45 protein-coding genes and 2 pseudogenes (1 of these 47 cut by a window edge) are annotated in these 57346 nt (G+C 70.8%); 23 read left to right on the plus strand and 24 right to left on the minus strand.

Annotated elements, in window-relative coordinates:
• The 7 genes and pseudogenes from ACYVAQ_RS08150 to ACYVAQ_RS08180 form a co-directional block, all read left to right on the plus strand.
• Positions 1 to 216: pseudogene (locus tag ACYVAQ_RS08150) on the plus strand (IS630 family transposase); the annotation flags it as partial.
• 265 nt (positions 217 to 481) lie between these two features.
• A complete protein-coding gene (locus ACYVAQ_RS08155; protein WP_460788109.1) occupies positions 482 to 2107 on the plus strand; it encodes a TIGR02677 family protein in 1626 nt (541 codons plus the stop codon).
• Positions 2104 to 3354: a TIGR02678 family protein gene (locus tag ACYVAQ_RS08160; RefSeq protein WP_460788111.1), complete on the plus strand. Its 1251-nt coding sequence runs from the start codon at positions 2104 to 2106 to the stop codon at positions 3352 to 3354. The genes ACYVAQ_RS08155 and ACYVAQ_RS08160 overlap by 4 nt, the downstream gene beginning before the upstream one ends.
• Positions 3351 to 7477 (plus strand): annotated as a pseudogene (locus ACYVAQ_RS08165) (TIGR02680 family protein). The gene ACYVAQ_RS08160 and the pseudogene ACYVAQ_RS08165 overlap by 4 nt, the downstream one beginning before the upstream one ends.
• Positions 7477 to 8820 carry a TIGR02679 family protein gene (locus tag ACYVAQ_RS08170; RefSeq protein WP_460788113.1) on the plus strand — a complete coding sequence of 448 codons (1344 nt, stop codon included), beginning with the start codon at positions 7477 to 7479 and terminating at the stop codon, positions 8818 to 8820. The pseudogene ACYVAQ_RS08165 and the gene ACYVAQ_RS08170 overlap by 1 nt, the downstream one beginning before the upstream one ends.
• Positions 8821 to 8883: 63 nt before the next feature.
• Positions 8884 to 9213 carry a DUF433 domain-containing protein gene (locus ACYVAQ_RS08175; protein ID WP_460788116.1) on the plus strand — a complete coding sequence of 110 codons (330 nt, stop codon included), beginning with the start codon at positions 8884 to 8886 and terminating at the stop codon, positions 9211 to 9213.
• On the plus strand, positions 9210 to 9566 hold the full coding sequence (locus ACYVAQ_RS08180; protein WP_460788118.1) for a DUF5615 family PIN-like protein: 357 nt from the start codon (positions 9210 to 9212) through the stop codon (positions 9564 to 9566). Before ACYVAQ_RS08175 ends, ACYVAQ_RS08180 begins: the two co-directional genes overlap by 4 nt.
• A 510-nt stretch (positions 9567 to 10076) precedes the next feature.
• On the opposite strand, the gene ACYVAQ_RS08185 is transcribed toward ACYVAQ_RS08180, so the two are convergent.
• The 11 genes from ACYVAQ_RS08185 to ACYVAQ_RS08235 form a co-directional block, all read right to left on the minus strand.
• A complete protein-coding gene (locus ACYVAQ_RS08185; RefSeq protein WP_460788120.1) occupies positions 10077 to 11114 on the minus strand; it encodes an ABC transporter permease in 1038 nt (345 codons plus the stop codon).
• Positions 11111 to 12646, minus strand: a complete 1536-nt coding sequence (locus ACYVAQ_RS08190; protein ID WP_460788122.1) for a sugar ABC transporter ATP-binding protein — start codon at positions 12644 to 12646, stop codon at positions 11111 to 11113. The genes ACYVAQ_RS08185 and ACYVAQ_RS08190 overlap by 4 nt, the downstream gene beginning before the upstream one ends.
• A 189-nt stretch (positions 12647 to 12835) precedes the next feature.
• Positions 12836 to 13987 (minus strand): sugar ABC transporter substrate-binding protein, encoded by a 1152-nt coding sequence (locus tag ACYVAQ_RS08195; protein WP_460788126.1) that lies wholly within the window; start codon positions 13985 to 13987, stop codon positions 12836 to 12838.
• Positions 13988 to 14129: 142 nt separating this feature from the next.
• A complete protein-coding gene (locus ACYVAQ_RS08200) occupies positions 14130 to 16436 on the minus strand; it encodes an ATP-binding protein (protein ID WP_460788129.1) in 2307 nt (768 codons plus the stop codon).
• Positions 16437 to 16515: 79 nt separating this feature from the next.
• Positions 16516 to 17154: a LuxR C-terminal-related transcriptional regulator gene (locus ACYVAQ_RS08205; protein WP_460788132.1), complete on the minus strand. Its 639-nt coding sequence runs from the start codon at positions 17152 to 17154 to the stop codon at positions 16516 to 16518.
• A 196-nt stretch (positions 17155 to 17350) separates the two neighbouring features.
• Positions 17351 to 18463, minus strand: coding sequence for an NDMA-dependent alcohol dehydrogenase (locus ACYVAQ_RS08210; RefSeq protein WP_460788135.1), 1113 nt, complete (start codon positions 18461 to 18463; stop codon positions 17351 to 17353).
• 121 nt (positions 18464 to 18584) lie between these two features.
• Positions 18585 to 18986 (minus strand): cupin domain-containing protein, encoded by a 402-nt coding sequence (locus ACYVAQ_RS08215; RefSeq protein WP_460788137.1) that lies wholly within the window; start codon positions 18984 to 18986, stop codon positions 18585 to 18587.
• The gene (locus ACYVAQ_RS08220; RefSeq protein WP_460788139.1) at positions 18983 to 19882 is read right to left on the minus strand and encodes an NmrA family NAD(P)-binding protein; all 900 of its coding nucleotides are present in this window, start codon (positions 19880 to 19882) and stop codon (positions 18983 to 18985) included. Before ACYVAQ_RS08220 ends, ACYVAQ_RS08215 begins: the two co-directional genes overlap by 4 nt.
• Positions 19883 to 20071: 189 nt before the next feature.
• Complete coding sequence (locus tag ACYVAQ_RS08225) at positions 20072 to 20962, minus strand: NAD(P)-binding domain-containing protein (protein ID WP_460788141.1); 891 nt, start codon at positions 20960 to 20962, stop codon at positions 20072 to 20074.
• 27 nt (positions 20963 to 20989) lie between these two features.
• Positions 20990 to 22240: a cytochrome P450 gene (locus ACYVAQ_RS08230; RefSeq protein ID WP_460788143.1), complete on the minus strand. Its 1251-nt coding sequence runs from the start codon at positions 22238 to 22240 to the stop codon at positions 20990 to 20992.
• Between the two features lie 146 nt (positions 22241 to 22386).
• Positions 22387 to 23601: a saccharopine dehydrogenase family protein gene (locus tag ACYVAQ_RS08235; protein ID WP_460788145.1), complete on the minus strand. Its 1215-nt coding sequence runs from the start codon at positions 23599 to 23601 to the stop codon at positions 22387 to 22389.
• Positions 23602 to 23790: 189 nt separating this feature from the next.
• On the opposite strand from ACYVAQ_RS08235, the gene ACYVAQ_RS08240 reads away from it, so the two are divergent.
• Both ACYVAQ_RS08240 and ACYVAQ_RS08245 read left to right on the plus strand, forming a co-directional pair.
• Entirely contained in the window at positions 23791 to 25104 is a 1314-nt protein-coding gene (locus tag ACYVAQ_RS08240) for an NAD(P)/FAD-dependent oxidoreductase (RefSeq protein ID WP_460788147.1), read from the plus strand.
• Positions 25105 to 25202: 98 nt separating this feature from the next.
• Entirely contained in the window at positions 25203 to 26558 is a 1356-nt protein-coding gene (locus tag ACYVAQ_RS08245) for a flavin monoamine oxidase family protein (RefSeq protein ID WP_460788150.1), read from the plus strand.
• Between the two features lie 72 nt (positions 26559 to 26630).
• Here ACYVAQ_RS08245 and ACYVAQ_RS08250 read toward each other — a convergent pair whose 3' ends face one another.
• Positions 26631 to 27788 (minus strand): acyl-CoA dehydrogenase family protein, encoded by a 1158-nt coding sequence (locus ACYVAQ_RS08250; protein WP_460788152.1) that lies wholly within the window; start codon positions 27786 to 27788, stop codon positions 26631 to 26633.
• A 141-nt stretch (positions 27789 to 27929) separates the two neighbouring features.
• Complete coding sequence (locus ACYVAQ_RS08255) at positions 27930 to 29951, minus strand: PHA/PHB synthase family protein (protein ID WP_460788153.1); 2022 nt, start codon at positions 29949 to 29951, stop codon at positions 27930 to 27932.
• 183 nt (positions 29952 to 30134) lie between these two features.
• Here ACYVAQ_RS08255 and ACYVAQ_RS08260 point away from each other — a divergent pair, with 183 nt between their 5' ends.
• The 7 genes from ACYVAQ_RS08260 (at position 30135) to ACYVAQ_RS08290 (ending at position 36212) form a co-directional block, all read left to right on the plus strand.
• Positions 30135 to 30905 carry an esterase/lipase family protein gene (locus tag ACYVAQ_RS08260; protein WP_460788155.1) on the plus strand — a complete coding sequence of 257 codons (771 nt, stop codon included), beginning with the start codon at positions 30135 to 30137 and terminating at the stop codon, positions 30903 to 30905.
• Between the two features lie 113 nt (positions 30906 to 31018).
• Positions 31019 to 31414, plus strand: coding sequence for a hypothetical protein (locus ACYVAQ_RS08265; protein ID WP_460788157.1), 396 nt, complete (start codon positions 31019 to 31021; stop codon positions 31412 to 31414).
• Positions 31415 to 31575: 161 nt separating this feature from the next.
• Positions 31576 to 31779 (plus strand): ferredoxin, encoded by a 204-nt coding sequence (locus tag ACYVAQ_RS08270; RefSeq protein ID WP_460788160.1) that lies wholly within the window; start codon positions 31576 to 31578, stop codon positions 31777 to 31779.
• 3 nt (positions 31780 to 31782) lie between these two features.
• Positions 31783 to 32973: an NAD(P)/FAD-dependent oxidoreductase gene (locus tag ACYVAQ_RS08275; RefSeq protein WP_460788161.1), complete on the plus strand. Its 1191-nt coding sequence runs from the start codon at positions 31783 to 31785 to the stop codon at positions 32971 to 32973.
• 281 nt (positions 32974 to 33254) lie between these two features.
• Entirely contained in the window at positions 33255 to 34055 is an 801-nt protein-coding gene (locus ACYVAQ_RS08280) for an SDR family NAD(P)-dependent oxidoreductase (protein ID WP_460788163.1), read from the plus strand.
• 2 nt (positions 34056 to 34057) lie between these two features.
• A complete protein-coding gene (locus ACYVAQ_RS08285; RefSeq protein WP_460788165.1) occupies positions 34058 to 34801 on the plus strand; it encodes an SDR family NAD(P)-dependent oxidoreductase in 744 nt (247 codons plus the stop codon).
• Between the two features lie 175 nt (positions 34802 to 34976).
• The gene (locus ACYVAQ_RS08290) at positions 34977 to 36212 is read left to right on the plus strand and encodes a cytochrome P450 (RefSeq protein ID WP_460788167.1); all 1236 of its coding nucleotides are present in this window, start codon (positions 34977 to 34979) and stop codon (positions 36210 to 36212) included.
• An 18-nt stretch (positions 36213 to 36230) separates the two neighbouring features.
• Here the strand turns inward: ACYVAQ_RS08290 and ACYVAQ_RS08295 are convergent, their stop codons facing one another.
• From ACYVAQ_RS08295 to ACYVAQ_RS08305, 3 genes are all read right to left on the minus strand, one after another.
• Positions 36231 to 37808 carry a flavin-containing monooxygenase gene (locus ACYVAQ_RS08295; protein WP_460788169.1) on the minus strand — a complete coding sequence of 526 codons (1578 nt, stop codon included), beginning with the start codon at positions 37806 to 37808 and terminating at the stop codon, positions 36231 to 36233.
• Complete coding sequence (locus ACYVAQ_RS08300; RefSeq protein WP_460788171.1) at positions 37801 to 38754, minus strand: alpha/beta hydrolase; 954 nt, start codon at positions 38752 to 38754, stop codon at positions 37801 to 37803. Before ACYVAQ_RS08300 ends, ACYVAQ_RS08295 begins: the two co-directional genes overlap by 8 nt.
• A gap of 196 nt (positions 38755 to 38950) precedes the next feature.
• A complete protein-coding gene (locus ACYVAQ_RS08305) occupies positions 38951 to 39712 on the minus strand; it encodes an SDR family NAD(P)-dependent oxidoreductase (protein ID WP_460788173.1) in 762 nt (253 codons plus the stop codon).
• A 155-nt stretch (positions 39713 to 39867) separates the two neighbouring features.
• On the opposite strand from ACYVAQ_RS08305, the gene ACYVAQ_RS08310 reads away from it, so the two are divergent.
• Complete coding sequence (locus ACYVAQ_RS08310; protein ID WP_460788175.1) at positions 39868 to 41241, plus strand: NAD-dependent succinate-semialdehyde dehydrogenase; 1374 nt, start codon at positions 39868 to 39870, stop codon at positions 41239 to 41241.
• A gap of 26 nt (positions 41242 to 41267) precedes the next feature.
• Here the strand turns inward: ACYVAQ_RS08310 and ACYVAQ_RS08315 are convergent, their stop codons facing one another.
• Positions 41268 to 42491, minus strand: coding sequence for a cytochrome P450 (locus ACYVAQ_RS08315; protein ID WP_460788176.1), 1224 nt, complete (start codon positions 42489 to 42491; stop codon positions 41268 to 41270).
• A 251-nt stretch (positions 42492 to 42742) separates the two neighbouring features.
• On the opposite strand from ACYVAQ_RS08315, the gene ACYVAQ_RS08320 reads away from it, so the two are divergent.
• The 3 genes from ACYVAQ_RS08320 (at position 42743) to ACYVAQ_RS08330 (ending at position 45023) form a co-directional block, all read left to right on the plus strand.
• Positions 42743 to 43189, plus strand: coding sequence for an acyl-CoA thioesterase (locus tag ACYVAQ_RS08320; RefSeq protein ID WP_460788177.1), 447 nt, complete (start codon positions 42743 to 42745; stop codon positions 43187 to 43189).
• A gap of 135 nt (positions 43190 to 43324) precedes the next feature.
• On the plus strand, positions 43325 to 44029 hold the full coding sequence (locus tag ACYVAQ_RS08325) for a LuxR C-terminal-related transcriptional regulator (protein ID WP_460788180.1): 705 nt from the start codon (positions 43325 to 43327) through the stop codon (positions 44027 to 44029).
• A complete protein-coding gene (locus ACYVAQ_RS08330) occupies positions 43998 to 45023 on the plus strand; it encodes a DMT family transporter (RefSeq protein WP_460788182.1) in 1026 nt (341 codons plus the stop codon). Before ACYVAQ_RS08325 ends, ACYVAQ_RS08330 begins: the two co-directional genes overlap by 32 nt.
• Positions 45024 to 45029: 6 nt before the next feature.
• Here the strand turns inward: ACYVAQ_RS08330 and ACYVAQ_RS08335 are convergent, their stop codons facing one another.
• Both ACYVAQ_RS08335 and ACYVAQ_RS08340 read right to left on the minus strand, forming a co-directional pair.
• Positions 45030 to 45806, minus strand: a complete 777-nt coding sequence (locus ACYVAQ_RS08335; RefSeq protein ID WP_460788185.1) for an SDR family NAD(P)-dependent oxidoreductase — start codon at positions 45804 to 45806, stop codon at positions 45030 to 45032.
• A 19-nt stretch (positions 45807 to 45825) separates the two neighbouring features.
• Positions 45826 to 46617 (minus strand): enoyl-CoA hydratase/isomerase family protein, encoded by a 792-nt coding sequence (locus tag ACYVAQ_RS08340; protein ID WP_460788187.1) that lies wholly within the window; start codon positions 46615 to 46617, stop codon positions 45826 to 45828.
• Positions 46618 to 46737: 120 nt separating this feature from the next.
• On the opposite strand from ACYVAQ_RS08340, the gene ACYVAQ_RS08345 reads away from it, so the two are divergent.
• Both ACYVAQ_RS08345 and ACYVAQ_RS08350 read left to right on the plus strand, forming a co-directional pair.
• Positions 46738 to 47151, plus strand: a complete 414-nt coding sequence (locus tag ACYVAQ_RS08345; protein ID WP_460788189.1) for an acyl-CoA thioesterase — start codon at positions 46738 to 46740, stop codon at positions 47149 to 47151.
• A gap of 38 nt (positions 47152 to 47189) precedes the next feature.
• Entirely contained in the window at positions 47190 to 48770 is a 1581-nt protein-coding gene (locus tag ACYVAQ_RS08350) for an AMP-binding protein (protein ID WP_460788192.1), read from the plus strand.
• Positions 48771 to 48808: 38 nt separating this feature from the next.
• On the opposite strand, the gene ACYVAQ_RS08355 is transcribed toward ACYVAQ_RS08350, so the two are convergent.
• The 5 genes from ACYVAQ_RS08355 to ACYVAQ_RS08375 all read right to left on the minus strand — a co-directional run bounded on the left by ACYVAQ_RS08355 (position 48809) and on the right by ACYVAQ_RS08375 (position 55529).
• On the minus strand, positions 48809 to 51118 hold the full coding sequence (locus ACYVAQ_RS08355) for a LuxR C-terminal-related transcriptional regulator (RefSeq protein WP_460788194.1): 2310 nt from the start codon (positions 51116 to 51118) through the stop codon (positions 48809 to 48811).
• Positions 51119 to 51157: 39 nt separating this feature from the next.
• Positions 51158 to 52435 carry a flavin monoamine oxidase family protein gene (locus ACYVAQ_RS08360; protein ID WP_460788196.1) on the minus strand — a complete coding sequence of 426 codons (1278 nt, stop codon included), beginning with the start codon at positions 52433 to 52435 and terminating at the stop codon, positions 51158 to 51160.
• Positions 52432 to 53766, minus strand: a complete 1335-nt coding sequence (locus ACYVAQ_RS08365; protein ID WP_460788198.1) for a flavin monoamine oxidase family protein — start codon at positions 53764 to 53766, stop codon at positions 52432 to 52434. Before ACYVAQ_RS08365 ends, ACYVAQ_RS08360 begins: the two co-directional genes overlap by 4 nt.
• Before the next feature lie 99 nt (positions 53767 to 53865).
• Entirely contained in the window at positions 53866 to 55047 is a 1182-nt protein-coding gene (locus ACYVAQ_RS08370; RefSeq protein ID WP_460788200.1) for a saccharopine dehydrogenase family protein, read from the minus strand.
• Positions 55048 to 55121: 74 nt separating this feature from the next.
• The gene (locus tag ACYVAQ_RS08375) at positions 55122 to 55529 is read right to left on the minus strand and encodes a RidA family protein (RefSeq protein WP_460788202.1); all 408 of its coding nucleotides are present in this window, start codon (positions 55527 to 55529) and stop codon (positions 55122 to 55124) included.
• Between the two features lie 243 nt (positions 55530 to 55772).
• Between ACYVAQ_RS08375 and ACYVAQ_RS08380 the strand changes: the two genes are divergently transcribed.
• Positions 55773 to 57346 carry the 5' portion of an MFS transporter gene (locus tag ACYVAQ_RS08380; protein ID WP_460788204.1) on the plus strand. 70 nt of this gene lie beyond the right edge of the window, so the window shows 1574 of its 1644 coding nt (coding positions 1–1574); its start codon is at positions 55773 to 55775; its stop codon lies beyond the right edge, outside the window.

Raw genomic sequence — 57346 nt, forward strand, 5'->3', positions numbered from 1 at the left:
GCCTCCTGGATGAACCTCGTCGAGGTCTGGTTCGGCATCGTGGAGCGTCAGGCCATCCGGCGCGGTGTGTTCAAGTCCGTCAAGGACCTCAACGCCAAGATCCGTGCCTTCATCGACGGCTGGCACGACCGTGCTCATCCGTTCGTTTGGACGAAGACCGCCGACCAGATCCTCGCAAAGGCCAACCGTCCAACTACTTCAAATCCGCGGCACTAGGTGCGCGGAGTACCCCCGCTACAATGTGAACCGGCCCTGACCAGCGGAAACGCTGGTCAGGGCCGGTTGCATTTGCCGCGAAGATTTGAACCCAGCGGCCAGAAACTGGCCAGAAACCGGGCCGAACGCCCCATCACACTCCGTGATTCTCCGCGTGGATCAGAATCCGGGCAGTCGAATCTGAGGCGAGTTGATTAGGGTTCAAATCCTTAAGGCCGTCATCCGCCCCCCCAGCGCCGAGAATCAACATCTGTGTCGGGTGTCGATGGACTCTGATGCCGTGACCGACTTGCCAGCCGCTTCTAGTGCCCACTCCGACGGCGTCGGGGCCGCGTACGGGCCCTTCGCATACCTCAGCGCACCGAACGCGCCGATCTACCGACGCGTCATGCGCGCGCTCATGGCAGAGAAGGAGAGGTTCACGGTCCACGTCCGTCCGGAACAGGTGTCTGAGGCGCTGCGTTTCGACGGCGGAGAACCGGTCGAGGCGCAGGTCGTCGCGGACGCGCTGGAGCGCCTGGCTGATTCCAGTTGGGGAAACGTCCTCGCGTTCCCCGACTCGAGTCGGGTGACCGCGCTGGAAGACTTCTACCGCCGCAGGATGCTCTACCAGATGTCGCGTCCGGGCGAGGCCGCCGAGCGGGCGTTGGCGCAGTACGACGCGGCGCTGGGCACCCGTGGCTCGTTGCAATCCGTCGCGCTCGAGGACATCGTCGTCCTGCTCACGCATCTCAGGGACACGGTGGCCGAGCACCGTGCGGGCGTGCCGGCCGACCCGGCCCGGACCCACCAAGCCCTGCGCAGTCTGCGGGAGCGCTTCGCCGAGTTGGCCGAGAACGCTGTGGCGTTCATGGGCTCGATCCAGCGCACGATCGATCTCCACGACGCCGACGTGGAGGCGTTCCTGGCCTACAAGGAGCAGTTGATCGAGTACCTCGAGCGGTTTATCCACGACCTGCTTACGCGTGGCGCCGCGATCGCGGAGCTGTTGGGATCGATCCCTCTCGAGGGAGTGGAATTCCTGGCCACGACCGCCGCCGAGCGCGAGGCTACAGACGCTGCGCCGGGTGAGGCGGAGTCGGCCGTGGCCGCGGGCCGCGATGTCTGGCTGCGGCAGTGGTCGGGGCTGACGGACTGGTTCGTGAGCTCTCCGGGCCGCGACAGCGAGGCCAAGCTGCTGCGCGCCCGCGCGCGGGCGGCGATCCCGTCGTTGCTTGCGGTGGTCCGTTCCTTGCATGACAGGGCGGGCGGGCGCACTGACCGCACGCACGACTACCTCACCCTGGCCCGCTGGTTCGCTGACCTTGAGAATGACGGTGACCGGCACCGGCTGTGGCGCACCGCCTTCGGGCTCGCGCCGGTCCGGCACCTGAGCGTGACGGCCGAGACCGAGGACGCGTGGGCGGCGGCTGACCTTGGCAACGCTACGCCATGGGCGGAGGCGCCGGCGGTTCGGATCAGCCCGCAGCTGCGGCGCACGGGCTCCTACGAGCGGCGCGGCAAGGCGGTCCGGGTCGCCGACCGCAGCGACGCGAAGGCCCTCCTCGTCGCCCGGGCTCGCGAAGAGGCCGAGCAGACAGCCGCGGCACGTCGCCGGATCCTCACCCACGGGCCACGGCCGCTGTCCGCGTTCGGCGAGCTCGACCCGGACGCATTCCGGCTCTTCATCGGCTTGCTCGGCGATGCGCTGGCAGCGATGGGCCCGCGCGGCGAGACGGCCCAGGTGCACACCTCCGACGGGGAGCTGACCGTCACTTTGCGGCGCGTGCCCGGTGCCGGCCTCGCGGTGGTCCGCACTCCCGAGGGTGAACTGTCCGGTCCCGACCACCTCGTCGACATCGCCTCGGCCTTCGACGAGTCGGCCGATGAGTTCGAGGAGGCGTACGGGTGAGCCGCATAGAGCTCGCGCCCCGGATCTCCGGCGCGCTGGAGGACCGTGACGCCGAGGGCCGGACGAAGGCGCTGCGAGCGCTGCTCGTGCAGCCGGTGCTCCGCGCGCAGACCGAGCCGGAGCTGTTCCGACTGGCACGGCGCCATGCCGACGTGCTGCGGGAGTGGTTCGAGAGGGAGACCGGCTGGCGGCTGGTCGTGGAGTCGCAGACGGTCCGGCTGCTCGGCACCTATGTGCCGCACGGGCCGACGGCGATCGCGATCGCACGACGACACCCCGCCCGCGCCCGCAAGGGCGACCCCGGCTTCACCCGGCGTCGATACGTGCTGCTGTGCCTCTGCCTCGCCGTGCTGGAGCGCTCGGACCCGCAGGTCTCGTTGGGACGGCTGGCCGACGAGATCGTGCTCGCCGCGCGCCAGCCCGGCCTGGAGAGCGTGGAATTCACCCTTGGCAACCGGGAGGAACGCTCCGACCTGGTGGCCGCGATCCGGCTGCTGCTGGGCTATGGCGTGCTCGTCCGCGTAGCGGGCGACGAGGACTCCTACGTGTCGTCTGGCGGTGACGCCCTCTACGACGTCGACCGCCGGGTGCTGGCCACGATGCTCTCTACCGAGCTCGGGCCGGGGTTGGCCGCGGCGGCATTGGGTCCGGCGCCGGCCATCCAGGACATCGAGGCCGCCCTGCACGAACCGCCGCCGGCGTACACCGAGGACGAGGCGCACCGGAGGATGCGCCACTCTGTGACACGGCGGCTCCTGTGCGACCCGGTCGTCTACTACGACGAGTTGCCCGAGACCGAGCGGTCCTACCTGCTCAGCGGACAGCGGGTCGGCGTCACGCGGCGGATCGCCGAGGCCACCGGCCTGGTGCCCGAGCTGCGGGCCGAAGGGATCGCGATGGTCGACCCCGACGACCAGCTCACCGACGTGCGCATGCCCGAGCAGGGCACTGACGGCCACGCGACGCTACTGCTCGCCGAGCACCTCGCCGCCACCGGCGCGACGGAGGTGAGCACTCTCCGCCGCAAGGTGAGGGCGCTGGCGAAGGAGAACGCCTCCTACTGGCGAAAGACCACCCGCGAGCCGGGCGCAGAGAACGCCATTGTCGCCGAGGCGCTCGACCGACTGGCCGGCCTCGGCCTCGTCCGGGTCGAGGGCATCGGACCTGAAGCCGTCGTACGTCCGTTGCCGGCGCTGCGTCGCTTCGCCCTGGCAGCGCCGACGATCGCTGAGAGGAACGCACGATGACCAGCCCGAACGGCACACCGGCATGGATCCTTCCCCGGGAGGCCGGCCCGGATGCGCTGCCTCACCCCTCCACCGAGCGGTGGCAGCCGCTCCGGCTCGGGCTGGTCGATCTGTTCTACTACGACGACGAGCAGTTCTGGTTCCACGACGGCCGGCTTCTGCTGCGCGGCAACAACGGCACCGGCAAGTCGAAGGTGCTCGCGCTGACGCTGCCGTTCCTGCTCGACGGCTCGATCGCGCCGCGGCGTGTCGAGCCTGATGCCGACCCGAACAAGCGGATGGAGTGGAACCTCCTCCTCGGCGGTACTCACGCCTCCTCCGAGCGCACGGGGTACACCTGGATCGAGTTCGGTCGTGTCGACGCCGACGGCATCGAGCACTTCCTGACGCTCGGCATCGGTCTCAAGGCGGCCGCCGGTCGGGGCATCGTCAAGCAATGGTGGTTCACCACGTCGCGACGGATCGGCGACCTGCGGCTGATGGATGAGAACCGCACCGTGCTGACTGACGCCCGGCTGCGCGATGCGCTGGCAGGCAACGGCCACGTCCACCCCAGCCAACAGGCCTATCGTCGGGCGGTTGACGAGGCGCTGTTCCGCCTCGGCGAGGAGCGGTACGCCGCCCTCATCGACCTGCTCATCCAACTGCGCCAGCCGCAGCTCTCGAAGCGACCCGACGAGCGAGCGCTCTCCGCTGCGCTGACCGAGGCCCTCACGCCCCTCGACCAGGCGGTGGTCGCCGATGTCGCCGAGTCCTTCCGCTCATTGGAGGAGGAGCGCGCGGGGATCGCTGACGCGCGAGACACCCTCAAGGCGGCCGAGGACTTCCTCAAGCTCTATCGCGGCTATGCGCAGGTGGCGGCGCGGCGGCACACCACCGGGGTCCGGCTGGCCAATTCCGCCTTCGAGCACGCGGGCCGCCACCTGCGCACCGCCGAGGATGAGCTGGCCTCGGCCCGGGAGGACGAGGCGAGGCTCAACCGTGCCAAGCAGGACGCGGGGGAGCGACACGGTGCTCTGCTGGGACAGGAGAAGGCGCTCCGGGAGAGCCCGGAGATGAAGGACGCCGCCCGACTGGAGCAAGCGGAGAAGGCCGCGACCGACCAGGAGTCGGCCGCTGACAAGGCAGCGCTCGAGGTGGTGCAGGCCAGCGCCCGGGCCGAGCGGGACGCTGCGGCTGCAGCGGAGGCCTCTCGCCGTCACGAGGTTGCTCTCGCGGCCGCGGCACGCCATGACCAGGCCGCGGCCCGGCTCGCCGTCGACGCGGGCCTGGCAGCAGACCACCCGTCGATCTCTCAAGACGAGCGGGCGGCCCGGCGGGCCTTGGGCCGCCGCCGGGAGCAGATCGGACAGGTGCGACGCCTCGCCGACCGCGTCCGCGTCGCCGAGGAGGGGGTTGCACGGGCGCGGCGGGCGCTCGACGATGCCGAAGCCGCCGGCGCCCTCCGCGCCGAACAGGTCCAGTCGGCCTCCGCGTCGCTCGAGGAGGCGATCGTCGGCTACTGCGACCAGGTCCGCAGCTACCTGAGCGGGCTCGCGGTAGTGGTTCCGGCAGCGGGAGAGGATGAGCTGACCCAGGTGGCTGCGGACTGGGCGCGCAGTCTGGACGGCGAGTCTCCGGTCCGCGCAGAGGTCGAGTCGGCAGCGTCGGTCACGTTGGACGACCTGGGCCGACGGAAGGTCGCCGCAGAGCTCGAGATCGACCGTATCGACGGGCAGCTCGGTGAGATCCGGGCCACGATCGCGGACTTGGAGGCCGGCCACGACACCGCGCCGCCCGCGGCACCGGGTCGCACACCGACGGCACGCGAGGACGCCTCGGGCGCACCGCTGTGGCGGCTCACCGACTTCTCCGACCGGGTCTCAGCGAGCGACCGGGCGGGAATCGAGGCTGCACTGCAGTCGGCGGGCCTCTTGGACGCCTGGATCTTCCCGGACGGCAGGCTCGCCGTCGACGGCGACGTCGTGCTCGGAGCGGGCGGCCCCGAGGTTGCTGCGGGCGCATCGCTGAGAGCACTCCTCACGCCGGCCGTCGGCCCGGACGACGCTGTGCCCGCGCCGGTCGTGGCCGAGGTGCTTGCACGCGTGGGAGTCGGCGAGGGCTCCGGGGCCGCCCTGTGGATCGATGCGGCCGGACACTGGGGCGCCGGTCCCGCCCGGGGGCCTGGGCCAAGGAGCGGGCCGAGTATGTCGGAGCTGGCGCTCGTGAGGTGACCCGGCGCGAGGCTCTCGATCGGCTTCGTGCCGAAGAGCGTGAGCTCGCCGCGGCACTGGGGCGCTCACGTGCCCTGCTCGCTGAGCTGGAGCAGGCTGCCAAGGAGGTCGTGGCTGAACGCGCCGGATACCCCGCTGCGACCGAGCGCGACCTCGCCGCGGCCCATGAGCGGGTGGCTGCCGCTGGCCGCGAGCTGGAGGTCGCCCAGGCTGCTGTGGCGCAGACAGCGGAGGCGTGGGGAATGGCGACGACAGCGGCCGAGGAGGCAGCCGTCGACCTGCGCGAGGCTGCCGCCGATCTCGGCACCGGCACGACGCTGGAGTCTCTGGAGACCGCGTTGGTGGCGGTCGGAACTTACTCGGAGGCACTGGTCGAATGCCGCACCGCGGCACAGCGTGTCGTGGACGCACAAGCCGCGTGGGAGGCCGCCGTCGCGCGGGCCGCTGAGTCGAGCACCATGCTGACGGAGCGCGACGAGACGGCACGCATGACCAGCGCCGATGCTGTGCGGCTGCGCGCCCAGGCAGACGCTCTCCGCGCCACCGTCGGTGCGTCGGTCGCGGAGTTGGAGCGGCGGCTCGGCGAGACCACCGCCGCGCTCACGGAGGTGGGAGCGGAGCTGGCACGGATCGGCGGAGCGCAGGTGGACACCGCAGGTCGTCGCGGCAGCCTGGAGGAGAAGGTCCGCGAACTCGGCACCCGCCGTGAGGAGGCGGCCACCGAGCGTGAGCGGGTGATCGGTGACTTGCGCACCTTCGCTGCCACCGGACTTCTGCGCGTCGCGCTGCCCGGTCTCCAGGTCCCCGACCCGGACGCGCACGACGGTTGGAGCGTCACCCCCGCGCTGGCCTTCTCCCGGGGCGCCGAACAGGAGCTCGACGGTGTCGAGGAGAGTGACGACGCCTGGCGCCGGGCGCAGCAGCGGATGTCGACGGCAGCGCAGGAGCTCTCTACCCAGATGAGCCGCCACGGCCACACCTCCTTTCTCGACCAGCGGGGGGAGGTGGTGGTGGCCCGTGTGCGCTACCTGAGCGAGGAGGTCGACATCGACCGGCTCGCCGTACGACTGAGTGACGACGTGGAGCAACGTGAGCGGCTGCTCAGCGCCAAGGAACGCGAGATCCTGGAGAACCACTTGGTCAACGAGATCGCCGGAGAGCTCCACGAGTTGCTGCTGTCGGCCGAGGCACAGATCGACCGGATGAACGCGGAGCTCGCCGCCCGCAAGACGTCCACCGGCATGCAGTTGCGCGTCCGATGGCGGGAGCGGAGCGACGGACCGGCCGGACTCGCTGCTGCGCGTGGCCTGATGGTCCGTTCCGACGCGACCTGGACGGCTGCTGACCGTTCCGCGATCGGAGGGTTCCTCCAGGCGCGGATTGCGGAGGTTCGCGAGGCCGACCCGACCGGCGGTTGGGCCGAACACCTTGAGCAGGCGCTCGACTACCGGCAGTGGCACTCCTTCGTCATCGAGCGCTGGCAGAACGGCCAGTGGCGTCCGGCGACGGGCCCGGCTTCGGGTGGTGAGCGCGTCCTGGCGATGTCAGTGCCGCTCTTCGCGGCCGCCTCGTCGCACTACAACTCCGCCAGTCCGCACGCGCCACGCCTCATCCTGCTGGATGAGGCCTTCGCCGGTGTGGATGATGACTCGCGGGCGAAGGCGCTGGGACTCCTTGCCACCTTCGACCTCGACGTTGTGATGACGAGCGAGCGGGAGTGGGGCTGCTACCCGCAGGTGCCCGGGCTCGCCATCGCCCAGCTCTCCCGGGTCGAAGGAGTCGATGCCGTCGGTGTCACCCGCTGGCAGTGGAACGGCACCCGCCGCACCAGACTCGCCGAGGTCCTAGGGGCTGCGCGGGCCGGCGATGCACACGATTCGCCAGCGGTGGACGACGCACTGTTCGGATGATGATGGATCCGAAGATCGCGGGCGACCGGGCTGCGCTGGAGCGGCTCCTCGGCGTTCCGGAGATGGCCTGGCTGCTGACCCGGGTGCGCTCCCGGATCACCGCATGCCGCGGATCGACACTGTCCGGTGTCGTCCGGCTCGACGAGCCGACCGACGCGCAGCGGGCCGCGGCGGTGCGGCTGGTCGGGCGGCCACGACGCCCGGGGGCGAGCCTGCGGGTGGAGCTCGCCGACGTCGAGGCGATCCTGCGCCGGGGACCGTGGCCAGCAGGGCTCGCCGACGCCGTTGAGACGCTGACCGGACCCGTCGTCGATCCAGCCCTCGAGCGGCGGCGCACCGCCACCGCCTGGGCCCACGCTGCGGGCGGCCTTCGCGACGCTGTTGCCGACCACCCTGGACTCGGGGACTGGTGGGAGGGATTCTGCGCCACGGGTGGGCTCAAGCGAGCAGCGCGGGCGGAGGCTGCGCGGACCGGGGTTGCCCACGAGCCCGACGTCGGTGCTCGTCTCGTGGAGATGGTCGCAGCGGTCGTGGCGGATCTGCCGTCGGCAGGGGAGCCGTTGTCTGTGTTCGCGCGACGGCTCACTGGCGACGCGCATGCTCTCGACGTATCGCGTCCACTCGGCCGCTTGGCTGCTGCTGCCATCGAGGCTGCGTTCGCGCCGGGCGCCCACTCAAGCCGCGATGCTTGGGCAGCGGCTGGCGTCGTACTGTCCAACGTCGCGTCGACGGTGCTGTGCCTGGGGGTTCCGGGTGCGTCTGTTCCGGCTGGGGCGTCGGCAGCGGCGAGCGCGGCGGCGCTGGAAGCCATGCGCACCGCCCGGATGCCTCTGGTTCTGACGCTCGACCAGGTCCGCTCCGGCGGTGTCGAGGCGCTGCCCACCGACCAGATCGTCCACGTCTGCGAGAACCCGACGATCGTCGAGGTTGCCGCCTCGGCCTGGGGGCGCTCAGATGCGGTCGCGTCTGCACCGGTACTGATCTGCACGTGGGGCCAGCCCAGCACCGCGGTGGTGGAACTCCTTGCCATCCTGACCGGACGCGGAGCCGGGTGTCGCTACCACGGTGACTTCGACTGGCCCGGCCTGCAGATAGCGCACGCCCTCCGCCGGCGGATTCACTGGACCCCTTGGAGATTCACCTCCGCGGACTACCTGACCGTTGTCGAGGGCGACGTGCCTTCACTGGCCCTCGAGGGACGCCCGGTCCCCACGCCATGGGACCCGAAGCTTGCCGAGGTGATGGCCGAGCACGGACTTGCGATCGAGGAGGAGGCGATGGCGGAGACGCTCGCGAATGATCTGATCGCCGGCGCCCAGCCGGCAGGTTCGCCGCCACACTGAGCGACGGATCCCTGCCGCTGGCGCAGGAAATCGCCGGTACGCTTGAAACGGAGGTGCATCGAGATGACCGCAGCAGCGATCGAGCCAGAGCCGGTTCCGCTGACCAGGGACGCCGCTGGTCGGCTTATGGTCATCGGCACTCGAATTCCACTCGACACTCTCGTTGCAGCCTTTGAACGCGGCGACTCGCCCGAAGCGACCCACGAGTCATATCCGACTATCTCGCTCGGCGATATCTACGCCATCTTCACCTACTGCGTGCGCCACCGGGATGACGTCAACGCCTACTTGGTGGAACGCGGGGAGCAACGCGTCGCTCAGCGGGCCGCGATCGAGACGAGGTTCCCGCCCGAGGGCCTCCGCGCAAAGCTCCTCGCCCGGCCGGACGCATGACGATCAAGTTCCTGGCTGACGAGAACTTCGATCACAAGACACTGGCGGGGCTGAAGCGACGCGAGCCCGATCTCGACATCGTGCCCGTGCAGGAGGTTGGTCTACGCGAGGTCGATGACCCGCAGGTGCTGGAGTGGGCTGCCCGCGAGGAGCGCCTCGTGGTGACCCACGACGTCTCGACCTTCGCCGACTTCGCCTACGAGCGCGTTGCGGCCGGACTGCCCATGCCGGGGGTCATCGAGATCCCGGAGTCCGTCCCTCGGTCTGTGATCATCGACGAACTCATCCTGATCGCTGGTGCGAGCGAGCCGGACGACTGGGAGAACCGGGTCGTCTATCTCCCGCTCCGCTGACAGCGCCGGTTGGTGCGAGATGAGGATTGGATCACTGCCAGAAACCGGCCACTTACAGGTCCGGCCGCACCCGCGCTCACCCGATACACTCCGAAGTGGACTGTGAGGTCTTCCCGCGTAAACCCGAGGAGATCCACGATCTTCCAAGCCCTTCCGTAGTGGCTGAAGCAAGCCAGAGGTCGCAGGTTCAAATCCTGCCCCCGCTACGAAGAAGTCCAGGTCAGCCAGTGGCTGACCTGGACTTTCGCTTTGGAGGGCACAATGCGATCGCGTCGTGTACCCACCAGATTCGCGGGGAGTGTGCTCGAACAGCGGGGACTTGGGCGACGTCCATACCCCGCGATGCGGTGACGCCAGTCTGCGTGCCGCGCCTCGTAGAATCCGGCACCGGAAGCGTCGCCGGAGCCCGACTCGAGTAGGTGGCGATGTTCAGCCTGCGCAGCGAGCCCTTCCACCGAGGTCGTGAGCGATGCGAGCTTGCTGGTCCGAGTGGCGGGTCGCGTCAAGGCGTCACGGCTCTCGCCGGTCGCCCAGCCGCGCTGCCAGCCCGACCCCGATGATGAGGGCTCCACCGTTGACGAAGTTCGAGACATAGGGCTGGACGCCTGCGAGGTTCAGGCCGCTGTTGAGGACCGCGAGGAAGTAGACGGCGACCAGGACGCCCCACACGTTGTACTTGCCCGGGCGGATCGCGGCTGCGCTGAGGAACGCGGCGGCGAGCGCCGGCAGGAGAAGGGCGTCGGCGAGATGCGGGTTCGCGCCGCCCGAGCGGGTGACCTGCAGGACCCCCGCGCCGCCGCACAGCCCGCCGGCGATGACGAAGGTCGAACCGACCACGAGCTTGAGCCGGATGCCGGCGAGGCGTGCGGCGGAACGGTTGCTGCCGAGGGCGTACAGGTAGCGGCCGAACGGGGTGTGGTCGACGAGGTAGTAGACGACCAGGGCCACCACGGCCAGCGCGTAGACCGTCCGCGGAATCCCGAGCCAGTTCTCCGTGCCGAAGTTCGTCACGCTCTGCGGCAGGTCGCCTCCGACCGTCACGCCGCCGGTCTTCAGGCTGATCAGGCCGGTGATGATGATGGAGACGCCCAGGGTCGTGATGACCGCGTTGACACCCATGCGCGTCACGAGCAGGGCGTTCACCACGCCCACGCCGACGCCGATGGCGATGCCGATGGCGAGCGCGAGGAGGGGATTCATGCCGTTGGTCATGAACTCCGCGCAGAACACCGAGCTCAGCGCCGCGGACCCCCCGATCGAGAGGTCCCACTCGTTGCAGACCAGGGGGATCAGGGCCGCCAACGCCGTGATCGCGACGACCGTGTTCGACCCCAGGAGGACCTGCAGGTTTGCGCTCGTCGGGAACGTCGCCGACGTCCTCGGCCAGAGGCTGAAGAACACGAACGCCCCGACCAGCAGCACCACGAAGGCGTAGGCCTCGAGGAGCGAACGGATGCTCCGACGCGTGCGTCGAGCAGGGACGGCCTGCGCCGGATCGGGCCGGACGGGCTCGTCCATCGTCAGGTGGTTTCCGGACACGGAACTCATACCGCTACTTCCTTCTCTTGACCATGGGCGAGGCGCTCGACCCGGTTGCTGGTGAGCTCCTCACGAGGCAGCTCCCCGACGATGCGTCCGTGCCTCAGGACGATCACGCGGTCGCAGATCGCAGCGAGCTCCTCGCTGTCGGAGGAGGCGACCAGGGCCACCGCCCCCGCCTCCACGGCTGCTCGGATGAGCAGGTAGATCTCGTGCCGGGCGCCGACGTCGACACCCTGGGTGGGCTCGTCGAGCAGCACGACCTGCGGGGTGCGGCGCAGCCAGCGGGCCACGATCACCTTCTGCTGGTTGCCTCCGGACAGCGCGGAGAGCGAGTCGTCGACCGACTGTGCCTTGATGAGGAACCGGTCGAGCAGGCTTCGGGCGTCGCGGCGCTGGCGTCCGGCGCGCAGCCTGCCCGTACGCCAGTAGTCGCGCAGCACCGCGACGGACATGTTGTCGTTGACGCTCAGCTCGGCGAAGGCGGCGTCCTCCGCGCGGTTCTCCGGGACGAACGCGATGCCGGCCCGCATCGCGTCGCGCGGATTCTGCAGCTGGAGGGTCCGGCCGTTGAGGTGGATCCTGCCGGCGCTGGCCGGGAGGACGCCGAACAGGGACTTGAGCAGGCTCGAGCGTCCCGAGCCGACGAGGCCGGCGATCCCGACCACCTCGCCAGCGTGCAGCGTCAGGTCGAGCGGGCCGACCGGACCCGCGCACAGGCCCTCGGCCTCGAGGACGATCGGCCCACGCTCGGCGGAGGTGTCCGGAGCGATCTCGTCGACGGCGCGACCCACGATCAGCTCGACGAGGTCCGCGCGAGTGATGGAGCGCGGGGCTACCTCGGCGACGAGCTGCCCGTTGCGCAGCAGGATCGCGTTGTCGGCGACCGCGAAGACCTCTTCGAGACGGTGCGTGACCAGGATGACGGTCTGTCCCTGGTCGGCGTGCCGGCGTACGGCTTCGAGCAGAAGGCGCACCTCGGTGTCGGGCAGCGAGACGGTGGGCTCGTCGAGAACGAGGATCCCGTTGTCGGCCTGGCCGGTCTGCAGGGCACGCGCGATGGCGACCATGGCCTGCCGGGCCGGTCCCAGCTCGCCGAGGAGCTGGTCGGGGTGCGCGTCGATGTCGTACTTGGCGAGCACCCGAGCAGCCTCGCGCCGAGCTGTCCGCCACTGCACCCGGCCACCGACACCGAGCGGGAAGCCGTTGCCACCGATCGCCAGGTTCTCCGCGATGGTGAGCTCGGGGAAGGTGGAACGCTGCTGGTGGACGAACCGCAGTCCGGCCGCCGCGGCCCGGGCCGGGGTCATGTCCGCCAGATCGATGCTCTGGCCGCCGATCACGACGGTGCCGGCGTCACCGCGCTCGACGCCGGCCAGCATCTTGATGAGGGTCGACTTGCCCGAGCCGTTGCCACCGAGGAGCGCATGCACCTGGCCGGCTGCCAGGGAGAACGAGACGTCGTCGACGGCCAGGTTGGCGCCGAAGGACTTGGTGGCGCCACTGAGCACCAGTGCGGGCTCACATGGGTCAGGGCTCACGGCGGTCCCCTTTCGCGAAGACGAGGGTCGTTGGTGGTCACCAGGATGTGGCCGTGCGTCGCGTGCGCCAGGTGATCTGCGCGACAACACCCCCCGGATGGGCTACCGGGCGGATCGGAGAGGAAAGGGAAGTGGCCCGCGCGGATCCGCGCGGGCCACCGCCTCCGTCCTCTCCGTCGGTCCGTGGACTCAGCCCACACCCCACAGGGCGAAGAACGCAGAGCGGAAGTCGACCGGCGGCGTGTACGGCTGACCGGCCGGCGGCATGTTGTGGTCCTTGTCGCACACCTGGATGCCGTTGCCGGTGTCGACGGCGTTCGGGTCCTGCTTGAGGAAGAGGCGGACCAAGGCGTCGACCGCGCTGTACACCTCCCACTCGACCGACTGGCCGGCACACGCCTGCGCGCCGGTGCCGTTCCTGATCTGGTCGATGGCGGCCGTCGTGCCCTCGCCGCCCATGACCGTCATCGACTTGAGGCGCCCCGCGGTCTGCAGAGCCTGCGCACCGCCGCTCTGGGTCATCACGACGTCGTACGCCGGGATGAAGGCGTTCGCGTCGGGGTGCTGGACGAGCGCCTGCTCGATCTTCTGCTGCAGAGCCGGACCGAGGTCGGTGCCGACGAAGGTCGCGTCACCGGCGATCGAGCAACCCGGGCACTTGGCGATCTCTCGCTTGATGCCCTCCGTCGCGGTGAGCGTCGTCCAGGCGTCGGTCTCGGTGTCGAGCACGACCTTCGCCTGGCCGTTGGTCTTGGCGATCACCCACGCGGCCTGCGCGCTTCCCCAGTCCTTGTCCTGGTCGGGGAAGGACTCCTTCCCGGCGTAGGAGACGATGTGGGACAGGAGCGCCGGCGTGCAGTCCTTGGTCTCGATGCCGACGATCGGAATGCCGGCGGACTTCGCCTGGACGACCGCGTTCTTGACGGTGGGGCAGTCGATCGCCGAGAGGATGATGCCGTCGGCCTTGGCGACCACGGCCTGCTGGACGCCCGTGAGCATCTGGGTCGGGTCGTACTTGGCGTCGAACACGTGCACCGTCCAGCCCAGCTTCTTGGCCGCCTCCTGGGCCGCCGCCACGCCTCGGGTGCCGTAGTCGCTGCCCAGCCCTGACTCGACGAGCCAGATCGACTTGCCGGCGGGGGCCTGGACGGTCGGACCCGTGGGCTTCTTGTACGTCCCCTTGTACCAGGCGTCGAGCGTGGCCTGGTACCGCTGCTGGTCCGCCGAGCTCGTCGTACCGTGAGTCGTGGAGCCGCTGCTTCCGCACGCCGCGAGCCCGAGGCTCAACGCCGCAGCGGAAACCAGGGCGATGCCCCGCCGCCACCTGTCTCGAGTGTTCATGACCTTCTCCTCGTGGTGTGGCCGCGCGACGCCGGGTCCGGACCGTGAGCGGCCGCCCATCGGCCGCTGGGTACGGCCTATCGCCGAACGGCCACCTGTGAGTCAGGTCACGGGTGCCAATAGGCCCAGTCGGGGGAGGTGGTCAGCGCTCCCCGGCGTCCTGCTGGCTCATCCAGGTCGCGATCTGTGCGCGCGAGGTGAATCCCAGCTTCGTCAGGATCCCCTCGACGTGTCCCTCGGCGGTCCGCAGCGAGATGACCAGACGCGCAGCGATGTCCTTGTTGGACATCCCCGCGGCAACCATCTCGGCGACCTCCTGCTGGCGGCGGGTGAGCGAGACCGCGGGCGCTGTCGGTGTCGCCTCCCCGGAGGGCGGCGTCGACTCGCCCAGGGCGAGCGCGATGATGGCGTCGGTGTCCGCCGCCCGCCCGCGGCTGAACGCCAGCTCGAACGCCGGACCGCTCAGCTTCGCACGCGCGACCGCTTCGTGCTCCGCGCGCTGGTCGGCCAGGTGCGGCGAGCCGACGATGCTCTCCCACAGCCGGTCGACCGCACCGAGGAGCGTGGCCGACCGCTCCGCGTCGTGATGGGCCGCGGTCCACGCGAGCAGCTCAAGGGCGAAGGCCACGCCGAGCGTGTCGTGCAGCTGCTGCTTCATCCGCAGCGCCCCACGGAGGTCCGCCTCGGCCGCCTCGGGCTGCCCGCGGAGGACCGCGACGTACCCGCGGCCCCACAGGGCGTAGGAGAGGTTCCACAGGTCGCCGTTGGCGGCGCACTGCGCCAGCAGCTTGTCGATGATGCCCGCGGCGACGTCGATGTCGCCGTGGAACAGGTGGGCGGCCGCCAGCTCGATCAGCAGGCTGTCGGGGTACTGCGCGGGCACGTTGTTGTCGACATAGCCCTGGAGTGCCTCGGTGAGCAACGGGATGGCGCTGCCCGGGTCCGGGCCGAGCATCCGTCCGGCGCCGAGGACGTGCTTGGCATAGGCGATCGCCGACGGGTCGCCGAGCTCCTCGGCGAGGGCGAGGGCCTCCTCGGGCAGCGTGTTCAGCGCCTCCAGGTTGCGTTCGAAGGTGGCGAGGTACGCCGCCGTCGCGAGCGCCCACGCGCGCTCGTGGCTGGGCTCCTCGTCGAGCGCCAAGGTGCGCCGCAGCCACAGGTAGCCCTCGTTGAGGTGCGAAGTCGCGCCCCACAGCCACGGGACGGCCGCGAGCCGGAGACCGGCGCGGGCCTCGCCCGGCTCGGAAACGCAGAACTCGAGCGCCCGTCTGAGGTTGGCGTGCTCGAGCTCCAGCCGGCTCGCCCACTCCTGCTGGTGGGGACTGACCCACTCCTGGCCTGCGCGTTCGACCATCGCCAGGCACCAGTCCCGGTGGCGGCGGGCCAGCACGCGTTGCTGGTCGTCGGCGGCGAGACGGTCCTGTCCGTAGGAGCGCAACGTCTCCAGCATCCGGAAGCGGACCGTGCCCTCGTTCACCTCCCGCTGGAAGATCGACTTGTCCACCAAGCCGGCGACCGTGTTCAGCACGGCTCCCGGCGGGAGGGACTCGTCGGTGCAGACGGCCTCGATCGCGTCGAGGCTGAAGGTCCCCGCGAAGACCGAGGAGCGCGCCCACAGCGTCCGCTCCTCGGCGTTGCAGAGGTCGTGGCTCCAGTCGATGAGTGCCTGGAGCGTCTGGTGGCGCCGGGGCAGGTTGCGGCTGCCCTCGCTGAGCAGCTCGAACCGGTCGTCGAGGCGGCTGACCAGCTGCTCGACGGTGAGGACCTTCAGCCGGACCGCGGCGAGCTCGATGGCCAGCGGGATGCCCTCGAGCCGCTGGCACAACCGGACCACCGCAGCCTCGTTCTCCGGGGTCAGCCCGAAGTCGGGTACGACGGCTGCGGAGCGCTCGACCAGCAGCATCACCGACGGGTACTGCAGGGCGGTGCCCGGCCGGATCGTGGTCTCGGGGTGCGGTGCGGGCAGGGGAGAGAGCGGGTAGACGTACTCGCCGGCGATGCGCAACGCCTGCCGGCTCGTCGCCAGGATCCGGACCTCCGGCGCGGCGCGGAGGACGTGGTCGGCGAGCTCGGCGACAGCGTCGACCAGGTGCTCGCAGTTGTCGAGCAGCAGCATGACGTGCCGTGACCTCAGGTGCTCCGCGATCGTGGTGAGTGGTGGCCGGGTCGGTTGGTCCTGGACGCCGAGCGCGTCGAGCACCGCATGGGGGAGCAGTGCCGCGTCGCTGAGCGCGGCCAGCTCGACGACGTAGAGGCCGTCGGGGAACGCGCGACGCAGCTCGTTCGCGACCCGCAGCGCCAGTCGGGTCTTGCCCACGCCGCCGATGCCGGTCACGGTGACCAACCGGGCAGTTCCGCAGAGCTGACGGACCGCGGCCAGATCCTGGCGGCGACCGACGAAGCTGGTGAGCTCGACCGGCACGCCGGGCAGGGAGGTTCCTGACCGCACGGCCATGTGATCCTTCGTGACGTCAGGGGTACGGGGCGTCGCGATGGTACCGCTGCGCGGGGTCACGAAGCGCGCTTCATCAGGGAAGCAGCCCCAGCTCCTGGGCGCGGCTGGCGGCCTGGGCCCGGTTGCGGACGCCGAGCTTGCGGTACACGGCGCTCGTGTGCTGCTTCACCGTGTGCCGGGAGAGGTTCAGGACGCTCGCCACCTCGGGGTTGCTGAGACCACTCGAGACGTGCTGGAGGATGTCCAGCTCGCGCGGGCTCAGGCGCACGTGCGGGGCCGCCTGCTCCTTGGGGAAGATCCGGGCACCTTCGGCGACCCGCTCCAAGGCTCCGGCGATCACCTGCCGAGGCATCTGCTTGGAGAGCGAGGCGACGGCGCCGTGCTGGAGTGCCATGGCAGCCGAGACCCGGCCCTCGCCGGCCAGCAGGACGACACGGACGTGCGGCATCCGCTCGCGGAAGGCACGGCACAGCTCCAGCGCGGAGCGGCCGCCGAGCGAGGTGCTGATGACCACCAGCTGCGGGTGGTTCCGTTGCGCGATCTGCCAGGCGGTCACGGCGTCGGTGGCCAGGAGACAGGAGGCCACCCACGGCTGGTCGGCCAGGACCGCTCGCAGCCCTGCCTGCAGCAGCTCGTTCTCGTCGACGACCAGGACGCGCTGGAGACGACAGTGGTCCTCGACGACCGGCTCGACGGCGAGTGCGGCGCTCATGCGTCCCACCCCGTCACCGTGCGTGCGCCACCGCGAAATTCACTCATGGTTCCTCCTCCGGACGACTCCAGGTCATGGATCTGGTGTTCCGGAAGAGTGCTTCGGGGAACTACGTGGATCACCCGGGGAACTACCCGGATGACTACCCGTCCACGTGAACCAGGTCACGCGGACGGGTCAGCGATGTTTCTCCGTGTTACTCCCCGAAGCGGATCACGCCGCGGATCAGCTCACCGGCGAGCAGGTCGTCGTAGCCCTGGTTGACCTCGTCGAGCGAGTACTCGCGGGTGATGAGCTCGTCGAGCTTGAGCAGGCCGCTCTGGTACAGCCCGAGCAACTTGGGTACGTCGTACTGCGGGTTGAACTGGCCGAAGATGCAGCCCTTCACGGTCTTCTGGTACATCGCCAGCTGGGCGGCCGGGAGCTGGACGCTCAGGTCCTCCCACGGACCCATGGCGGTGATCGCCACCGTGCCGGCCTTGCCGACGACGTTGAACGCGGACGTCACTACCTCGGCGTTGACGTCGCCGACGATCACCATGGCCTGCTCCGCGCCCTGACCGTGGGTCATCTCCCACACGGCCTCCAGCGCGGCCTCGGCGTCGGCGAACGCGTGCGTGGCGCCCAGCTTGAGAGCCGTCTCGCGCTTGAAGGCGACCGGGTCGACCACGACGACGTTCTTGGCGCCCGCGGCGGCCGCGCCCTGGACCGCGTTGATGCCGACGCCGCCCGAGCCGTAGATCACGGCCGTGTCGCCGACACCGACACCGGCCGCGTTGACGGCGGTGCCCCAGCCGGTCGGGACCCCGCACGAGGCCAGGACGGCCTTGTCGAGGGGGTGGGACTCGTCGACCTTGATCACGGAGTGCTGGGAGAGGGTGCCGTACTCGGAGAAGGAGCCGACCGAGCACATGCCGCCGGCGTCCTCACCGTCGAGCCGGAAGCGGAAGGTGCCGTCGGGCAGCTGGCCGTCGAGCAGGAACTCGCCCAGGTCGCAGAGGTTCTGGTGGCCGGTGCGGCACCAGCGGCACTCGCCGCAGCTGGGGATGAAGCTGACGAGGACGTGGTCGCCGGGCTTGACCTTCGTGACGCCCGCGCCCACCTCCTCGACGACACCGGCGCCCTCGTGCCCGCCGACGATCGGGAGCCGGGACGGGAAGTCGCCCTTCATCAGGTGCAGGTCGGAGTGGCACAGCCCGGCCGCGACGTAGCGGACCAGGACCTCGCCCTCCTTCGGTCCGTCGAGGTCGAGCTCGACGATCTCGAACGGCTTGCCGACCTCGGTCAGCACGGCGGCTTTCGTCTTCATCATGCGTTCCTTGTCTGGATCACGGGTGGTCCAGCGAACCTAGGACGAGGCAGGGCCGGAGCGGGCGGCTCGCGGCGGGGCGCACCCGGGTGGGGGAGCCGCTCCGCCCGGCCGGCCGGGGTCAGTCGATGCCCCACTCCTTGGCGGCGTTGAGCAGCGACGCGGTGTGGAAGACGATGAGCTCGCGGTAGCCGCCGGTCATCTCCCAGGTGCCCGACCAGCCCTTGGGGGCGACGAACCAGTCGCCCGGGCCGTAGGTGTCGACGCGGCCGTCCACGGAGGTCAGCACGGCCTTGCCGTTGAGGATGTGCACGTGCTCGTCGTAGGGCAGGTCGGTGAAGGCGACCGAGCCGTCGTCGGACTCGTAGACGCAGGTGATCAGGTCCTCACCGGCGTACCAGACGGCGTTGCGGTTGGTCGCGATCGGGCGCGGCATCATCTCGGCCGGCCACATCGCCATCGGCGGCAGGTTCTTGCCCTCGATCTGCTCGCGTACGGCGGGAACGGGGTGGATCGTGGTCACGAGAAGAGCTCCTTGTGGGTGGTGATGTAGTCGTGCAGGGTCTCCTGCGGACGGCCGAGGATCTCGGTGATGGTCTCGACGTGCTGGACGCCGGCGTACGAGCCGGTCTCGAAGCTCAGGTAGGTCATCAGCTGGTCGTACGCCGGACCCATCGCGGCACGCAGGGAGCTGTCGTCGTCCTGGTAGCCGACCTGCTCACCGAGGACCTCGGTGAAGATCGCGGCGAGTCCCGCGAAGTCGTGGCGATCGGGCGAGGTGAGGATGTACTCCTTGCCGGCGTGTTCGGAGGGGTCGCCGAGCAGGATCGTCGCGGTCACCTCGGCGACGTCGCCCTCGGAGACCCACATCCGTGGGCAGTCGACGCTGGCCGGCATCGCGATCCGGTGGCGCGGCTTGACGTCGGTGGCGACGAACGAGGCGAGGTTGAACATGATCCAGGCCGGGGCGTTGACGTACGCGACCGGAAGGCCGCTGGTGTCCAGGATCGGCTTGGCGACGACGTGCAGGCCGGCGCCGCACCGTGCGGCGACGTACGCCGGATCGGCGTGCTCGAGGGTGAAGCCGGGCGGCATGCCGAGCAGGCGGACGAGCAGCTCGATGGAGCCGACCTCCTGGGCCGCGCTGACGATGTTGCCGGTCACGACGGTCTCGTCGGTGACCATGTCCGGCGTCACGACGAACACGCGGCTGACACCCTGCAGGGCGGTGACCACGCTGTCCCTGTCGTTCCAGTCGCAGACGACCGTCTCGGCCTCCGGGTAGCGGGCCTCGAGCCGCGCGACGCCCCGCTCGCGGCTGCTCGCCACGCGCAGGTCCTGGGGAGCGGCGCGGTACACCAGGTCGGCGGTCAGCCGGCCCAGATTTCCTGTGGCGCCGAGGATCAGTGTCGTGCCCATGCATGCCTCCGGTCGTGGATCGTCGCTGGGACGAGTAGAACCCGCGTGGCGCGCCTGTGGTCCCGATGAGGTGGGGGCACCCGCCCGAATGGGTGAGGGGCTGCAATTACGTCAGCAAATCAGGAAAACGGGCGCGGGCGCGGCGCCGGCCCGCAGGAGACCGGCGCCGCGCCCGCGGACCGTGCCGGGTCAGGACCCGGAGCGCGCCACCTTGGTGAGGGCGAAGAAGCCGAGACCGCCGAGCCCGGCCTGCTCGGCCTCGTTGAGGTTCTCCACGGCGGCGCCGAGCAGGCGCGCCTTGTAGCCGGCGTCGCGCATCGCGCTCAGAGTGGCGCGGCACCCCTCGGCGTACACGCCCAGGTAGGCGGCGTCGGTCTCGTGCTTGTCGCTGGTGATCGCCTCGACCGCGGACTTGGCCGACTCGCCGATCGTCTGGAAGACCACCTCGGTGATGCCGTTGAGGACCTCCACGTCGACGCCCTCGTCGAGGGCATAGGTCGCCGCCTCGACGTAGGCATTGAGGGCGGCGGAGTAGAAGCCGCCGATGATGGCGGCGTCGATGATGGAGGCAACCTTGACGTTGTCCGACACCAGCATGGAGTAAGGCCCTGGGGTCATCAGCGTCTTCTCGTGGTCGGCCCAGGCGTCCGGCGAACCGGCGTAGAGGACCATGCCCTCCTCCGTGCCGATCTGGTGCGGGAAGCACAGGATCGCGCCGTCGATGTAGCGCCCGCCGCGCTCGGTCGTCCAGGCGGCCATGTCCGTGGACTCGGTCGGGGTGCTGGTGCCGATGTTGGCCAGGGTCTTGCCGCTCCAGTCGGCCACGCCGGAGAGCGCGTCCTTGGTGGTGGCGTACGTCGAGGTGCAGCCGATGACCAGCGAGGTACCGGCCACGGCGTCCGCCGCCGACGCGACCGCGGTGATGTTGGCGCCGGCGATGGCCTCGGCCTTCTCCGGCGACCGGTTCCAGGCCGCGACCCGGAGACCGTTGGCGGCGAAGTTCTTCGCGAGGGCGGCGCCCATCAGGCCGATGCCGATGACGGCGACGTCGTACTGGTTCTGCGTGGAGGTGTCAGACATGGGTTCTCCTTGTGGTGGGGATGGCGGTCAGGACGCGCGCGGGCCGAGGCGGACCGGAAGCGTCTTGCGCTGGTTGACGAAGTAGGACTCGGTGAACGGCGCGTCGCCGGTGATCTCCATCTGGGGGTAGCGCTGCAGGGTCTCGGCGATCATCACGCGCAGCTCGAGGCGGGCCAGGGCGTTGCCGAGGCAGAAGTGCCGGCCACCGGCGCCGAAGGCCTGGTGCTCCGGGTTGCGGGTGACGTCGAAGCGGTGCGGGTCGTCGTACTTGTCCTCGTCGCGGTTGGCCGAGGGGTACCACATGACGACGGAGTCGCCGGCCTTGATCTGCTGGCCACCGAGCTCGGTGTCGACCGTCGCGGTGCGCCGCATGAGGGTGAACGCCGGGAACATGCGCAGCGCCTCCTCGACGACGCTGGGGACCAGCGACATGTCGGCCAGCACCTTGGCGCGCTCGTCGGGGTTCTGCATCAGGGCGATCATGGCGCTGGTGTACGTCGCCATGGTGCTGTCGTTGCCGGCCGCGAACAGCAGCAGCATGCCCGCGATGATCTCCTCGTCGGTGAGCTTGTCGCCCTCGACCTCGGCGTTGATGAGGATGGAGATCAGGTCGTCGCCGGGGTTGGACTTGCGCTGCTCGACGAGCTCGAAGCACTGGCCGATCAGGTCGGGGATGAAGACCTCCAGCCACTCCTCGAGGCCGCCGGGGTTGAAGTGCGGGTCGTCGAGCGCGATGTAGCGGCTGATGTTGTGGATCCAGCGGGCGTCGTCCTCCTCCGGGATGCCCATGAACCCGTGGATGACGCGCGCGACGATCGGCTTGGAGATGTCGTTGACGAGGTCGCAGGTCTCCTTGCCCTCGAGCCGGTCGAGGACGTTGGTGACCGCTTGGTTGACCGCCTCCTCCTCGGCAGCGATGCGCTGCTGGGTGAACCCGGCGAGGAAGAGCTGCTTGAGCCGGTCGTGGCGGGGCGGGTCCAGGTTGATCATGTCCATCTTCTGGAGCTCCTTGAGGTGCTCCGGCATGCCGTCCCAGGTCAGGTCGACCGCTCCGTCGGCGTTCGAGGAGAACGTCTTCCAGTCCAGGCTGACCTTCTTGACGTCGTCGGCCTTGGTGATCGACCAGAAGCCCTTCTCCGAGAAGCCGGGGATGTCCGCCGAGTGGTGGACGGGGCACTTGCCGCGCAGCTGGGCGAAGACCTCGTGCGGAGGGCCGTCGACCCACAGGGCGGGGTCGGCAACCGTCAGGTCGGTCGGCAGGTCCTGGTGCGTCGTCATGGTTCCTCCAGGTGTGGTTCGGATTCGTGGTTCGGTGCGGCGACGCTATGGCGCAGGTCACCCCGCGGGCGGGGCTCGGCCCAGGCTTCCCCCACCTGGGGGAGTGCCGGTCGACTCGTTGATCGCGACCGGCACTCCCTGAGCGGTCAGGCCCGGACCGCGTCCGGCAGGTCGGCCGGCGTGGGGTCGGTGATCTCCTGGATCAGCAGGTAGTCCTCCGGAGCGGTGGCCGGCACGGACAGCTCGGCGTACAGCGCGAAGAAGTCGTTCGGGTCGATCGCTCCCTCGGGGGCGTTCACGCCGGGCTCGGTGATCCTGCCGCGGAGCAGCAACTCCATGCCGACGGCGAGCGCGACGCCGGTGCCGCCGCCCATCTTGCCCTCGGGCATGGCGGTGGGGGAGACCGAGACCGCGGTCCGCTGACCGTCGCGGGTGCCGATCGCCACGGTCCACACCTGGCCGAGCGGGTCGCGCGGGGCCTTGGTGGCCGGCCGCGGCGGGTTCTCCAGCTGGTGGGCGCCCTCGGCCAGCGTGATCGTGCCGGCGTCGTACGCCGCCGCGACGTCGGCCGCGTGCTCGAAGATCCAGCCCGGGCCGGAGGTGATGTTGATGGAGGTGGTCAGGCCCTCGAGGTAGCGGGGGAGCGTGACGGCCTCGGGGTGGCCGACGGTGTAGCCGCGCACCCGACCCAGGCCGGGGTAGTCGAACTCGACGGGCTGCAGCGGCGTGATGTCGCGAGGCTCGCTGCCGCACCAGGCGCGGATGGAGCCGCTGATCTGGATCAGCCAGTGCTCGACCGCCGCGCCGGCGCCGCCGGTCTGCGGGTAGTCCGGCTCGTCGGCCAGCGTGGCGCCCCCCATGGACCAGCCGGTCAGGAGCGTGTCGACCTCGTCGAGCCGGCCGGCCGCGACGAGGGCTGCCATGTTCGAGACGCCCGGGCTGCCGCCGATGCCCTTGACGACGGTCAGGCCGCGCTCTCGCGCGCGCTCGTCGAGCTCGAACGCCTCGACGGTGGACTCCCAGTCGTCGTCGATGTCGAGATAGTGGCAGTCGCTGTCGATCGCGGCCTCGAGGATGGGGCGGGCGAACAGCGAGAACGGGCCCATCGTGTTCAGCACGACGTCGCAGTCGGCGAAGGTGGTCCGCATCGCCTCGGCGTCGGTGGCGTCGAGCCGGATGGCCTCGCACGGGCCTCCGACCTCGGCAGCCACCTTCTCCGCGCGGGCCAGGTCGATGTCGGCGACGAGCAGGCGTTCGACGGAGCCGAGGCGGGCGATCGCGCGGACGGCCCACCGGCCCATCGCGCCGGCGCCGCCGACGATCACCGCGGTACGCGGGCGGGGGGAGGGTGAGGTGGACATGCGGGTCTCCTTCTGGGTTGGCTTTGCTCGCGAGCCTCGCCGCGCACGGCTGCTCATCGGGCGGGCCTGCCGCCAACGACGCCCGGGTGGGGGACCCCGCCCTGCGCGAGCGTCCGTGGTGTCCCCCGAATGGGCCGTCTGCGTCGCGCGTGTGCGGCCGTGCAGCGCCGAACACGTCACGATCCGGCCATGACCTCCTCCACGTCCCCCTCGGTCCCGCTCACCCTGCTGAAGGGAAGCGGATGGGTCGACCCGCCGACGGTGCTGGAGCCTGCGGTCTCCGCCCAGGTCGACTGCGACGTCGTCGTGGTCGGCGGCGGTCTCGGCGGGATGGTCGCCGCACTGCGACTGGCTGAGCACGGCCGCGACGTGGTGCTGCTCGAGGCCGAGGTGTGCGGCTGGGGCGCGAGCGGACGCAACGCCGGCTACATCACCCCGACGCTCGGCAGCGACCCGCGGATCCTCAAGCGCTTCTACAAGGATCGGATGCGCGGTCTCTACGCGATGGCGAACAACGCCGTCGCGTTCACCGAGGCGCTGATCGCCGACAACGCCATCGACTGCGGCTACCGGCAGACCGGCAACGTGGCAGCGGCACCGACCGCGGCGGCGTACCGGAAGATCGCGGCGACCACCAAGAGCGGCCGGCGTGCCAAGGTCGGAGACGCGGCCGAGCTGGGTCTCCCGCCGGCCTTCCACGGCGGCATCCACATCGACGTCGGCGGAATCCTCAACCCGGGCGAGCTCGCCCTCGGCGTACGCGACCTGGTGCGGGCCTCGGCGGTCCGGGTGTTCGAGCAGAGCCCGGTGCGCGCGGTGGAGGACCGGGGCGACGGTGTGAGGGTCCGCCTCGACGGCGGCGAGGTGCGCGCGCGGGAGGCGATCCTCACCACGAACGCGTTCACCAAGGAGCTGTCCATCGCGCCGCGGAACCTCGGTACGCCGGTGTGGGTCACCGCGATCGAGACCGAGCCCGTCACTGCTGAGCAGCTCGACGAGGCCGGCTGGACCAGTCGCACGCCGATCACGACCAACCACTTCGTCATGCAGAGCTTCCGTCCGACGCTGCGCGGCACCATCGTCACCACGACCCGCAGCCTGCAGATGGCCCGGCACGCGAGCCTCGAGCGTCGACCCGACCCCAAGGTGGTCGCAGACCTCGTCCGGGGCCTGCACGAGCGGCTGCCCACCCTGCCCGACCTCGCGCCGAACCGGGCCTGGGGAGGCTGGATCGGGCTGACCCCCTCGAACATGGCGGTGGTGGGTCAGGTCACGCCGCGGGTGCACTACTCGCTGGCCTGCAACGGGCACGGGTTGCCGCAGGCGCCGTACCTGGGCAGCCTGCTGGCCGACCACGTCGTGGGCGAGCCGATGGCCGACGACCTCGCCGCGGTCTGGCGCGCGACCCCGCGCTTCGCCCCGGGCATCGTCAACCCGCTCACGTTGAAGCTGGGCTGGGTGGCCGACCGGATGGGCGATCGTCTCGACCGCTTCCGTCGCTGAGCGGGTCGCCCCGTGTCCTGGGCCTTGACATCCCCCGGGTGGGCCCGCTGCAGACCCGCGGCCGACCCGCACGCCCCGCGACCGGCGAGCATCGCCACATGGAAAATGGAGACCTCCGCGAGGAGACCTGTGACGTCGTCGTGATCGGGGCGGGCGCGGCGGGCCTGGTGGCCGCCACCACCCTGGTGCCCTCCGCCAGCGTGGTCGTTCTCGAGTCGTCCGACCGCCCGGGCGGGCGCGTCGAGTCCGTACGCCGGGGCGAGTACTGGCTCAACATCGGCACCCAGTTCACCGAGGGTGAGGGCACGCTGTTCGAGGTGATGGACCGGCACGGCATCGAGCGCGGATCGCTCGCCGGCCGCAAGGCCGCGCTCTACCTCAAGGGCCGGATGGTCACCACCGACAGCCCGCCCCTCCTCCTGCTGCGATCGCGAATGTCGCTGGCCGCGAAGGTCGAGCTCGCCCGCACCGGGTTGCGGATCAAGTCCGCGTACGGTCGGCTGTTCGGACGGGACGCGACCAAGGCCCGTCGGCTCCGCGACCGGCTGGACGCGCAGACAGGTGCGGAGGCGCTGATGGACGGCGTCACGACGCCCGAGATCCGCGCGCTGTTCGCTGCCTGGTCGGGGCAGTGGATCGGGTGCGAAGCGGATGAGACGGCGGCGACGCAGCTCGTCATCTCGATCGGCACTGCGCTCGAGAAGGCCGCGAAGGTGCCCAACTTCGCGTTGCCGGTCGGCGGCAACCAGACCTTCACCGACGCGCTCGCCGCGGACCTGGGGGACCGGCTGCGCCTCGGCGCCGAGGCGCGCAAGGTCAGCTGGAGCGAGGACGACGTCGTGGTGGAGTACGCCGACGCTAACGGTCCGGTGAGGTTGACCGCGCGGCGCGCCATCGTCGCGACCCCCGCGGACCGCGCGCTGGAGATCCTCACCGACCTGCCGGACGCCCAGCGGACCGCGCTGGCCGACATCAAGTACGGCCGCTACATCCTGGCCGGCATCTTCACCTCCGAGGAGGGGACGCAGCGCTGGGACGACTACTACGGCATCTCCACCCCGGAGCTGTCCTTCCAGATGGTCTTCAACCACGCCGCGCCGCAGCGGGTGCACGGTCCGCGCCGGCCGGGCGGCGCGCTGGTCGTGCTGGCGGGAGGCGCGCGCGCCGATGAGCTGGGGAAGCTGACCGACGACCAGATCGAGGCCGCCTTCGTGAAGGACCTGGTCGCGATGTTCCCCGAGCTCGAGGGCCACGTCGAGGAGGTCGTCGTCAAGCGTCAGCCCCGCGTCGTCTCCTACTGGGAGCCCGGCAAGCGTGCCGCGTCGCAGAAGACCCTGCGCGCGCCCCTGGGCCCGATCCGGTTCGCCGGCGACTACCTGGCCGACCCGTCGCTCGCGGCTGCCGCGGCGGCCGGCCAGCTGGCAGCTGAGAAGACGCTGCAGGGCCTCGCGTAGCCCGGCAAACGACGAAAGGGGCGCGGTCAGCATCGCTGACCGCGCCCCTTTCGTCGTGCCGGGCTGCTCGGTTCAGAGCCCCATGTCGTGGGCGATGATCAGCTTCATCACCTCGGAGGTTCCGCCGTAGAGGCGGTTGACCCGGTTGTCGGCGTACAGGCGGGCGATCGGGTACTCGTTGATGTAGCCGTAGCCGCCGTGCAGCTGCAGGCAGCGGTCGATGACCCGGGCGGCGACCTCGGTGCAGAACAGCTTGGCGGACGCGGCCTCGGCGGCCGTCAGGTCGCCCGCGTCGAGGGCCTCGAGGGCGCGGTCGGTCACGGCCTCCGCCGCGTCGACCTCGGCCTGGCAGGCCGCGAGCTCGAACTTGGTGTTCTGGAAGGACGCCACGGACTGGCCGAACACCTTCCGGTCGGTCACGTAGACCTGCGCGAGCGCGACAGCGGCCTTGGCCTGGGCGTAGGCGCCGTGCGCGATGCCCCACCGCTCGGAGGCGAGGTTCTTGCCGAGGTAGGAGAACCCCTGGTTCTCCTCGCCGAGCAGGTCCTCGGCCGGCACCCGTACGTCGACGAACGCCAGCTCGGCGGTGTCGGAGGTGCGCAGCCCGAGCTTGTCGAGCTTGCGCCCGACGCTGTAGCCCGGCAGCGAGGTGTCGACCGCGAACAGCGAGATGCCGTAGCGGCGGTCGTCGTCCGTGGCGGGGTTGGTCCGCGCGGCCACGATCACCCGGTCGGCGTGCACCCCGCCGGTGATGAAGGTCTTCGCGCCGTTGAGCACGTAGTGGGAGCCGTCCTCGGACAGCTTCGCCGTGGTTCGCATGCCGGCCAGGTCCGAACCCGCCCCGGGTTCGGTCATCGCCAGCGCCCACATCTCCTCGCCGGTGACGAACTTCGGCAGGTAGCGCTGCTTCTGCTCCTCGGTGGCGAGCATCTTCAGGTAGGGCAGTGCGAGCAGGACGTGGGCACTGGACCCGCCGAGCAGCACACCGAGCCGCGCGATCTCTTCGTACTCGACAGCGGTGAACTTGTGGGTGGTCAGACCGGCGCCCCCGTACTCCTCGGGCACGGAGATGCCGAACACCCCCAGCTCTCCGAGCTTGAGGTAGAGGTCGCGGGGGACCATGCCTGCCGCGAACCACTCGTCGTAGTCGGGAAGGACCTCGGACTCGAGGAACGCGCGAAGCGTCTTGCGGTAGGACTCGTGATCTTCGGAGAACACGATGCGGTGCATGAGGACCTCAGTTCACTCTTCTCTCAGCGGCTCGTCGGCGTGGAGCCGTCGAGCCTCGAATCTAGGCACGTTACGGGCGTGTTACGTCCGGCTCGTCTGGCCGCTGCCCGGTTGGGGGATGGGGTCGTGGCGTGGTCGGCATCAGGTGAGGACACGTCGGGCGTACTGCCCGGGTGCGTCCTCGATCGGTGGGTACGCCGCGGAGCCGAGCTCGGTCGGCGCGGGCCGGGTCTCCGGTGCGATCCGCTCGATCCACGTCCCCCAGGTGTTCCACCAGCTGCCGCTCTGACGCTCGGCGCCCGCCAGCCAATCGTCGGGATCCGCGCACCGGTTCGAGGACGTCCAGTGCGCGCTCTTGCGGTGGTCCGCGGGCCGCGCGATCACGATCGCGTGCCCACCGTCGGCCAGCACGAAGGTCGCCTTGCCGCCGAGCTGGGCCACGGTGCGGTAGCAGTCGCGCCATGGCGAGATGTGGTCCAGCGAAGCGCCGAGCACGAAGGTCTCCACGGTGATGTCGCGGGTGCTGATCGGCTCACCGAGGATCGTGACTCCACCCGGCTTCACGAGGCCGTTGTCCAGGGCGAGAGCGATCATGTCGGCACCGAACCTGACGGTCAGGTTCGTCTGGTCCACCGCCCACGCGATGAGCGGGACCGCGGGTGCCGAGCGCCCGAGGAGGTACTGGTTGATCACGTTGAGCCAGATGCTCTCGTCGGGCCGCATGAACGCGAAGGAGTAGGACTGGTCGGTCGCCTTGAAGTAGCCATGGGTCGTCGCCTTGCGGATCGCGGCCGCCGCCGCATCGCGTTCGATGATGGGCCCGTCGTCGTCGCCGTGGAAGTCGGCGACCGCGATGGCGACGGTCAGGCTCGCGACCAGGTCCTGGCGGCCGACGGCAGCCAGGTAGGCGGTCGTCATCAGGGCGAGCTGGCCGCCGCCACACAGCCCGGCCAGGTGCACGCGATCGGTTCCGGAGATCTCGGCGACGGTCTCGGCTGCCTCGATGATGCTGGCGACGTACGCGTCGAACCCCGCGTCCGCGTGGGTCTCGTCGGGATTGACCCACGCCGGGATGAAGACACGCCGTCCCCGGTCCAGGAGGCCCTTGAGGACCGAGGACTCCGGGGCGAGGTCGACGAGGTAGTGCTTGTTGATCGGCGAGGCCACCATCAGTGTCGGTACCGCGTCGACGGTGTCCGTACGGGCTTCGAACTCGAGCAGCTCGTAGAGGCGCTCGCGGCGCACCACCTTGCCCGGTGTCGCCGCGATCGTCTCGCCGATCACGAACGGGGTGCGATCCACGCTGCACGGGAGCTTCGTCACCGTCCCGAGGTCGTGGACCAGGTTGCGCACACCCCGCACCACGTTCGAGCCGCCGGTGTCGATGAGCTCCTTCCACACCGTCGGGTTGGTGAGGGGGCTGTTCGTCGGCGCCAGCGCCGACAGCACGTTGTCGAGCGGGATCTGCAGCTGGCGACGCGTGCGGCTGTCCAGCTCGGCGTCGTCGAGGATCCCCTGCACCTCGCGGCACAGCACGACGTAGCTATGGGCCAGTCGCTCGAGCACGGCGTTCTCGTGCCAGGCCCGGTCGGCGAAACGGGGATCGAGCTCACCGTCCGGCGCGCCGGAGACGACGATCCGATACACGTCGCTCGCGAGGGTGCCGAGGTGGCGCGCCGGCACAGCCGGGCGGCGCACCAGCGTGGAGGCTAGCTGCGACAGCGCCCGCTTGGGGAGCAGTCCGGCCAGCCCCTGGTAGCGCGCGTCGGCCAGGACCGTCTCGATGCCACCGCCGGCGTGGGCGTCGTCGAGGTCGCTCATCGCAGCGGTGCTCCCCACGCGACGGCGCCGCGCAGCTGTGCTTTCAGGAGCTTCCCGCCCGCGTTGCGCGGCAGCGCCGCGTCCGCGGCCGACGCCGGCCGAGCGCAGCCCTCCGGCGACGCGCGCGGCACGGTCCCACAGCTGGCGGTAGGTGAGCCGCTCGCCACCGAGCTCGACCAGCGCCTCGGCGTCCGGGGTGGAGCGCACCCAGTGGTCGAGCGAGGCCAGCAGCGTCGCGGGCAGGTCGGGGTAGCGCGCGATGCCGTCCTCGCCCACCGTGAGGTCGGCTCGGCCGAACGGGTCGTGATCGCGGCTGATGATGCGAGGGAGCTCGGTCGTCATAGCTGGGTCCTTCGGCCTTCGCGGATGGCGGCGTGACCCGGAGAGGGCGTCGTGCAGCGGAGGTCGCGGCGCCGGTTCGTCATGAGCCATGGTGGCGATTCCCGCAGCCGTCCCCCGAGGCTGGTGGAGGGTGCCCCCCGGTTGGGGGATGCGCCTGCCCGCGGCGGACGGCAGGGTGCAGCCATGATCCTCACCCCCGCCGCCTACGTGCCACCGCGGCTCACCCTCCTGCACACCGAGGGCGTTCGGGCGGCCGCCGACACCACGGCGTACCTCTGTGCGCTCCCGGGCCTGGTCGCCGGTGATCGAGGTGACGGACACGACGTGCTGGTGGTGCCTGGTTTCCTCGCCGAGGACGTCTCGACCCTCGCTCTGCGAGCGGTGCTCCGTGCCCGCGGCTACCGGTCGCACGCGTGGCACCTCGGCCTGAACCTCGGGCCGACCCGGGCGACCGTGGATGGCCTCGTCGGGCAGATCGACCGCCTCGCCGACGCGGGCCGCGGTCCGGTCAGCCTGGTCGGCTGGAGCCTGGGCGGAGTGTTGGCGCGGGAGATCGCTCGCATGCGGCCGGAGCAGGTCCGGTGCGTGGTCACGCTGGGCAGCCCCTTCCGGCTGACCGCACGGCACTCGCCGTCCTCGACCCACGCGGGCTGGATCTACCACGCCTTGCGCCGCTGGCACACCGACCTGCTCGACCACGACGTGCCCGAGGAGGAGCGCCCCCCGCTGTCGATGCCCTCGACCTCGATCTACTCGCGTCGGGACGGAATCGTGCCCTGGCAGTCGTGCATGGACATTCCCGGCGATCTCCGCGAGAACGTCGAGGTCACGGCCAGTCACTTCGGCCTGGGCGCCAGCCCTGAGGTCATCGGTGTCGTGATCGACCGCCTCTCCCAGCCGGTCGGGGAGTGGCAGCCCTATGCAGGCAGTCGCCACGCCGCGTCGTCCTCCTGATGGCGGTCGCCTCCGTGCGAGCGCGCGGTAAATAGCGCGAGTGCTTGACACGCAACGCACGTGACCCTGATGCTTGGTTCGCCAAGCAGCATCACCTGAGAGGAACCACCACCATGACCACCTACCGCGAGCTCACCACGCAGGCTGCCGACCAGTGGGTCGCCGCCCTGAAGAGCGCCGAGGACGCCGTCGCCAAGGTCTCGGCGAACGCCAAGCGCGTGGCCGACGCCATCCCCACCCCGAACCTGCCGAGCAACGAGGCGTTCGCCAAGATCAACGAGCCGTTCGCCAAGCTCAACGAGGCGCTCGCCGAGCGGCTGCCCAGGCCCAGCGAGATCGTCGAGGCGAACTTCGAGTTCACCACGAAGCTCCTCGCCGCGCAGCGTGACCTCGTGCTGCGCCTGATCGAGGTCGGCACCGCGTCCGCTGCGTCGGACGAGGCTCCCGCCGCGGCGAAGCCCGCCGCGGCGAAGCCCGCCCCGGCCAAGGCGGCCTCCAAGAAGGCCTGACCGCCCGCATCACGACGAAGGCCGCCCGGCACTGCTGGGCGGCCTTCGCGCGTCCCGCCCCGGGTACCCCCCGATTGGGCAGGATTCGGCGGCGGGCGGGCTGGAGACCCGCTGCGGGTCGCAGAGTTGCCGACGTACCTGAACCTCGGCAAGGAGCCACCATGACGCTGAAGCTCACCCTCGATCTCGACAGCTGCACCGGGTGTGCCTGCTGCATGATGGAGTGCCCCGACCTCTTCGACATCGATGACGAGTCCGGCCTGGCGATCCTGCTGGAGGCGAATCCCTCCGACGACCGCCGCGAGGAGGCGGAGCGCTCGGTGCGTTCCTGCCCCGAGGGCGCGATCGCGCTCGAGGAGGCCTGAGGCATGTCTGCGATGGATCGCGTCGTCGTCGTCGGCGGCTCGGTCGCCGCGGTCAACGCGGTCGACGGCCTGCGGCACGCGGGCTTCGAGGGGGAGATCACCCTCGTCAGCGCCGAGGAGCTTCTGCCCTACGACCGGCCCCCGCTGTCGAAGGAGGCCTTGCGCGAGGGGCACCAGCACGAGGCGCTGCTGCTCAAGGAGCCGGGTTGGTACGACGACGTGGATGTCGCCGTCTCCTTGGGCACGCCGGCCGTCGGCCTGGACACCGCCGACCGCGTGGTCGTCCTGGGCGACGGACGCGAGCTGTCCTACGACGGCCTGGTCATCGCCACAGGCTCCCAGACGCGCACGCTGCCGCTGCTGGACGGCGTACCTAACGTCTTCGAGGTCCGGACGCTGGCTGACAGCCTGAGCCTGCACGCCGAGCTGCGGCCGGGCCGCCACCTGGTGGTGATCGGCGCCGGCTTCATCGGCCTGGAGGTCGCCGCGACGGCCCGCAAGATGGGCCTCGACGTCTCCGTCGTCGAGATCGCGCCGGTGCCGCTGACCCGGGTCCTGGGCACCGAGCTGGGCCACTGGTTCCGCGACCTGCAGGTCGAGCACGGGGTCGATCTGCACTGCGGCCACGGGATCGCGTCGATCGAGGTCACCCCGCGTGGAACGCGGCTGCGGCTCGACGACGGCACCGAGCTGTCGGCCGACCTCATCGTCGCCGGGGTGGGCGTCGCGCCCGCGACGGGCTGGCTGGAGGGGAGCGGCATCGAGCTCGCCGACGGTGTGGTGTGCGACGAGGCGCTGCGGACATCGGTCCCGGGCGTCGTCGCGGCCGGTGACATCGTGCGGTGGCCCAACCGCCTCTTCGGCGAGTCCATGCGCGTGGAGCAGTGGCTCAACGCGGTGGAGCAGGGCACGCATGCCGCCAAGACGCTGATGGGCGAGATCGAACCCTTCGCGCCGGTTCCGTACTTCTGGTCCGACCAGTTCGAGGCCAAGGTCAAGTTCGTCGGCCACGTCAACGGCGAGGACGAGGTCAAGGTCGCCCGGACCGGTGACACCTCGCTGGTCGCCCTGTTCGGTCGCGGCGAGCGGTTGCGTGGCGCCCTGTGCATCAACGCCCCTCGGCAGCTGGCCTTCGCCAAGCGCGACATCCTCAAGGGCGTCTCGTTCCCGGAGGCCGTCGCCGCGCTCGGCTGACCGGGCTGCGCGGGGGACACGGCCTAGTGGTGCGTCCAAGAAGTTCTGAAGCGCTTCGCGCACCCACAGCACGCACCTCGCGGCGTTGCCGGCGCTTGCGAGACGACCCGGTATGGCTGCGCACCGGCGCCTTGCGATCCACGCACCGTGAGCACGCCAACCGTTCCACAACTTCTCGGACGCACCACTAGCCCGATCGGGTGAGCCTGATCGACTCCGGCGCCTGCTGCGCGCTCGCTGACCGTGATGGTGGAGCACCCACCGAACGAGAGGGAGCTTTCATGGATCGAGAAGTCGCAGTCGTCACCGGCGGGGGCCGAGGCATCGGCCTGGCCTTCGCCCGCCGGCTCGTCGCCGCAGGACGAACGGTGCTCATCACTGACATCGACCAGCAGGCCGCCCGGGCGGCTGCGGAGGAGCTGGGCTGCGCCTGGCTCCCGCAGGACGTGCGCGACCCGGCCTGCCACGTCGAGGTGGCCGAGCGCGCCGCCGAGCTCGGTCCTATCCGCGTCTGGATCAACAATGCCGGTGTGCTCATCGCGGGGGAGAGCTGGACACATGACCCCGACGAGATCGCACGGAGCCTCGACGTCAACGTCCTCGGCGTGATCGCCGGCTCGCGCGCCGCCGTGGCCGCGATGACCGCGGACGGTGGCGCGATCCTCAACGTCGCCTCGACCGCGGCCCTCGCCCCGGTGCCGGGACTCGCGGTCTACGCGGCGACGAAGGCGGCGGTGCTGTCGTTCACCACCTCGCTCCAGGGCGACCTCGAGCATGCCGGCCTGCCGATCCGGGCCCGAGCGCTGTGCCCCGACGTCACCGCCACCGCCATGGTGAGCGCCGTGGCCACCGACCCCGGAGCGTCGATCCTGTTCGCCGGCGGCAAGCAGGCGAGTGCCGACGACGTCGCGCGCGCCGGCCTCGAGCTTCTCGAGAGCCGACGGCTCGTGGGTGCGCACCCTCGGTCGAGCGGAGCGTTGTCACGGGGTGTCGGCCTGCTTCCGACCCTCGCCCTGCGGCTGTCCGCCTCCGCACGCAGAACCGGTGAGCGACGGCAGCGCGCCGCCGCCGGAAGGAGCTGACCGTGCGACGGTTCGAGTCCAAGGTCGTCGTCGTCACCGGCGGCGCATCAGGTATCGGTGCCGCAGCGGCCCGCCGGTTCTCGGCGGAAGGCGGCAGGGTCGTGATCGTCGACGTCGATGAGCGCGGTGGGCGTGAGCTCGCGATCGAGCTCGACGGCGCCGGGGCGAGCGCCACCTTCGTCCGCGCCTCGGTCACCGACGAGGCCGACGTCGCTGCCGTCTACGAGCACGTCCGTCGCGTGCACGGGAGGCTGGACGTGCTGTTCAACAACGCCGGCATCGTCCGGGAGAGCTGGGGTGCGACCACCGCCCTGGCCGACTGGCGCGAGGTCCTCGCGGTGAACCTCGACGGCGCGTTCCTGATGGCGCGGGACGCGATCGCGCTGATGAAGGCAGCCGGCGGGGGATCGATCGTCAACACCGCTTCGATGCTCGCCCACGTCGGCACACCAGGGGCGACGTCGTACGTCACCAGCAAGCACGCGGTCGAGGGTCTCACCCGGAACCTGGCCCTCGAGCACGCCGCCGACGGGATCCGCGTGAACGCGGTGTGCCCCGGCTACGTCAGGACACCCATGGTGCAGGCCGACATCGATGCAGACCCCGGCCTGCCGGGGAGGCACCCACTGGGGCGGTTGGCCGAGCCGGAGGAGATCGCTGCGGTCGTGGCGTTCCTCGCGAGCGACGACGCGAGCTTCGTGACCGGGGCGTCGTACGTCGTCGACGGGGGTTACACCGCGCAGTAGCCGGGCGCCAGCGCAGAGACGAACTGACCCCTCGGGTCACGCATCCCCCACCCGGGCAACCGGTTCCCTCGGGTGGCGATCGCGGCTGCACCGGCTTCTAGCGTCACCACGAGATGACCACGTGATCCTGTCGAGCGATCGCGTCGACGGGTCGAACCCGACTCCGGAGGAACCGATGACCGCCAACGAACTGCCCGAGGACCTGACCCTCGCCGACTTCCCTCTCTGGGCGGACGGCCCGCCGCACGAGACCTTCGCCGAGCTGCGCGCGAAGTGTCCGCTGCACTGGTCGCCGAACATCCCGGTCCTCCCCGAGGAAGAGGGGTTCTGGTCGCTGACCAAGGCTGACCACGTCGCGCAGGTCAGCAAGGACTGGAAGACCTTCTCGTCGGAGCGGATGGGCATCGACATCACCAACCACCAGATCCCACTCGAGTTCGCGCGCGCAGAGTTCATCGGCATGGATCCGCCCAAGCACGACCGGATCAAGCAGCTGTTCCTCAAGGGCTTCACCAACCAGCAGATCGCCGAGCACGAGGGCTGGATCCGCGACATCGTCTCCGGCGTCCTCGGCCGGCTCGACGGCCAGGACGAGTGCGACCTGGTGAGCGCGGTCTCCCAGCCGATCGTCGCCCGCGTCATCCACCAGCTCCTCGGCATCCCGGAGGAGGAGGACGTCAAGTGGGCCGACTACATGAAGCGCTACATGGGCCGTGACGATCCGGATCTCAACCCGGGAGGCATTCCGGCGTACGTCGACGAGCTGCTGCCGACGCTGATGGGTGAGGTCACGACGATGATCGAGGAGCGCCGGGCGAATCCCACGGACGACCTGATCAGCATCCTCGTGCACGCCGAGATTGACGGGCAGCAGCTCTCCGCCGAGGACATCATGTACGGCACGCTGCTGCTCGTCGGCGCGGGCAACGACAGCACGATGGCGACGTACGTCAGCGCGATGAAGGCGCTGATGGAGAACCCTGACGAGCGGCACAAGGTGATCGACGACATGTCGCTGGTCCCGAGCGTGGTCGAGGAGGCGCTGCGGATGTTCCCGGCCTTCTCGTTCATGCGGCGCACCGCCACCAAGGACGTGGAGCTCGGCGGTCAGCTGATCAAGGAGAACGACAAGGTCGTCATGTGGTACCCGTCCTCCAACCGGGACGAGGAGAAGTACGACGACCCGCACCGTTTCGATGTCGCCCGCAACCCCGAGCACCAGGCATTCGGCGCCGGCGGCCGGCACTTCTGCCTCGGCAACGCGCTGGCCCGCCTCGAGCTGAGGCTGATGATCGAGGAGACGCTGAAGCGGTATCCGCAGATGGAGATCGCCGGCGTTGCGCCGTACGCCGAGTCGTTCTTCATCAACCAGGTCAAGGCGCTACCCGTGCGGCTCGGGCCGCGCGCCTGACCATCAGAGGGATCTCGCTCAGGACAGCGCGAAACCGTGGTAGCCGGCGGCCGCGACGCCGTCGGCCACCTGCTTGTACATCCCCACCCCGCCGACGAAGGGCATGAAGACCCGCTCCTTGCCGGGGATGTTGGCGCCCATGTACCAGGACGCCGCCTGCGGCATCATCGTCATGTTCGCCAGGTCGTTGGTGGCACGCACCCAGTTGTCCTCGTTCTCCGCGAGGGGCTCCACGCGGCTCAGGCCACGCTCGCGCACGCGCGTCAGGAGGTCACCGATCCAGCCGACGTGGTACTCGATCGAGGTCAGCATGTTGGACAGCACCGACGGGCTCTGCGGGCCGCACACCGTGAACAGGTTGGGGAAGCCGGACGACATCAGACCCAGGTAGGTGCGGGGGCCGTGCTCCCACTTCTCTCGCAGCGTGAGCTCGCCGTTGCGGATCTCCATCGCGGTCAACGCTCCGGTCATGGCGTCGAACCCGGTGGCCATGACGATCACGTCGACCTCGTGCTGCCGGTCGCCGGCGAGGATGCCGTGTTCGGTGATCCGCACGATCGGCTCGTCGGTGATGTCGACCAGCTCGACGTTGTCCTGGTTGTAGACCTCGTAGTAGCCCGTGTCCACGCAGAGGCGCTTGGTCGCGATCGGGAACGTGGGCAGCAGCTTCTCGGCGACCGCTGGGTCGTCCACCTTGGCGCGGATGCGCTCGCGCACCCAGGCGGAGACCCGCTCGTTCTCCACAGGATCCACCAGCACGTCGGCGAAGGAGTCGGTGAAGCAGAGCCCGCCGAAGTCCCACTGCTTGTCGAGCACGCTCGGCAGCTCGGTGGCGCTGATGTCCGCCAACGTGGCGGTGTCCATCGGGCACTGGTAGCCGCTGGGCGTCATCCGGCTCACCTCGCGTCGAGCGGCGTAGCCGGCCTTCACGGTGACCAGGGCGTCACCGATCGGGCCGTTGTGGGCGGGTACGGCGTAGCAGGCGGTCCGCTGGAAGACCGTCAGCGAGCCCACGACGGGCGCGATGGTCGTGATCGTCTGCAGCCCGGACGACCCCGTGCCGACGACCGCGACGCGCTTGCCGGCCAGGTCGGCGTCGTCGGGCCAGCTCGAGGTCCACAGCAGCTCCCCGCCGAAGTCGTCGAGCCCCGGCAGATCGGGGCGCGAGGGCACGGACAGGCAGCCGCTGGCCGCCACGACGTACGTCGCCGTACGGGTCTGCCCGTCCGAGGTGCGCACCGTCCAGTGGTGTGCGGGCTCGTCCCAGTCGAGTGCGTCGACGCGCGTGCCGAAGACGATGCTGCGGCGAAGGTCGAACCGGTCGGCCACGTGCCGCGCGTAGGTGAGCAGCTCGGGCTGGGCGGCGTACCGCTCGGTCCAGGTCCACTCCTGCTGCAGCTCCTCGTCGAAGGAGTAGGAGTACTCGATCGACTCGATGTCGCAGCGCGCGCCGGGGTAGCGGTTCCAGTACCACGTGCCGCCCACGTCCTCGCCGGCCTCGATCGCGAGCACGTCGAAGCCGCGCTCACGCAGAAGGTGCAGCTGGTACATGCCGGCGAAGCCGGCGCCGATGACGATGACGTCGTGGTCAGCCACGAGAGGGCTCCTTGGTCTGGGTCGAGAGGGTGGTGAGGTGCTCGCTCACGAGGCGGATGCCGGCCTCGTAGCCCGGCAGGATCCCGGCCATCTGGAAGAAGCCGTGCATCTGGTCGGCGGCCACCTCCACGCGGACAGGTACGCCGGCGGCGCGCAGGGCCTCGGCGTAGGCCAGCCCGTCGTCGTGCAGCGGGTCGTACGCCGCGAGGTAGACCAGCGCGGGCGGCAGGTCGGCGTGGGAGTCGGCGCGCAGCGGCGAGGCGTCCGGCTGGCTGCGCGCCTGCTCGTCGGGGAGGTACTGGTCCCACAACCAGGCCATCGTGTCGCGGTCGAGGAACAGCTGGTTCTCCGGCTCGAGGAACGAAGGCCGGTCGGTACGGCAGTCGGTGACGGGGTAGATGAGGACCTGGGCGTCGAGGCGCGGGCCACCGCGGTCGCGTGCCCGCAGCGCCATCACGGCGGCGAGGTTGCCGCCCGCGGAGTCCCCGGCGACGACCAGGGGAACGCCGGTGGGCGCAAGGTCGTCGGCGTGCTCGGCCACCCAGGTCAGCGCGGTCCAGCTGTCCTCGACGGCGGTCGGGAAGGGGTGCTCGGGGGCCTTGCGGTAGTTGACGAGCACGACGGTGGCGCGGGCCGCGGTCGCGAGGTCGCGGGCCATGTGGTCGTACTGCAGGTCGATGTCGCCGAGGACCCACCCGCCGCCGTGGAAGTAGACGACGATCGACTCGGGCGTGCCGGTCGGTCGGATCGCACGGATCCGGAAGGTGCCGTCCAGTCCGTCCAGCCGCAGGTCGGTCACGCCGCCGACCTCGGGGCCCGGGCCGCTGTAGCCGGCGAGGATCATGTCGCCGAGGCGCAGGATCGGTGCCGTCAGCTCGGAGGGCGGCGGGGATCCGTCGGCCGTCAGGTCGTCCATCAACGCGCGCGAGGCTGCATCCAGGGGCATGCGATGGACTCTAGGAACCTCCGGCGCGCGCGCACCTGGCCGAGGTGGCCTGGATCACCCACCTGGGGGAGTCGGAGCCTTCGACCTACGGCCGCCCTGCACCTGGCTCACGACCGACCGCCGGAGCAGCCGAAAGGGCCGGCGCGGGTCACCCCGCACCAGCCCTTCGCCGCGCCCCACAGCGGTCAGTGTGTCGTCACTGGGCGGTCTGGCCGCCGTCGATGACGAGGACCTGCCCGGTCATGTAGTCCGACGCGGAGGATGCGAGGAAGATCGCCGGGCCGGCGTACTCCTCGGGCTGCGACCAACGGCCGGCCGGCACCAGGTTGCGGATGTAGTCCGCGACGCCCTCCTGGCCGAGCTGCGGCAGCATCGCCGTCTCGACGAAGCCGGGGCAGATCGCGTTGACCTGGACGCCCTTGCGGGCCCACTCCAACGCGACCGCCTTGGTGAGCCCGACGAGGCCGTGCTTGGCGGCGATGTAGGCGCTGTCGTTGCGCATGGCGATCAGGCCGAGGACCGAGGCGATGTTGATGACCTTGCCGCCACCGTCCTTGAGGAACGGGGAGGCGGCCTTGGTCATCACCCAGCACGACTGCAGGTTCAGGTCGACCACGCGCTGGAACGTGGCCAGCTCGGTCTTCTCGATGGGGGAGTCGTGGTCGTCGGCGGCGTTGTTGACCAGGATGTCGATCCCGCCGAGGATCTCAGCCGCCTTCACGATCGCGGCCTCGGCCGACTCGGGGGCCAGCAGGTCCGCGGCGAGGATGTCGATGGTGCCCGGGAAGTCGGCGCCCAGGGCGGCGGTCTCCTTCAGCCCCTCCTCGGATCGAGCGATGACCAGCACGTGGGCCCCGGCCTGCGCGAAGCCGAGGGCGATGGCCCGGCCGATGCCGCGGCTGGCGCCGCTCACGATGGCGCGCTTGCCGGCGATGTCGAAGATGTCGGTGGAAGTCATGGGTCGAGGATGGGTCGGCGCCCCCGCGGGGAGAGCTGCCGTGGGGTGAGAACCGCCCGGATGGGTGATGCCCGCGGCAGGTCGGCCTCCCCCGGCTGGGCGGTGTTCCGGTCGGGGCGGCGGGACGGCGCCCGCTGCGGAGGGACGGTCGGTCCGTGAGCACCTACGCCGTCACCGACCCGTACACGGGCACCACCATCAAGGAATACGCCGCGCTGACCGACGCGCAGCTCGAGGAGAAGGTCGCCCGCGCGGACGCGACGTACCGCAGCTGGGGCCGGACCACCACGCCGGCCGAGCGCGGCGCGCTGCTGGCCCGCGTCGCCGAGCTGTACGCCGAGCGCCGCGACGAGCTGGCCCGGCTGACCAGCCGGGAGATGGGCAAGCCGATCGAGCAGGCCGCACTCGAGGTCGACTTCGCCGGCGCGATCTACGACTACTACGCGCGCAACGCCGAGACGTTCCTGGCCGACGAGCAGGTCCCCCTGGAGTGGGGCACCGGCACCGCCGTCGTACGGCGTTCGCCAGTCGGCACGCTGCTCGGAGTGATGCCCTGGAACTACCCGTACTACCAGGTCGCGCGCTTCGCCGCGCCGAACCTGATGGCGGGCAACACCATCCTGCTCAAGCACGCCGCGCAGTGCCCCGAGTCCGCGGCCGCGATGGAGCGGATCTTCCTCGACGCCGGCCTCCCGGCGGGCGCCTACGAGAACCTGTACGCGACCTACGCCCAGGTCGACGGGCTCATCGCCGACCCGCGGGTGCAGGGCATCTCCGTCACGGGCTCGGAGGCCGTGGGTGCCCACGTCGCCGAGCTCGCCGGGCGCAACCTGAAGAAGGTCGTGCTCGAGCTCGGCGGCAACGACCCGTTCATCGTGCTCAGCACCGACGACCTCGACGCCACCGTCGAGGCGGCGCTGGGCGTCCGCTTCTACGACAACGCCGGCCAGATGTGCTGCGGCGCCAAGCGCTTCATCGTCATCGACGACCTCTACGACGCGTTCGTGGAGAAGATGACGGCCGCTGCCGCCGCGCTGGTCCCGGGCGACCCGTCCGAGCAGGAGACCGCGCTCGGTCCGCTGTCCTCGGTGGGGGCTGCTGAGTTCCTGGAGCGCCAGGTCGACCGGATCATCGAGGGTGGCGCGAAGGTGCTCGTCGGCGGCACGCGCGACGGGGCGTCGTACACGCCCACCGTGCTGGTGGACATCGACCCGTCGACCGAGGCTGCGCGCGAGGAGCTGTTCGGACCGGTCGCCAGCCTCTACCGGGTCACCTCGGAGGAGGAGGCTGTCACGGTCGCCAACGACTCGCCGTTCGGACTCGGCTCCTACGTCTTCACCACCGATGCCGCGCAGGGCGACAGGGTCGCCACGGCGCTCGACGCGGGCATGGTGTTCGTCAACATCGTCGGTGCCGAGGAGCCCGGCCTCCCGTTCGGCGGCACGAAGCGGTCCGGCTTCGGTCGCGAGCTGGGCAGGTTCGCGGTCGACGAGTTCGTGAACCGCAAGCTGATCCGCGTCGCCGGTTGATCTCGGGCGGCTGCGCTCTGGAGACCTCAGGGGCGCAGCCGCACCGGAAGCGTCACGAACTGGTTGACGAAGGTCGACAGCGCGGCCACCGCCTCACCGGCAGGCGCGAGATCGGGGTAGCGCCGCAGCGTCTCCTCGAAGAGGACCCGGAGCTCGAGCCGGGCGAGGGCGTGGCCCAGGCAGAAGTGCCGGCCGCCGGCGCCGAAGGCGTCGTGCTCGGGGTTGCGCCGTACGTCGAAGCGGTCCGGGTCCTCGTAGCGTGCCTCGTCGCGGTTCGACGACGGGAACCACATGACGACCTTGTCGCCGGCGGCGATCCGCTGGCCGGCGAGCTCGGTGTCCTGGGTCGCCGTACGGCGGAAGTGTGAGAAGGCGGGGAACATCCGCAACGACTCCTCGACCGCACCCGGGATCAGGGCAGGGTCCTCGAGCAGCAGCCGCCGCTGGTCGGGGTGCTCCATCAGCGCCAGCATCCCGCTGCAGTACGTCGCCTTGGTGCTGTCGTTGCCGGCCTCCATCAGCAGCATGATCCCCATGACGATCTCCTCGTCGCTGAGGCGCTCGCCATCGATCTCGGCGTCGACCAGGATCCCGGCGAGGTCGTCGCTGGGGTGCTTGCGGCGCTCCTCGATCAGCGCGCGGCAGCGTCGGTCGAGCTCGGCGAGCAGGTCGTCCATGGTCCGCCCGCCGCGCAGCTCGGGCGCGTCGTAGCCGGTGAACGCGTTGACGAGTCGTGCCCAGCCGCCGTCGTCCTCACGCGGGGTGCCGACGAACTCACCGATCACCCGGGCCACCACGGGCTGTGCGACGTCCTTGACGAGGTCGCAGGTCTCGCGGCCGTCGAGCCGGTCGAGCACGTCGGACACGATGGCCCGGATCATCGGCTCACGCTCGGCGATCCGCTCGGTGGTGAAGCCGGCCAGGAAGAGCGCCTTGATCCGGTCGTGCTTCGGCGGATCCATGGCGATGAACTGGGCGCGGGCGTTCTCGATCGGGTAGAGATCGGTCCAGATCTGCACCCCGCCGGCCCAGGAGGAGTACGTGCGCCAGTCGAGCGCCACGGTGCGGATGTCGTCGGCTCGGGTGACCGACCAGTAGCCAGCCTCGCCGGGATACTCGGTCATGCCGTCGGACCAGTGCACCGGGCACTCTGCGCGGAGCCGGGCGAAGACCTCGTGCGGCGGTCCCTGCGTCCAGTGCTCCGTGTCGGCGACCCGCAGGTCGGCCAGCTCTCGCTCCTGCTCGGTCACGTCGCGACCTCCGATGCTCAGGGGAATTCGACCGGTCCGTCGATCCAAGAGAGCCCGCCACGGCTCGACCGGGATGTGACGCGGATCATGCCCGGGTGGGGGAGTCGCCGAGCTCCGCTCCGGCGGCGGGACGACCCGCCCGATCGGGTGACTCCGGCGATCGGCGGCGTCGGCCGCGCGCGGACGCCGCCCTACGTTGAGCGCCCGCGACGGCCACCGAGGGCTCGTCGGGTAGCAGAAGGAGCTCGAGGATGAGGCTTGGTCGAGGTCAGGCCGCCGTGACCGAGCGCCGTCAGGTGCCGGCGGGCTATGGAAGCTGGTGGTCGACGGAGCTACGGCTGTGGTGGCGGGACTTCGACGCCTACGGCCACCTGACGGCGACCGGCTACCCGGTCGTGTACGCCGAGGCGTTCGCCGACTACGTCTCCGAGGCCTGGAACACGGCCGAGCCGCACTTCGTCGTCGCCGACCTGAGCGTGGCCTACCTGCGCGAGGTACGTCGCCGCGACAGCCCGGTCCGCGTGCACGTCGCCATCGGGCGGGTGGGCCGTGCGTCCTTCGAGGCCACGATGGTGCTCTGCTCGGCGGACGGGGAGGTCTGCAGCACCGCCCGCACTCGCTACGCGGCGTGGGACCCCGAGGAGCGGCGGTCGCGGCCCCTGACGGCCGAGGAGCGCCGGGGGCTCGAGGCGCGCTGACGGGTGCCGCGGCGTACCCCTGCTCGGGCTGGGGTGGCGGAAACAGGTAGTTCCACGGGTGCCGCCCGCGGTCGCGTGGACGAGCGTGCACCTCACCGGGAAACGCCCGGCGAACGACACCGAACGGGGTGCTGAATGACACTCGTCGCCACGCGATGCGCCGAACCCGAGCCGACCGTCGCCCGCAGCTGGAACGACGACATCCGGCCCCAACGCGTCCTCGTCGTCGAGGAGCACCCCCTGCTGATCGCCGGCCTGCGCGCCGTGCTCAACGACGCGCCGTGGGTCGAGTCCTGCCTGATGGCGGGCACGGCCGAGGCCGCGCTGCAGATCGCTCGCCGCCACTACCCGCAGCTGGTGCTGGTCAGCGCCTCGCTCGGCGGCCGCAGCGGGCCCGACCTGTGCCGCACGCTGCGCGAGCTGATGCCCCACGTGAAGGTGGTGCTCATGTTCGGTGACGGCAGGATCCCGGCCGCCCTGGCCTCGTCCCTGGGGGCGGTTGGGGCGCTCTCGAAGAACCTGACCCCGGGCGCGATCCAGCTGGCCGTCAAGCACGTGGCCGAGGGCGGCAAGGTCTTCCCGAAGGGCGAGGCGACCCCCGCCGTCAAGCTCTCGCGGCGCGAGCTCGACGTGCTGCGGCTCCTCGCCTCGGGGCTGAGCAACCCGGAGACCGCCGAGAGCCTGCAGCTGTCCCGGCACACGATCAAGCAGCACACGAGCTCGGTCTACCGCAAGCTCGGGGTGCGCAACCGCGCCGAGGCGGCCAGCCGGGCACAGGAGCTCGGGCTGCTGGGGTGGATCCCGACCGGTGCGACCGGCACCCAGCTCCGTGCGGGCTGACAGCCGAACCGCTCCCCCTGTCGTCCGACGACGTCTCGGCGCCCGCGCTGCGCTCGGGCTCGAGGTCGTCGCCGCGGTCTCGTCCAGCGCGAGCGGCCCGTTCGGCAAGTCACTGATCCTCGGCGGCTGGACGGCCGGCGGCGTGCTGCTCCTGCGCACCTCGCTCGCCGCCCTTGTCCTGTTCGGCCCCGCGTGCTGGGCAGCACGTCGCCGACGCGTCTCGCTGCGCGCGAGCCTCGGCGGTGTCGTCGTGCTCGGCGCGATCGGCATCACGGGCACGGCGCTGTGCTACTACAACGCCCTCGCGCGGCTACCGGTCGGCGTTGCGATGATGCTGCTCTACCTCTCGCCCGTCCTCGTCCTGGGCTGGGTCTGGCTGCGCCACGGTGAGCGGCCGAGTCCCGCGACCCTGCTCGGTGCAGCGGTCTCGATCGGCGGCCTGGTGGTCGTCGTCGCCGCGATGGGTGTCCAGCGGCCGAGTCCCGTCGGCATCGCCTGGGCGCTCGGCGGTGCCTGCTGCGTGGCGACGTACTTCCTCGCCTCCGAGCGGATGACGGCATCCATGCCGCCGGTGACCCTCGCCTGTGGCGGCCTCGGGGTGAGTGCCGTCGCCCTCTGCCTGCTCGTGCTGGTGGGGCTGCTCCCGTTCCGCATCAGCAGCGCGCCGGTCGCTCTCGGCGATCGCGCCATGGGCCCGTTCGTGCCGCTCGTCCTGGTCGTGCTGCTCTCGACGGTGTTCGTCTACGTCGCGGGCTTCACCGCCGTCAGCGTGCTCGGCGCTCGGGTGACGTCGTTCGTCGCCCTGGCCGAGCCGATCGCCGCGCTCGGGATGGCATGGTTGTTGCTGGGCGAGGCTCCGCGCCCGCTCCAGCTCGGCGGGGCCGCGCTCGTCATCGTCGGCGTCGTGATCATCCGGACGGCAGGCTCCGACCGGGTACGTCGCAGCCTGCGGGCCGACGAGGCGACGGATCCGTTCCTCGCCGACCCCGGCTGAGCTGCCCTACCGGATGGTCCAGCCGCCGTCCACCACCAGCACTTGGCCGGTGATGTAGGAGGCGGCCGTGGAGGCGAGGAAGACGACCGGGGCCGCCATCTCCTCGGTCGAGGCCCACCGTCCCAGGGGCGTGTTGCGGCGCACCCAGGCCATCGCGTCCTCGCTGTCGAGCACGGCCTGGTTCATCTCGGTCGCGACCCAGCCCGGGGCGAGAGCGTTGACGCGGACGCCGCGGCGAGCCCATTCCAGCGCGAGCGCGCGGGTCACGCCGACGATGGCGTGCTTCGCGGCGACGTACGCCGTCTCGCCGTGCATCGCGACCATGCTGCAGACCGAGCCCACGTTGATCACGCTGGCACCCTCGCCGAGCAGGGGAGAGGCCGCCTGGCACAGGAGCCACGCAGAGCGCAGCCCGAGGTCGAGGATCTGCTGGTAGTCCTCGAGGGGGAAGTCCTCGATCTTGTGGTTGACATCGGTGGCGGCGTTGTTGACCAGGATGTCGAGGCCTCCCAGGTCCTCGACGACGCGGGCGATGACCGCATCGGCGGCGTCCGGGTCGCCGAGGTCGGCCGCGAAGACCGTGATCCGGCCGGGGCCGGTCGCGAGGGCAGCGGTCTCACGCAGTCCCTCCTCACCTCGCGCGACGGCGAGCACATCAGCACCGTTGGCGGCGAGCGCGATGGCCAGTGCACGGCCGATGCCGCGGCTCGCACCGGTGACGAGGGCCCGTTTGCCCGCGAGGACCGCAGTGGTCGGCTCGGCGGCGACGGTGGTGGTGGTCATGGGATCTCCTCGGTGGTGGTCAGGACAGGGCGTACGCCGGCGGGCGGCCCTCGGCGAAGGCGAGCGCGGCCTCCCGGGCATCGGGTCCTTGGGCCGCGACGACGCTGGCCTCCGTCTCGCGCCGCATCACCTCCTCGAGGGAGCCGGATCCGGCCTGGTCGATGAGGTTCTTCGCCAGCCGCACGGCGAGCGGTGACTTGGTGCGCAGCGTCGCGACGACGCGGTCGACCTCGCCGTCGAGGGCGTCGTCGGGAACCACCCGGTTCACCAGCCCCCAGGTGGCCGCCCGGTGTGCGTCGAAGGGCTCGCCGAGCAGGATGATCTCCTTGGCGACGGCCGCTCCGGCGGTGCGGGGGAGGACCGCGGTGAAGCCGTTCGTGACCACGAGTCCGACCGCTGTCTCGGTGAAGCGGAACGTGGTCGACTCGCCGCACACGACGAGGTCGGCGCTGAGCGCGATCTCCGCGCCGCCACCGATCGCGTAGCCGTGCACACGGGCCACGACCGGCACCGGGCAGGAGCGGATCCGTCGGGTGATCTCGTGCAGGCGCTCGGTGGTGGCGGCGAGCTCGTCGGCGGACTTCGAGCCAAGGTCTTCCTGCTCGGCCGACCAGGCGAGGTCGTGGCCGCTGGAGAACGCGCGCCCAGCGCCGCGCAGCACCACGGCGCGCACGGTCCCCGGGAGGTCCGCGAACGCGGCATCGAAGGCGTCCAGCAGGTCCGGGTTGAGCGCGTTGAGGCGGTGGGGGCGGTTCAGGGTGATCGTGCGGACGGCGTCGGTCGTCTCGACGAGGACGGCAGCTTCGGACACGTCGCGATCATGGGCCAGCCCGGCGTTGCCGCCGCGCGATCGCGCCGCCCGCCTCGCCCGGGTGGGGGAGATCCGCGGCGGCAGCGATGTCGGGGCGCCCGGGCGCGCCACTGTGCCTCCATGAGTGCCTGGACGATCGAGCTGCCGCTGCGCGAGGAGTACGTCGACTACCTCGGCCACGTCACGGCGGCAGCCCACCTGACCCTCTTCGAGGAGGCCCACGCCCACTGGCTGGCCGAGATCACCGAGGAGCCGGCGCCCGCCTTCGTGCTGGTCCGGCTCGAGCTGGACTACCAGCGCGAGCTGTTGCTGACCGACGGCCCGGTCACCCTCAGCATCGAGCCCACCGAGCTGACCCGCAGCACCGTGACGGTCCAGGAGGTGATGGCCTCCGCGCGCGGCCCGCACACCCGGGCGCGGGCGATCCTGGTGCGCTGGGACCGCGCCGCCCGTCGCTCGATGCCGTTCCGCGATGAGGAGCGTCGGCGGATCGGCGTACGCCCTTCCCCCAGCCGGGTGGTGAGCGAACGGTGACGCGCTCGCTACGCCGACGACGTGGCGAAGATCGCGTCATGCCCATCTCTGCCAGCCTGGTCGCCCTGCTGCGCGACGCAGCTTCCGACGTACCGGACCACGAGTTCCTGCGGATCGCGGGTGAGTCGTTCACCTACAGCGCGGCCGTCGAGGAGGTGGAGGCGACGGCCCGCGGCCTGCGCGCGCTCGGCGTCGAGCCGGGCGACCGCGTCGGTCTGATGTGCGACAACCGGGCCGAGGTCGTGTGGTCGTGGCTCGGCATCTCCGCTGCGCGTGGCATCGACGTCCCGTTCAACGCCGAGGCGCGTGGCCGGCAGCTCGACTACCTGGTCGACGACGCCCGGCCGAAGGTCCTGATCGCGACCGAGGACTACCTCAAGATCCTGGCCGACACCATCACCGTCGACCCCGAGGTCGTCGTCTGCATCGGCGAGCACTCCTCGACGCCGTTCGGGGACCGCGCCCGGCAGCTGACCTTCGCCGAGCTGACCGACCTCGGCCGCACCACCGGTGGCGACCTGGTCGCCCCCGGCCCGGGCGACACGGCCACGATCATGTACACCTCGGGCACCACGGGACCGTCCAAGGGCGTGATGCTGCCGCAGAAGTACTACCCCTCCCAGGCGGCGCACATCACCGAGAGCTACCCGCTGACCGCCGCCGACGTCATCTACTGCGTGCAGCCGCTGTTCCACATCGACGCCCGCGCCTTCCTGTCCACCGTCGTCGCCCTCCGGGCGACGGCGGTCCTGGGGCAGCGGTTCAGCGCGTCCCGCTTCTGGGACGAGCTGCGCGACCACGGCGCCACGGCCTTCGGCACGATCGGCACGATGCTGTGGCTGCTCCACAAGCAGCCGGCGCGACCCGACGACCGTGACGTCCCCGCGCGACTCGCGATGTGCTCCTCGACCCCGGCTGACATCTGGCGCGACTTCGAGCAGCGCTTCGACGTCACCATCGTCGAGGGCTACGGCATGACCGAGTGCCTGCTGCTGACCTGCTCGACCGCGGACGGCGGGAACACCGGTCCTGGCCGGATCGGCCGCCCCGCGCCGGGGATCGACGTCCAGGTGGTCGACGGCGACGACGCACCCGTGCCTGTCGGGGAGGCCGGCGAGCTGATCTACCGTCCACGCGACGAGTTCGCGATGATGCAGGGCTACTGGAACAAGCCGGAGGCGACGGTCGAGGCCTGGCGCAACCTGTGGTTCCACACCGGCGACCTGGTCCGCGAGCACCCCGACGGCTCCCTGGAGTACATCGGCCGCAAGAAGGACTCGATCCGGCGCCGCGGTGAGAACGTCTCCGCCTGGGAGGTCGAGACCGCGATCCTGGCCCACCCCGCCGTCTTGGAGGCGGCCGCGATCGGCGTCGCCTCCGAGGTCGGCGAGGAGGACGTCGCGGTGCTCCTGGTGACCGTCCCGGGCGCGACCCTCGACCCGGTCGACCTGGTCGAGTTCGTCGGCAAGGACCTGCCCCGCTTCGCCGTCCCCCGCTACGTCGAGATCGTCGACAGCCTGCCGAAGACGCCCTCAGAGCGGATCGAGAAGGGCAAGGTCCGCGAGCGCGGGATCACTGCCGCGGCGTGGGACGCCAACGTCGCGCTCGGCCGCCGCTGATCCACCGAGGCTGACGTCAGGGTGGGCCGGCGGCCGGCTCACCCTGACGTCTTACCGTGCTGGGTGAACCAGATCGCGAGCTGGGCGCGAGACTTGAAACCCTGCTTGTTGAGGATCCGCTCCACGTGGCCCTCGGCGGTGCGCAGGGAGATCACCAGCTTGGCCGCGATCTCCTTGTTCGACATGCCCTCGGCGACGAGCTGGGCGACCTCGCGCTCGCGCGGCGTGAGGCCCGCTGCCGGCTCCGGTGCCGTGCCCTGGTCGGCGCTCGGCTCGCGCAGCGCGAGGGCCAGCAGCTCCTCGACGCTCATGCGGCTGCCACGCTCGAACGCCGCGAGGAAGCGACGCTCACCGAGCTCCTTGCGCACCAGCGACTCGTAGCGCTGGCGGAAGCTGCGCAGCTGGCGAGCGCCCAGGGTGCGCCAGATGGTGTCGGTGCCGCCGAACAGCAGCGCCGCCCGGTCGGCCTCGTGACGGACGGCGGCGACCCAGGCGACCACCTCGAGCGTCAGCCCCTGGCCCAGGGTGTCGTGGAAGACCTGCTTGATCCGCAGTGCCTCGAAGAGCTGGGCCTCGGCCTTCTCGAGGTCGCCCGCGACGAGGGCGAGCAGGCCACGCAGCCACAGCGCGTAGGAGAGGTTCCAGCGCTCGCCGATCGCCGCGCACCGGTCGTGCAGCCCATCGGCGACCTCCTGGGCGCGCTCGTACTCGCGGAGCAGGATCAGCGTGGCACCCAGCTCGACCTGGAGGCTCTCGGCGTACTGCGCGGCGACCCCGGACTCGGCGTACTGGGCGAGGGCCTCCTCGAAGAGCGGGACGGCCGAGCTGAGGTCGGCCGAGCTGCCGAGCGAGCTCTCGAAGGCGAGCACGTGGGTGGTGAATGCGAGCGCCCGCAGGTCGTCGAGCTCGACCGCGATCGCATGGGCCTTGGCGGCGTAGTCGTGCATCGTGTCGAGGTCGCCCTGGAAGCCGGCGATGTACGCCGAGGTGGCCAGCGCCCACGCTCCTTCGAAGGTGTGCTCCGGTGCCAGCGCCAAGCCGCGGTCCAGCCAGAGCCGGGCCTCGGTCAGGTGGTCCATCGCCCCCCAGAACCAGGGCACTGCAGCCATCCGCAGGCCCGTGCTGACCTCGTCGGTCCTGGACATGCAGTAGTCGAGCGCACGACGAAGGTTGGCGTGCTCGAGCCGGAGGTGGGTCGCCCAGTCCTCCTGGCGGGGGCCGGCCCACTCCTTGCCCGCGGCCGTGATGAGCCCGGCGTACCAGTCGCGGTGCCGCCGCTCGGTGTTCGCCAGCTCCCGCTCGTCCTCGGCGAGCCGGGCGGCGCCGTACTCGCGCAGCGTCTCGAGCATCCGGAAGCGAGTGTGGCCCAGGTGCTCCTCGCGGATCAGGATCGACTTGTCCACGAGTCGTGCGACGGTGTCGATGATGGACGGTCCGGGGAGGCGGTCGTCGGTCGAGACCGCCTTGAGCGCATCGATCCCGAATCCGCCGACGAAGACTGCCGACCGTGCCCACAGCAGCTGCTCGATCGGCGTGCACAGGTCGTAGCTCCAGTCGATCAGGGCCTGGAGCGTCTGGTGCCGCTCGGGCAGGTTCCGGCTGCCCTCGCGCAGCAGGTCGAACCGGTCGTCGAGCCGCGCGGCCAGCTCGTCGACGGTGAGCACCCGCAGGCGGACCGAGGCCAGCTCGATCGCCAGGGGGATGCCCTCGAGGCGGTGGCACAGGCGGACGACCGCCTGCTCGTTCTCGGGCGTGACGGTGAAGCCGGGCACCACAGCCGCCGAGCGGTCGGCGAACAGCGCGACCGCCGGGTAACGGCCGGCCGTGCCCGGCTCACGGGCCTCCTCCGGGTCCGGCGTGAGCAGGGGAGCCACGGGGTAGAGGTGCTCCCCGACCAGGCGCAGGGCCTGTCGGCTGGTCGTCAGCACCTTCACCTCCGGCGCCGCGCGCAGGAGTCGGTCGACCAGGTCCGCGGTGGCATCAACGAGGTGCTCGCAGTTGTCGAGCACGAGCAACACCCGCCGGTCGGCCAGGAAGGCCTCCAGGGCGGTCACCGGGTCGACGGCGCGCTGGCTCCGCAACCCGAGCGCGTCGCTGACCGCCTGCGCGAGCAGGTCCGGGTCGTGGAGAGCGGCGAGCTCGACGAGACAGGCGCCGTCCGGGAACGCGCGCCGCATCTCCTGCGCCGCCTGGATCGCGAGCCGGGTCTTGCCGACACCGCCCATGCCGGTGAGCGTCACGAGCCGCGCCGAGGAGAAGAGCTGCCGCACGGCGGCGAGGTCGTGGCGCCTCCCGACGAAGCTGGTGACGTCCGCGGGCAGGGCGCGGGTCTGCTTCGGTGAGGGCAAGGTCTTCCTTCGTCTGCCGCGGTCGTGGGCTCCTCGATCCTAGTGCTCGTGCCGGCCTCGCAGGTGGCGGCGCTGCAGCACCTCGTCGGCCGCTCGCTCCCCGGAACGCAGAGCGCCGTCCATGCTGGTGGCCCACATCTCGGCCGTGTGCTCGCCGGCGAAGTGCACCGCGCCCACGCTCTGCGCGAGCACGCTGGGCAGCCGGGGGTAGTCGCCCATCAGGGTCGAGACCACGCCGCCGGCGTACTGTTCCCGGGTCCAGTCCTGGACCACACCGCCCAGACGGCGCACCGACAGGCCGGTGATCGCGGCCATCAGCTCGTCGAGGGCGTTGAGGCAGCGCTCCTCGTCGCGCAGCATGCCGTCGGCGCGGTCGGCGAGCAGGCCGAGCACCACGACCGAGTCCTCGGGGCCGACGGGGCGGCTCCAGACCAGCGAGATGGGACCGTCGCTCATGGCGCACAGGCCCAGTCGCTCGACGATGGCGGCGCCGTCGGCGTACTGACCGACGACCTTGCCACCCTGTGTCATCGGCGTGGCGAGGAGGGCGTCGACCTTCCAGGCGGGCAGCACCGGCTCGAAGCCGATGGCAAGTGTCGGCGTGACTGGAGTCGCCACCACGACGTCGTCGGCGGTGAACCGATCGGTGTCGGTCTCCACGACGAGGTGGCCGTTGCGGCGGAGCACCGCGCGCACCGGCTGCTCGAGACGTACGTCGAGGTCCTCGGCCATCGCGCGCGCGAGGGCATCGGTGCCGTCGGCGATCAACCAGCACACCCGACCGACGTGCGGGGGCTCCAGCATCGACATCGGCACCTGCGCGTCGGTGTGCACCGGGTTGTAGCCGCTCTGCCGGCAGAACATCCTGCGGGCGTCGGGGGAGAGGCCGGCGCGGGCGGCCCACGCGGGGATGGGCTCGGTGGGCTCGGGCGGGGTGGCGTCCAAGGCGGCGCGGACCTCGTCGGCGAGCTGGTCGCGCTCGTCGTCGTGGAGTCGCTTGCCGTCCATCACGAGCGTGGTGCGCAGCGGCGAGGCGGCGGTGAGCCTCCCGTCGGGGTCCGTGGGGAACAGCGCGACCTGCGGGCACAGCTCGACGCCGAGGTCCTCGCAGTACGCCAGGATCCGGTCCTGGCCGATGTCGATGAAGGAGGCGCCGAGATCGGCGGGCTGACCGTGCTGGAGACGATCGCGCAGACTCCGGGTGCGGCCCCCGACGTGGGGTTGGGCCTCCAGGACGATGACGTCCTCGCCGGCCCGGGCGAGTCTGCGGGCCGCGGCGAGGCCGGCCGGGCCGGCTCCGATGACGATGGTGCTCATGCGCGTACCAACCTCGTGTCGATCTCATCCAGGGGAATCCGGTGCGGCATCCGCACGATCTCGTCGGCGACGCGCAGCCCGGAGCGGACGGCGCCCTCCATCGAGCCGGCCATCTCCACGTCGGTCTGGTCGCCGGCGAAGTGGACCCGGCGCTCCGGCGTCGCGATCTGCGCGACGACCTGGTGGCGGGTCGAGTGGGTCGTCGTGGCGCCCATGCCGAGTGCGAGCGGGTCCGCCGACCAGTTCTTGCGTTGTCCGGTGAGCCTGGTGACGGGCCCACCGACCGCGATGCTCACCACCTCGTCGAGAGCCGCGAGGGCCGCGTCCTCGTCCTCGAGCACGTGCCGGTCGGCACCACAGATGAAGCCGCTGACCACGGCGGGCCCGGAGGTGACGTAGTGGTTGCTCACCCACGCGGTGTTGAGCGGGCCGTCGGTGAACACGGCGTGGCTGAGTGCGGCGCGCACGGCGTCGCCCTCGGCGTACTGGGCGATCACCTTGCCGCCGTACGCCCGCTGCATCGAGGTGAGGCTGCCGATCACGTTGGCCGGGAGCGGCGGATCGAAGCCGATGGTCGGGATCACGAACGCCGGGGCGGTGACGACCACGTGGTGGCCGACGAGTCGTTGGCCGCTCTCCAGCTCGACCTGCACCCGGCCGCCCGCCTGACGGATGCACCGCACCTGGCTCTCGAGGCGGACGTCGAGCCCGCGCGCGAGCTCGTCTGCCAGCCGTCCGCTGCCGCCGACGACACGGCGCACGGTCCGCATGTGCGCGCCGGTCAGGTAGTGGGTGTCGATGAAGTTCGGGTCGTGCTGCACCGGCATCCTCCCGATGCCGACGATCGCGCGGCGCGTCACGGCGGACAGGCCCGCGCGGCGTACCCACTGCGCGATCACCTCGTGTGGCGCCGGCGGTACGTCGCGGAGCGCGACCCGGATCTCGTCGTCGACCGCCGCGAAGCGGGCGCCGGTGAGCAGCGCGCCCTCGACGATGATCCGTCCTTCGCTGAGGTAGCCCTCGACGGCGCTCTCGCCCGGACGCAGGTCGGGGCGCTCCAGCCACACCTCGTCGGAGAGCTCGACCCCGACCTCGGCGCAGAGAGCGATCATGGCCTTGTGGTCGGTGGTGACGAGCTCCCCGCCGAGGTCGCCGTGCTGCCCGTCGGCGAAACCGTCGCGGACGGTGTAGGTGCGCCCGCCGATCCGGTCGGCGGCCTCGAGGACGGTCACGTCGGCGCCGGCCGCGGTGAGGACGCGTGCCGCGGTGAGACCTGCCAGGCCCGCGCCGACGACGAGGACCTTCCGAGATTCGGGGGTGTTCAGGTGCATGGTGCCAGCGTCTCCCCGGGGGAGCACGGCCGTCGGCCCGGCGAGGTCCGGCCGCCCCCGGTTGGGGGATGGGGGGCCGTCCTGCCACCGGACCGAGGCTCACAGGTCCTCGGCGACCACCTCGAAGACCGGGCCGTCGGGCCGGTCCTCGACGAGCAGCGACAGCTCGTGGAAGTAGGTCTCGGGGTCGACGGCACCTTCCGGGCCGTGGACCCCGGGCGCGTCCACGAGGCCGCGCACCAGCATCAGCGTGGCGATCGCCAGCGGATAGCCGGTCATCTCGCCCATGTTCGCGTTCGGCAGCACGATCGGCTGGGCCCCGACCCGGATCCGCCGGCCGTCCTTGGTGCCCTCAGCGACGGCGAACAGGTTCGGCAGGGTGGGGGAGGGGCCGGCGGCCGCGCCGCCGGTGTCCGGCTCGAGCAGGATCTGCTTCGAGGCGGCGGTGACGTCCAGCTCACCGCTCCGGACGCGAGCAGCCACGCGCTGCATGCCTTCCATGAGGCCACGCCGCGAGACCATGAGGTTGAGCGACTCCTGCACCTCCGGCCGCACCCGCGGAAGGGTGAGCGGCTCGGGGTGTCCGCAGACCCAGACCGACCCCTCGCCGCGGCCGGGGTAGGTCACGGTGACCTCCTCGAGCGCGTGTGCGTCGATGAGCGTGCCGCCGCGCCAGATCTTGATCGGCTCGGTGCAGTTGTGCACCCAGTGCTCGAGGGCGGCGTTCGTCTGCGGCTCCTCGCCCTCGGCGGGATAGGGAAGAGCGCCGGCTCGCCATGCGGTGACGACGCGCTCGACGGTGTCGCACTGGTTCATGGCCAGGAGGGCGAGCAGGTTGCTCGTGCCCGGGCTGGCGCCCATGCCGATGATCGCGGTGACGCCGGCCGCGCGGGCCTCCGCGTCCAGCTCGAGCATCTCCAGCGTCGGCTCCCAGTCGTCGCAGATGTCGAGGTAGTCGGTGCCGGCGGCGATGGCCGCGCTCAGCACCTCGCGCCCGAAGCGGTAGAAGGGACCGGCGGTGTTGAGCACGACGTCGACCTGCTCGAGAGCCGCCCGAAGAGCATCGGCGTCGGAGATGTCGAGCGCGAACGCGCTCGCGGTCGGGCCGAGCTCGGCCGCCAGCGCCTCGGCACGGGCCAGGTCCCGGTCGGCCACGAGCACCTGGTCGATCTCGTCGGCCTTGGCCAGGACCCGGCACGCATAGGCGCCCATCTCGCCGGCGCCGCCGGTCACCAGGACCCGTCGACGGGACTTCGGGGAGGAAGATGAAGTAGTCGTCATGGGTGGATCCTCGCCCGGTCTCCCGCCCCCGGGCGGAGGATGGATCGGTCGCTAGCCCGCTCGGGGGAGGGGACTCAGTCGAGGACGGCGGTGAGGTCGACCTCGACCTTGTGCGTCGGGTCGGACAGGCCGCTGACGCCGATGAGGGTCATTCCTGCGGGCTCGGCGCCGAGCTGGGCCAGCGCCTTGCCGAAGCCGGCGTAGACCTGCTCGAGGTTCTCCGGCGTCGGGTCGACCACGTAGATCATCAGGCGTACGACGTCCTCGGGCGTGCCGCCGGCCGCGGCGATGCCCGCGTAGCCGTTGAGCATGGCCTGCAGCATCTGGCCCTTGTAGTCGTCGGGGCCGGCGACCATCTGCTCGGAGGTGTCCTGGCCGACCTGGCCGGAGGTGAACACGAACCGGGTGCCGGTCGCCACGGTGACCTGCGGCCAGCCGTGCGTGGGGGGCATGGTCTCGGGCAAGAGCTTCTGCGTCGTCATGGGAGCAGGCTGCCGTCGTACGTCCGCACGGGACCGCGCGAGGGCTCCGCTCCACCCGCCTGGGGGATGCGGCGAGGTGATCAGGTGCCGTGTCGGGTCCGCCGGAGGAGAATCCCCCAAGTGGGTGAGGCCTGGGTCACAGGGCGTCCTCGCGCCAAATCGTCCCTACCTTCGAGCAGGTACGGCTGACCCAGCCCCGTTGCCGGTGCACCCGCATCGCGACGTGACCCCTTGGAGAGGAACATGGACCAATTCGAGACCACCGTCAGACTGGCGGAGGTGGCGCCCACCCGCTCGACCGCCCGTAGTGCGGGAGCCCTGATCGCGGTGGCGGCGCTGCTGGCCACGGTGACCAACGCGGTCGCCTTCATGCTCCCGCCGCTGCTGCCCCTGATCACCACGAGCTACGCCCACAACTCCGTCAGTGCGGCCACGTGGGTCTTCACGGCGCTGACGCTCGGTGGCGGTGGGGGCTTCGTGCTCATCCCGCGGCTGACCGACATCCTCAGCGACCGTTCGACCACGCTGATGTCGGGTGGCTTCCTGACCGGCGGAGCACTGGTGGCGGCCGTCGGCGACAACTACGCCTGCCTCGTCATCGGCTCGGTGCTCCTCGGCTTCGGTGGCGCGGCCCAGCTGGTGCCGCTGAGCTTCCTGCGCCGACACCTGCCCGGCAACGGCGTCTCGACCGCGGTGATGGTGCTGATCATGGCGACCGGCAGCGGCGTCGTGCTGGGCATGGTCGGTGGTGGCATCTCGGTGCGGCTCTGGCCTCTGCCCGATCACCTCAACCCCGACGGCTCGCTGCCGACCCTGTCGATCGCACCGTTCTACTACCTGCTCGCCGCGCTGTTCGTGCTGACGACGATCGCGCTTCTCGTGGTCGTGCCGAACTCCCCGCCGGAGTCCGCCGGCCGCATCGGCCTGCTGGGCACGGTGTGGCTGATCGGCTGGGTGACGCTCATCCTGCTGGCCTTCAGCGCGCCGACCGACTCCACGATCGGCAAGAACGCGACGCTGATCCTGCTCATCGGCATCGTGGCCGCCGTCGGCTGGGTGTTCGCCGAGCGCCGCTCGTCGCGGCCGGTCTTCGACCTGGCCGTGCTCCGCAAGCCGTGGGTCACCACGGCGTGCCTCTCGGCCGGCCTCTTCGGCTGCGTCGACGCGGCGTTCCTGGTGCTGTCCAACTACTACGTGCAGAACCCGAACGGTCTGCCCGTCTCGACCGACGGCGGCCAGACCGGCTGGCCCGCGCACGTCGCTCAGTACGGCCTGACCTACGACCCGCTGAAGACCAGCCTCATCATGCTCCCGTTCGCGCTGACGATGTTCATCAGCGGCAAGTTCTCGGAGAAGATCATCAGCCGTGGCCGTCCGGGGCTCGTCCTCGTCGGCGGCGCCGTGGTCTGCCTGGTCGGCCTGCTGTTCCTGGCCCTCGCCCACGACCAGGCCTGGGAGTACGTCGTCGGCTCCGGCATCGTCGGTCTCGGCAGCCGGGCCGGTTACAGCGGGGCGTTCGCGGTGCCGCAGTTCGTGGTCCCCGAGTCGGAGGCCGGCATGGCCGCCGGTATGCCCGGCACGATCATGGCCATCGGCTTCGCCGTCGGTGCCGCTGTCATCACGGTGATGCAGACCGGCTCGGGCTTCGTCTACCACTCGGTCGACGTGGCGCAGATGGTCGCCGGCAAGCTCGACCCGACCAAGGTCGACCTGAAGATGTCGGACTACCTCCTCGAGGGCACCCACATCCCCGCCGCCAGCGTCTACACGAACGGCTACTTCGTGGCGATGCTCTTCCCGGCACTCGTCATCGTGGC

It is taken from the genome of Nocardioides maradonensis (genome assembly GCF_054777115.1).

What these genes read in the sequence shown, in the direction of transcription:
- ACYVAQ_RS08245 (WP_460788150.1), top strand. Translation starts at nt 25,203, where the DNA reads ATGGAAAATGGAGACCTCCGCGAGGAGACCTGTGACGTCGTCGTGATC.
- ACYVAQ_RS08195 (WP_460788126.1), bottom strand. Translation starts at nt 13,987, where the DNA reads ATGAACACTCGAGACAGGTGGCGGCGGGGCATCGCCCTGGTTTCCGCT.
- ACYVAQ_RS08365 (WP_460788198.1), bottom strand. Translation starts at nt 53,766, where the DNA reads ATGCACCTGAACACCCCCGAATCTCGGAAGGTCCTCGTCGTCGGCGCG.
- ACYVAQ_RS08300 (WP_460788171.1), bottom strand. Translation starts at nt 38,754, where the DNA reads ATGCCCCTGGATGCAGCCTCGCGCGCGTTGATGGACGACCTGACGGCC.
- ACYVAQ_RS08260 (WP_460788155.1), top strand. Translation starts at nt 30,135, where the DNA reads ATGATCCTCACCCCCGCCGCCTACGTGCCACCGCGGCTCACCCTCCTG.
- ACYVAQ_RS08205 (WP_460788132.1), bottom strand. Translation starts at nt 17,154, where the DNA reads ATGAGCGCCGCACTCGCCGTCGAGCCGGTCGTCGAGGACCACTGTCGT.
- ACYVAQ_RS08210 (WP_460788135.1), bottom strand. Translation starts at nt 18,463, where the DNA reads ATGAAGACGAAAGCCGCCGTGCTGACCGAGGTCGGCAAGCCGTTCGAG.
- ACYVAQ_RS08325 (WP_460788180.1), top strand. Translation starts at nt 43,325, where the DNA reads ATGACACTCGTCGCCACGCGATGCGCCGAACCCGAGCCGACCGTCGCC.
- ACYVAQ_RS08360 (WP_460788196.1), bottom strand. Translation starts at nt 52,435, where the DNA reads ATGAGCACCATCGTCATCGGAGCCGGCCCGGCCGGCCTCGCCGCGGCC.
- ACYVAQ_RS08155 (WP_460788109.1), top strand. Translation starts at nt 482, where the DNA reads ATGGACTCTGATGCCGTGACCGACTTGCCAGCCGCTTCTAGTGCCCAC.
- ACYVAQ_RS08290 (WP_460788167.1), top strand. Translation starts at nt 34,977, where the DNA reads ATGACCGCCAACGAACTGCCCGAGGACCTGACCCTCGCCGACTTCCCT.
- ACYVAQ_RS08345 (WP_460788189.1), top strand. Translation starts at nt 46,738, where the DNA reads ATGAGTGCCTGGACGATCGAGCTGCCGCTGCGCGAGGAGTACGTCGAC.
- ACYVAQ_RS08280 (WP_460788163.1), top strand. Translation starts at nt 33,255, where the DNA reads ATGGATCGAGAAGTCGCAGTCGTCACCGGCGGGGGCCGAGGCATCGGC.
- ACYVAQ_RS08240 (WP_460788147.1), top strand. Translation starts at nt 23,791, where the DNA reads ATGACCTCCTCCACGTCCCCCTCGGTCCCGCTCACCCTGCTGAAGGGA.
- ACYVAQ_RS08350 (WP_460788192.1), top strand. Translation starts at nt 47,190, where the DNA reads ATGCCCATCTCTGCCAGCCTGGTCGCCCTGCTGCGCGACGCAGCTTCC.
- ACYVAQ_RS08335 (WP_460788185.1), bottom strand. Translation starts at nt 45,806, where the DNA reads ATGACCACCACCACCGTCGCCGCCGAGCCGACCACTGCGGTCCTCGCG.
- ACYVAQ_RS08370 (WP_460788200.1), bottom strand. Translation starts at nt 55,047, where the DNA reads ATGACGACTACTTCATCTTCCTCCCCGAAGTCCCGTCGACGGGTCCTG.
- ACYVAQ_RS08185 (WP_460788120.1), bottom strand. Translation starts at nt 11,114, where the DNA reads ATGAGTTCCGTGTCCGGAAACCACCTGACGATGGACGAGCCCGTCCGG.
- ACYVAQ_RS08320 (WP_460788177.1), top strand. Translation starts at nt 42,743, where the DNA reads ATGAGGCTTGGTCGAGGTCAGGCCGCCGTGACCGAGCGCCGTCAGGTG.
- ACYVAQ_RS08265 (WP_460788157.1), top strand. Translation starts at nt 31,019, where the DNA reads ATGACCACCTACCGCGAGCTCACCACGCAGGCTGCCGACCAGTGGGTC.
- ACYVAQ_RS08180 (WP_460788118.1), top strand. Translation starts at nt 9,210, where the DNA reads ATGACGATCAAGTTCCTGGCTGACGAGAACTTCGATCACAAGACACTG.
- ACYVAQ_RS08250 (WP_460788152.1), bottom strand. Translation starts at nt 27,788, where the DNA reads ATGCACCGCATCGTGTTCTCCGAAGATCACGAGTCCTACCGCAAGACG.
- ACYVAQ_RS08175 (WP_460788116.1), top strand. Translation starts at nt 8,884, where the DNA reads ATGACCGCAGCAGCGATCGAGCCAGAGCCGGTTCCGCTGACCAGGGAC.
- ACYVAQ_RS08225 (WP_460788141.1), bottom strand. Translation starts at nt 20,962, where the DNA reads ATGTCTGACACCTCCACGCAGAACCAGTACGACGTCGCCGTCATCGGC.
- ACYVAQ_RS08375 (WP_460788202.1), bottom strand. Translation starts at nt 55,529, where the DNA reads ATGACGACGCAGAAGCTCTTGCCCGAGACCATGCCCCCCACGCACGGC.
- ACYVAQ_RS08270 (WP_460788160.1), top strand. Translation starts at nt 31,576, where the DNA reads ATGACGCTGAAGCTCACCCTCGATCTCGACAGCTGCACCGGGTGTGCC.
- ACYVAQ_RS08275 (WP_460788161.1), top strand. Translation starts at nt 31,783, where the DNA reads ATGTCTGCGATGGATCGCGTCGTCGTCGTCGGCGGCTCGGTCGCCGCG.
- ACYVAQ_RS08220 (WP_460788139.1), bottom strand. Translation starts at nt 19,882, where the DNA reads ATGGGCACGACACTGATCCTCGGCGCCACAGGAAATCTGGGCCGGCTG.
- ACYVAQ_RS08170 (WP_460788113.1), top strand. Translation starts at nt 7,477, where the DNA reads ATGATGGATCCGAAGATCGCGGGCGACCGGGCTGCGCTGGAGCGGCTC.
- ACYVAQ_RS08235 (WP_460788145.1), bottom strand. Translation starts at nt 23,601, where the DNA reads ATGTCCACCTCACCCTCCCCCCGCCCGCGTACCGCGGTGATCGTCGGC.
- ACYVAQ_RS08305 (WP_460788173.1), bottom strand. Translation starts at nt 39,712, where the DNA reads ATGACTTCCACCGACATCTTCGACATCGCCGGCAAGCGCGCCATCGTG.
- ACYVAQ_RS08255 (WP_460788153.1), bottom strand. Translation starts at nt 29,951, where the DNA reads ATGACGACCGAGCTCCCTCGCATCATCAGCCGCGATCACGACCCGTTC.
- ACYVAQ_RS08230 (WP_460788143.1), bottom strand. Translation starts at nt 22,240, where the DNA reads ATGACGACGCACCAGGACCTGCCGACCGACCTGACGGTTGCCGACCCC.